This is a genomic window from Ruoffia tabacinasalis, from assembly GCF_005864045.1.
Lineage (GTDB): Bacteria > Bacillota > Bacilli > Lactobacillales > Aerococcaceae > Ruoffia > Ruoffia tabacinasalis.
The window spans coordinates 1-55,319 of sequence record NZ_VBSP01000011.1 but is presented as its reverse complement, the minus strand read 5'-3'; the positions used below and the strand labels follow the sequence as shown (position 1 = coordinate 55,319).

Sequence of the window (55,319 nt, the reverse complement as noted above, 5' to 3'; positions counted from 1 at the left end):
TGCAACTGATGAAGAGATACAAGGTTGGGCAACGAAATTAAATACACGTCCCAAAAAATGTTTGAATTGGAAAACACCTTATGAAATCTTTTATAAAACTGTGTTGCACTTAATTTGACAATTTAAGATACTTAAAAAAGTTAAAAGCGCTAGGCTTAGAAGACCCACGCGCAAACAACAAACAGACATAGTCTATGACTTAACCCAAATAGGCTTTAAACTCAAAGATGTCTTATATGTGACAGAATTACCAGAGTCAACTTACCATTATCATATCGCGAAGAAAACCAAACCTCATAAAGATAAAGAGCTTGAAGACCTTATCCAAGCTATCTTTGAGGAACATAAAGAGCGATATGGCTATCGACGCATTACAATTGAATTAAGAGCCAGAGGCTATAAAGTCAATCATAAACGCGTTCTTCGTATTATGAGACAATTAGGGCTACAGTGTCTAAAGTTTACGAATCGATCTCGTCGATACAATTCTTACAAAGGACCTGTCGGTAAAGTCGCTAAAAACAAAATAAATCGTCGGTTTATGACACCTCATCCATTACAAAAACTTGTTACAGACATTACCGAATTCAAATGTCTGAATGATGAAAAGTTATATTTAAGTCCTATTATGGATTTATATAATCAAGCACTAGTGTTGCATAAAACTGAAAATCACTGTTACTTGTTTATTGTTAATTAAATCACATGTAGTTTTCGTTAAAAATTTCAAAAAAGTCAAATGCTGGCGCAGCGGATGACTTTTTCCATAATTTTTTTGACTAATTTAGTTGTAGATAAATCGATTTGCGGCTTCTTTCACTTAGTCAGGTTCGAATATTTCCTTAAATAATTCGAACGGTTCATACTGTAACGCTCGTAAATGCCTTAAAACGTGGAAAACTGTTTGTTTTAAGTCTAATTCAAGCTTGATGAGTAAAGTCAGTAAGTAGACAATCAGTGCCAGTATGACTTGATTTTCCACACCTTCTTCTGACTTTGAAAAGTAGTTTTTAATCGTCATGTGTTGCTTGATATGCTTGAAAAAGAGCTCGATTTGCCATCGTGATTGATACATTTTACTAATCTCTTCAGCTGATACATCCATGCGGTTGGTGATAATTCTTAAATTGGCTTGCTGCTTTCTTTCTATCGTCACAAGTCGAAAGAGACTCGTCAAGTAGACTTGACTGCCCAATTGAACCAACTGGTCACTGATAATACCCGTTCTTTTAGGAACGTCTAGATGGCCTTGCACATGTACCTTCGTATTCTTCTTAATCCGAGAAACGAAGAAATACCCATCCCAATGCATTTGATCGAATTGAGCGAAATCAAGATACCCACGATCAAAAACGTATGTAGCCAATGGCTCATTGATAAAGACCTCTAAGTGCTCATGATCATGTTCAGAAGCAGGAGATACTTCAAATTGTTCAGGGTGCACCCAACGTTCATTCATGAAGCAGACTTTTAAATGTAACTTTATGCCAGCTTTTGTCGGTCTAAAATGCGCCCATGGATAGGAATTCTTGCTAAATGAAAAGGTTGTGGAATCAATCAGATAGAGTTTTTCTTTCGACTTTACCTTCGTCTTTTTATGCAAAAGAAAAAGTAAATGATTAAAAACCTCCAGTAATACACTTGGTTCAAGTGCCCGTAGGGCACGAGAAAGCTGAGAGTAACTGATAGAGTCTATCCCCATTACTTTTTTCAAATTCGGATTGACAAGTTGTTGGTCTAGGTGTCGTAAACTTTCGGTTTCATCGTTAATGGCATACAGAAAGAGCTTTATTACTTTCTTAAATGTCAATTTCTTTGCATAACGATCAAATTGTTCGATGGCTTGACGAGAATCTAAGCTTAATTGTTCTAATTTAATATACGAAAACCATTTATTTATTGTCATTTTTGTTTTATACTTATCCATGCATAGATCCTTTGTATTGGTCTTGGATAAGTCATCCAAGTACTAGTATAAAGGATTTTTTTATGCCATGGAACAGGTTAATATTTTAATGCAACACTAGTGAAAAGATAGTTTCTTTATTAATTATACTGAGAAAGTATTTCTTAATGCACTGATTACGTCGCAGAATCTGAAAAAATATATTTAAAATAAATGCAAACGTTTGCGCTATTTTACAGGGTTTTAACTTACAAATACGAAAAATTGAAAGAGTATTTTTAAATTAACTTATTTTTTTAGTAGAATATTTATGTAATTCATGTTATATTTCAAAGACATAAAGAGTGTTGCTAAACGTTTATAAGATGGCATCATTCTTTAAAACATTGTGGTTATACGGTAGAATAGAATTATTAATATCTTGAATAGATCTAAGAAGAACCCATCATTTATCTTACGCTATAAGTTTTATACATTACTACTAAAATGAACTATTTTATGAAAACGTTTGTCTAAAAAAGTATAATAAATTGAAATCGTTTTTACTGTTTATAGTGTAGTAGTCATTATGATGGGAATAAATGAATAAGATGGAAGGTGATAATACCAGATTCACATTTTTTTTAGAAATATAAAAAATAAAAGAAGACAAGGAGAAGAAAGATGAAAAAAATATTTAATTTTGAATTTTGGCAAAAATTCGGGAAAGCCTTAATGGGCGTTATTGCTGTTATGCCAGCTGCAGGATTAATGATTAGTATTGGTGGATCACTTCCTCTAATTAATCCAGATATGCAAGCTTTGATTTCGATTGGTAGTGTGATTGAGAATATTGGTTGGGCAATTATTGGAAACTTACATATCTTATTTGCATTAGCAATCGGTGGAAGTTGGGCAAAAGATAGAGCTGGGGGTGCCTTTGCTGCCGGGATCAGTTTTATTCTAATTAACCGAATTACAGGAGCGATTTTTGGCGTAACCAGTGAAATGTTAGCTGACCCAAATGCAGTAACACAAACATTATTTGGAGCAGAAATACCAATTGATGGTTATTTTGTTAGTGTTTTAGAGGCACCAGCTTTAAATATGGGGGTTTTCGTCGGTATTATTGCGGGATTTATGGGAGCGGTTGCTTACAATAAATATTATAATTTTAGAAAACTACCCGATGCCTTATCCTTCTTTAACGGAAAACGATTTGTACCATTTGTTGTTATCTTATGGTCTTTAATTGCTTCAATTGTATTAGCGATTGTTTGGCCATTTATTCAAAGTGGTATTAATAGTTTCGGTGTATGGATTGCTGGATCACAAGAATCAGCTCCAGTCTTAGCTCCATTCTTATTTGGTACATTAGAGCGTCTATTATTACCATTTGGTTTACACCACATGTTAACTATTCCAATTAACTACACACCTCTTGGAGGAACCTATGAAGTATTAACTGGTGCACAGCAGGGTGCTATGGTATTCGGTCAAGACCCGCTATGGTTAGCATGGGTAAGAGATTTAATTAACTTAGATGCTGCTGGTGATACAGCAACTTATCAAACATTATTTAATAATGTAGTCCCTGCTCGTTTTAAAGTCGGACAAATGATTGGATCATCAGGTATCTTAATGGGTCTATCTTATGCCATGTATAAAAATGTCGATAAAGACAAACGAAAAACACATAAATCAATGTATGTATCAGCTGCTTTAGCTGTATTTTTAACAGGTGTTACAGAACCACTTGAGTTTATGTTTATGTTCGCAGCTATGCCTTTGTATATCGTTTATGCGGTAATCCAAGGAGCAGCATTTGCGATGGCTGATATCGTAAACTTACGTGTTCACTCGTTTGGTAACATTGAATTGCTTACACGTACGCCATTAGCGATTCGTGCGGGATTAGGTATGGATTTAATTAACTTTGTTTGGGTAACCCTTCTATTCGGAATATTGACTTACTTTATTGCAAACTTCTTAATTAAGAAATTCAATTATGCAACACCAGGACGTAATGGAAATTACGAAGGTGGAGAAGTAGCATCTGAAAATGGAGAGCCTGTAGATGCTACACAACAAGTGTATGATATTATTCACTTATTAGGTGGTAAAGAAAACATTACAGATGTAGATGCTTGTATGACTCGCTTACGTGTTTCTGTTAATGATATTGATTCTGTTGGAGACGAAAACGCTTGGAAAAAAGCAGGCGCAATGGGGCTTGTGAAGAAAAATAAAGGAGTTCAAGCAGTTTATGGACCGAAAGCAGATGTCTTAAAATCTGATATTATGGATGTATTGAGCTCTAATGCACCTATTCCAGAATCTAAACTTGATAAAACATCTGAAATGGATGAAAAGGAAGTAGTGGCTACAGATTCAAAAGGACTCGCAACAGCAATTTTCCCTGTAGCAAAAGGTGACGTGCTTCCGATTACTGAAGTAAATGATGAAGTATTTGCTCAGAAAATGATGGGTGACGGCTATGCAGTGAACCCTTCATCAAATACAGTCGTCTCTCCAGTAGATGGTACAATTCAAAGTGTCTTCCCAACCAAACATGCAATTGGTATTGAAACAGCAAGTGGAATTGAAGTACTTATTCATTTAGGAATAGATACAGTTGAATTAGAAGGTGAAGGTTTTGAAATCTTTGTTGAAGAAGGTCAAGAAGTCATTGCAGGAGATAAAATAGCTGAAATGGACTTGGCTTCGATTAAAAAAGCAGAAAAAGATACCACTATCATGGTTGTTTTTACGAACTTGACAGAAAATCAAGACTTTAAGTTCATTCAAACGAATGATATCTCCGAAGATACAGAGATTGGTCGAGTGAATGAAAGAAACATAGGTTAGAATGGAGAAATAAATTGAACGTTTTAACACTGAATACGCATTCATGGATGGAAGAGGATCCAGAATTAAAATTAAGACAAATCGTTGATTATATTACCAAAGAAGATTTTCAAATTATCGCTCTTCAGGAAATTAATCAAACGATGGAAGCGAAAGAAATTGTGGACGATTTATTTATCCAAGCTTCTGGAGAAATGTATCCTGTTGCTATAAAGGAAGATAACTTTGCATATCTCATCGTTCAGTTGCTAAAAGAGCGTGGACTTCATTACTATTGGAGTTGGACAGCCAATCATATTGGCTATGATGTGTACGATGAAGGTGTGGCTATTTTATCCAAAACACCTTTCAGTCCAGAAAGTTTCTTAGTGTCTGAAATATCGGATTATGCGAATCACTACACCAGAAGAGTTCTAAAAGGTAATGTAAGCCTTGAAGGTAAAGAATGGGTAGTCTTTTCATGCCACTACTCTTGGTGGTTAGATCCATCAGGTGATCATTTATTCAAGTATGAATGGGATAATACGCTTCCTCATATTGAAAAAGAGAGTCAGAAGATTCATCTTTTTATGGGTGATTTTAATAACGAGGCGAGGCTTAGAGATGAAGGTTATGACTATATAAAAACGACGGCTCCTCAATTAAAAGATGCCTATGTTCAGGCAGAAGAAAAGATTGGATCTGCAACCGTTTTGAGTGCTATTGACGGATGGGAAGGCCATACGGATGAAAAAAGAATCGATTATATCTTTACGGATTACCCGGGAGAAGTTAAAAATTGCCGAGTTGTTTTTGATGGCAAAAAAGAACCCGTCGTGAGCGATCACTTTGGAGTAGCAGTTGAATTTAATTAAGTGTAATGAAGAAACCCGCCAGCAAATTTCTGCTAGCGGGTTTTTGAGTATCTATTAACTTCACTAATTATTAAATATCTAGCCAGGCACCTATAAAGAAAGTAAGGATAAGTGGGATTGGTATTAAAAGGCGGATTTTATAATGAAGTTAGTACACTCTCAATAGATAAGGATGAAATCACATGACGTATACTAATTCTAGCACATCATCACATAAAGGCAAACATCTCACCTATGAAGAACGGTGTCAAATTTCAATTTTGGTACATGAAAACTATTCAAATCGTCACATTGCTAATTCTATTGAACGTGCCCCACAAACAATCAACAATGAAATAAAACGTGGGACAATTCGTCAAATCCGTCGTCAAAAACAAGGGGGTAAAGTTTATACTTATACCTACCAGGTTTACGACCCAAAACTTGCTCAATCACGCTATGAAGACTTACGTAAAAATTCAGGCAGACGTCCTAAATGGGTTGATTCCACTGACTTTATTGATTGGGCTGATCAAAAGATGTTAGAAGATGGATGGTCACCCGATACGGTGGTTGGTTTTGCGAATCGTTACAACTTATTCGCAAACGAACTAATTCCTTGTACCACTACTTTATACCACTGGATTGATAGCGGTATTATGCGGACTAAAAATATCGATTTATTAGAGAAACTTTCTCGTAAGATAAAGAACCCTAGTCAAAAAGTTCGTCGTAATAAGCGAGTGCTTGGAACTTCCATTGAAGAACGCCCTCAATCAATTGATACTCGAGAAACATTTGGTCATTGGGAAATCGACACCGTTATAGGGAATAAGACAGAATCCGAGCCGGTATTACTCACGCTTGTTGAAAGACAAACACTCTTTGAAGTCATTCTAAAAATTGACGGAAAAGATGCTGAATCAGTCGATAAAGCAGTGACGAATTTGAAAGAACGAGCAGGTGATCAGTTTGAGTGTATCTTTAAGAGTATCACATCAGATAACGGTTCAGAATTTTCAGGACTCCACGAAGGGTTATCTGAGATATTAGATGTCTACTTTACGCATCCCTATGCCTCTTGGGAGAGAGGAACGAGTGAGAATCAACATAAATTCATTCGTCGTTTCATTCCAAAAGGTAACTCTATGAGTGACTTAACTCAACGCGATTGTTTGAGAATTCAACAATGGATGAATGATTATCCTAGGAAAATATTAGGTTATCAAACACCTCATGAAGTCTTTACTAAAGCCTTCAAAAAAGCAAGACAAGAGGAAGGACTCGTCAGTGCTTGACAACGAGCCTCCTTCGGCATGACTGAAAGTCTGGGAAGCTGGCAGAGGCCAGCCTTGGAATGACCCTATCATGCCTCAGCTCATTGTCAAGCACTGACTAGATAGACCAATACAGTAAGTTAGTAGGTAACACAATGTTTACGATAGGTGGCTAACTTCAACTTGAAATTTCCGTTAAATTATCCCCAGCTATTTTTTGTAAAATTTTAATTCAGTCTTAAAGCCTTTATATAAATTGCTTCTTCCAATATTAACTTTACCTTTGTGTAACTCCATAATACTATTAATGATCTTTAAACCTAAACCGTGACCAATACTATCTCTATTTTCAGTGACATCAATATTATGTTGTGTCAACTTAATTTTCTTAAGTTGTTCATTCGAAATTCCAATCCCGTTGTCTTCGAAAAGTAATGAACATGAATCATTATCTAAAAAAGCTTTAATATAAATAGTACACCCATGAGGGTTGTGCTTCAGAGAGTTATAAATAATATTCATCATTGCTCGATACAATAGACGCTCATTTCCATTTATCCAATAGGTCAATGTACTAATACTATTATCGAGAACAATATTTGTTTCTGAGTATGAAGAATCATTTAGTATATCAGCGGTAACCCTACGAGTTAGTTTTCCAAGATTAATTCGATAGAATTGAAAATTATTGAAATTATGCTCTAATTGAGTTGCAAGATTTAAATCATTTATAAGATTTCTTATTATGGATCCCTGCTTTAAAATGTCTTTGCAATACTCCTTTTGTGATCCTGATAAATTTGAGAAGAGCTTTATTTTTTCTGCTTTAATCAAAATAATAGAAAGTGGGGTTCTTATATCATGTGAAACACCTGTAATCCATTGTTTTCTTGCGTTGTCCTTTTTTTGGATTAAATATTTTTGAGATTCAAGAATCTGTGAAGTTCGATTTATTTGCCTCTCAATATCAGTCAATAATGAATTTTCTGATAGTTCAACTTTGTGATTATTTGAAAGTTCTTTTATAGCCTCAACAATAGGCTTTATAGAATTAATTAATTTTTTAGTAAGAGAGAAGTATATTATGATAATTAAGATTATATTAACCGAAAGCATTAAAAATGCATTTTGAGGAATTGATGAAATGAAACTATAGTCCCATGTAGGAGTAGTTAATTTCCAATACTCTTTTTTAGGAAATCCCAAAACTATAATTCCTCTCTCTGTTTCTCCCACATATGTTGGATGCTCCGATATATATCCCAATGTTAATTCGGATATATCACTAAGCGAGAATCTTTTTGGAATGTCAGGAGGACTATTATTAGTTTTTGCCTCCAATTCTTGATTATTTTCATTAATAAAAATAGCCCAAATATTGTTTTCTATTAAATAGTTTTCAGTTTCGCTACTGAACTGATAGCTATTAGCAGAGAATTCTTTTGCAATCTTATCCGCTACTGAGTATGGTGACATCTCGTCTGAAGAATAATTGAATGTAGTGAATACAAATAAAAGAAAATTTAATATGAATATTGATATTAATGTACTAAAAATTATTATAAAACTTTTTTTTATTAAAGAAGAAACATTATCCATTTAATCCTCCGTATTAAGTTGGTAGCCTAAACCTTTTATAGTTATTAATGATTTTGGACTTGAAGAATCTAATTCAATCTTTTGACGTAATCGACTAATATGAGTCATTAGTGAATTTTCATAGTTCCATGAATCTTTCCCCCAGACAACTTCAATGATTTGATCATTAGTAATTATTCTCCCAGAATTTTCAAACAAATACTGTATTATTATAAATTCAGTAGCAGTTAGATTTGTCACTTCTGAATTTTTGCGGACAATTGCTTTCTCTAAATCAACCACCGAGTCTTTAAGAATTATTTGCTTCGTATCATTTTTATAAGTGCGCTTTAATACGTTTATAACTCTAAATAATAATTCCTTTGAATTGAATGGTTTTGTTATGTAATCATCGGCGCCTAGCCCTAAACCATGTATTTTATCAACATCCTTATCCTTTGCGGTTAAAAATAATATAGGAAAATCATTAGAATCATTTGTAGTTTGAATTTCTCTTAATAGATCAAACCCATTTCCATCAGGTAACATGATATCTAATATGGCTAGATCAAGTAGATTTTGGTCTAATAATTCAAGTGTTGACTGATAAGAGTTAGCGGTGTAAAGGTATTTGAACCCATAGGACATAAGAATCTCAGATATCATAATTAGAATTTCAGATTCATCATCTACTATAAGTATTTTTCTATTCAGTATATTTCCAAGACTTTTCATTCTATATCCTCCTTTTAATTATCCATATTCTATATAATACCACTTAAATGTTATTAATATATTTTTTAGAATAAAATGTAAGGTTATCGTAAGGTAAACTCAAGGTTTATGTATGGATGTGAATGTATATTAGTCTTATCAATGAGAGGAGTAGATAAATATGAACATCATACAGACTAATAAGTTAACAAAAAGTTATGGAGTTTTTACGGCAGTAAATGAGATTAATATTACTATAAAAAAAGGGGAGATATATGGTCTTTTAGGTCCAAACGGAGCAGGGAAATCTACTCTTATGAAGATTTTGTTAGGGTTGACAACACCTACAAATGGGACTTTTGAAATTAATGGATATACATATCCTAAGGATAGAAATAAAATATTGTCAATTATTGGATCTTTAATTGAAGAACCAGCATTTTACGGTAATCTTACTGGAAAAGAAAATCTTGAAATAATACGAAGAATTTTGAAATTACCCCAATCCTCAGTGGAAGAAGCGTTAGATTTAGTGGATTTAACTGAATTTAAAGATAGAAAAGCTAATAACTATTCACTAGGTATGAAACAAAGACTAGGGATTGCATCGGCTATAATTGGAGCACCGCCTATTTTAATTCTAGATGAGCCGACCAATGGGCTTGATCCTGTTGGAGTTCATGAAATTAGAAATCTTATAAAAACACTTCCTGATAAGTTAGATACAACTGTTATTGTATCCTCACATTTACTTTCAGAGATAGAACTGATGTCAGACAGATTAGGTATTTTAAATAGAGGTAAATTACTTTTTGAGGGAGAGATTAAAGAATTACAAAATTATATGAAAGAATTAGGTTATAGAACTGGAAACTTGGAAGAAACATTTTTATCGTTAATTAGTTCAGATAATAGTATGCGAGGTATTCAAAATGAGAATTGAACTAATGAAATTGAAAAGAACCAAAATTACTTATATGTATATAATTTCAGCTATTTTAGGTGCTGTGTTACCCATTTTGTTTGATTATTATGCTCCGTCGTTATATCCAGAAGATATGTCAACAACTGCATACCATTCAATCATGTTAAATTGGGGTTTTATAAGTCTAATTAACTCATTAGTTATATTTACTTCGGGTGCATTAATGTATTTTAATGAACATGAACATAAAGCTATTGAGAAAATGAGAAGCCTACCTACAAAGGAAATAAACTCTTTTATATACAAAATAGTTATCATTTTTATAGGAATTACCTTGGTAACTTTCATCCAAACTTTTTCGATGATGGTATATTCATTTTTTAAGAACAGTGACTCTGGTTCATTATTATGGGAATTCTTAATTAACAATATAAGCTTTATGATTTATTCAGTTTCTCTAATCGCAATGACAATCTTTTTAAATTCACTCACAAAAAATATTTGGATACCTTTAGGATTCAACATTATCAGTTATTTTATTTCAGGAATACTAAGTCAAAGAGCCTTTGTTTTTAAAACACTACCATACTCAATGTATGCAGAAACAATTTATGACAGATCAAGAAGCCAAATATTTATCTTAATGGTTGCTTCAGTGGTTTGGACAGTCGTTCTTATAATCCTAGAAGTTATTGTAATTAAAGTCAGGAGAGTGAAATAATGAAATCAATATCGATAGAATTTCTAAAGATTAAACGATCAAATATATTGTCAATCATAATTCTTACAGCTATTATCATTTGGGTTCCACCTTATTTTAATGCAGCTGAAAGTTTCGAACATATTAAGTTAAGTAATTTAACGATTTCTCCTGAAGATTATTTTTTCTTACAAGGCATGATGGCTGTAACATGGATGCTCTTTCCGGCGAGTTTAATAGTGACGACTTTAATGACTTCGAATATTGAAACAACGAATAAAGGGATATTAAAAATGAGAACTTTACCAATTAATATTATGAAGATGAATTTCAATAAATTGATGGTAGTAATAACAATTTGTATAGTTCAAACTTTATTGTTAATTTTAATATATTATGTAGTTGCTTATTTTGTATCTAACCAACAGAACTATAATTTCTTTGCTGATTTTAAACTAGTTATTAGTTCAAGCATTTTAATGATTTTGTCTTCTTTACCAATGCTGTGTTTTTTTTGGATGATTAATTCGGTAATAAAATCTAAAGTAGTGGCATTAGGAATTAACGTTCTCTCTTTAGTCCCGTCAGTTATTATGATAAATTTAGATATTTGGTATTTGTACCCTATTTGTTATCCATACTATTTAATGGCAAAACAGTATGAAGTATTATCAAATAATTTTTCTATACCTGAATTCAAATTAATGCCTTGGATAATAGTAGCAGTTACTTTTACTGTCTTATGCATCCTCGTCTCTAACTATTCTTTAAAAAATAGAAAGGATTAAATTTATGAATGATATATTACTACGAGCAATTAATATTATTTTTAATATACTACCTTGGACTTTAATAATAATACGGCAATCTTTTGATTGGGCTTTGGAGGATCCAATAGCAACTTATTTAATTATAGGATATATAATTTTCATGATATTAGGAGGTATATTTTCATTAGTTTCCAAAAAACTCTCAAACTCTTCTAACACTTTTTTTAATGCTTCTATTTTAATTAATGTTGTATATCTTATAGTAGGGATAGTATTAGCTCTATTAATAGTTAAAACACGTTATTAAACTCTGACTAGTTCACTTTCTTCAACACTTGGACTTCATTAGATTTTCTTAATTTTATATTTTCATGCTATTCCAAATTCATAGTTAATAGCGCAAAAAATTTGAGTCGATAGTATTTTCGACACAGACAGCCGAATATACTAAATAATAAAATTGTTTCTGAGCAATATAAGTATGAGCTGGATTCCTACTATTTGTTAGAAAAGAAAGGATGGTAGTCTTAATAGCATAGGTGACGAGTGGGAAGGTAAGCGCCTAATAGTGTTAGGTGCTTAGAAAATTCACCTCATAATTGGCTATAACCGCTCTATCAACAAGAATGGTGTTTCATATTTGGTGATAACCACTTTATCGCCAAGAATGGCATTTCATAATTGGCGATAACTGCTCTATCCACAAGAATGAAATTTCATATTTTGCGGTAACCGGATTATCGACAAGAATGAAGTCTCATATTTTGCAAAACTGATTTATTGTCCAATAGGTGACAATAGAGCATATCCAGGTAATTTTAGCAATAGGCGATATTCTTAGTGGCTCAGGTGTCACAAGTATACCGCCTATTTAATTGTCTTATGAATGAATCCTTTTCTTAAGAATAATGTCTTAAAGTTTGCTCTAGCTCCAGACGAATATAGTCAACAACTTCCACTGGCTCCTTCACTTTTGCATTCGTTCCTAATAGAAGGAAGTAATTCGCAACAAAAGCAACTTCTTCTTTAGCAATCTGCATATCAATATGGGCTGAGTCTTCGTGGATAAGGGTGATATTAGCCTCTAACCATGGTTGACTCACGCATTGCCTTATGCCTTCCCTATTCAAGTCAACATTAAGGTGGAGGTCCTCCTCCGTGTTAGATGTTGCACGATCTCCTAACCAATTCTTAAGCGTCGTCACGGGCGTAAATTTTTTGCCTGTATCTTCCAATGATAGGATTCGGTCCAATCTAAAGACTCTAAGCTCATTATAGTGAGAGTCATACGCAAGCATATACCAAAAGCCATCATATGCATAAAGACCAATCGGATTCACTTCTCGATGGCTATCCTGTTTCTTAGATTGATAAGTCATGTCCAGACTATGTTTTTCAATGGATGCCTGTATGATCTCCTTAATGAAGGGAGAAGATAGAGCACGTTTAGGATTCCAGAAAGATAGGACTGAATCGAGTTGCTCAATATGATGTTGGGTTTCAGTAGATAGTGAAGTATAAAGTTTTCGAGAAACGGACTGAATATCAAGGTCAAAAGGCAAGGATGTATAGTATCTAAGTGATTGAAAAGCAAAGAATATAGCAAAGGCCTCGTTCTCATTAAAGCTAATGGGAGGCAGTAGCGAATTATCAAGGATACGGTAGCCTCCATGCCGACCATGTTCACTATAGATTGGGACCCCCATCTCACTTAATTCTGTGAGATAGCGATAGGCTGTGCGCGTTGAGATATTGAATTCGTTAGCAACATCCTCAGCTGTAAAATGGCGTTTGATTTTCACATAAGTCATTAAATCAAATAATAATGTTGTCTTTGACATGACATCACTTCTTTCTATTAATATGACAAGTTCTGGCATAGTTTAAGTGTATGCTTATATTAATAATACATGATGAGGAGAAATGCAAATGAAAGCAATCGTTTTAGATAGTTTCGGAAGTGTTGATGAATTAAAAGTGAGAGAGCTTTCCATCCCCACGGTGGAAGAGAACGAAGTATTAATCAAGCTAGACTATGCTGGAATCGGCTCTTGGGATGCTTTCGAAAGAGAAGGTGGTTATGACGAGATGTTAGTAATGAATTCTAACTTCCCCTATATCTTAGGGTCAGAGGGTTCAGGTACAGTATATGGAAAAGGTGATAAAGTGAGAGACTTAGAAGTAGGAGATACAGTATATGCAACAGGGTTCTTGAATCCAAAAGGCGGATTCTATGCAGACTATGTCGCGGTTGGTGCGGAAAAAGTCTTTAAAGTTCCACAATCTACCTCGATGGAACAAGCCGGTGTCATCTCAGGTGTCGGCTCTACGGCCTTACGGGGCCTAGAAGATATCATTAATCTTCAAGCCAATGAATCGATCTTAATCTTTGGGGCAAGTGGCGGTATAGGCCATCTAGCCGTTCAAATAGCTAAAAATATAGGAGCCAATATCTTTGCGGTTGCTTCTGACGAGGATGGAGTTGAGATGGTCAAGAGCTTAGGAATTGACTCTGTTGTTGATGGAAGAAAAGATGATCTTGTGGCCTTGGCAAGGGATTTTGCTCCGGAAGGATTCGATGCGGCGTTAATAACTGCGGGTGCTAAAAGTGTGGACGCACTACTGGAATGTGTTCGAAAGGGTGGTCGTGTAGCCTATCCTAATGGAATAGATCCGATTCCCGATGACAAGCCTCATATTGAGTTAAAGGGTTATAATGGTGACCCAAATTCAGATCTCTTACAACGATTCAATAGATGGCTTAATTCAGGTCAATTAAGTGCCAATATCGATAAGGTATATCAGATGGAGGAAGCGATACAAGCACATAAAGCTCTCGACGAGCATTACTTAGGGAAGTTATGTTTTAAGGTGAGTGATGATTAGGCTTTGTCTTAATCGTCATAATTTAAATGAGTGTTGACAGAATGAATATGAGATCATAAGTTTTACACTTAACATCATCAAAAAGAGTCCTAGTCACTACATTATGAGGTGACCCCCGAAAGTTAGAGTTAAAAATCTAACTTTACGGGGGTCATTTTTATGTCAAAAAAATATTCATATGAATTTAAATTAAATATTGTTGAAGAGTATTTAAATGGGGAGTTAAGTTATACCTTACTCTCTAAGAAATATCATATTTCAACGTCGAGTCTCATTAAAACATGGGTCAACCAATTCAAAACCATGGGGAAAGAAGGTCTTAGAACTAAACGAAGAAAAGAATCTTATCCTTTAAATTTCAAGCTAAATGTTTTAAGATTTAAGCAAGACACGGGTGCTTCCTATAGAGATACAGCGAATACTTTCGGTATCGGTGAGCCATCAATCATAGCTAATTGGAAGAATCAATATGAAAAATATGGTACCCAAGGTCTGAACAAACCGCAAGGGAGACCGCCAAAAATGCCTAAATCAAATCCAAATCAAGATAAAAATGAAACAAATAGCTTCAAATATGATGACCAAATTAAGCAAGAGAACGAATTACTAAAGAAGGAAAATGAGTATTTACGGATTGAGTTAGAATACCTAAAAAAGTTAAAAGCGCTGGGCTTGGAAGACCCACGCGCAGACAACAAGCAGAAATAGTCTATGACTTAACCCAAATAGGCTTTAAACTCAAAGATATTTTGTATGTGACTGAGTTGCCAGAATCAACCTACCACTATCATATCGGGAAGAAAACTGAGAGTAATAAAGATAAAGAGATCGAAGAACTCATTCAAACGATTTTTAAAGAGAATAAGGAGCGATATGGTTATCGACGTATTACGGATGAATTAAAATCCAGAGGCTACGAAGTTAATCATAAACGTGTCCTTCGTATCATGAGAAAATTAGGGTTAAAATGCCTCAAATTTACAAATAGATCTCGTCGATACAACTCTTATAAAGGAACTATCGGTAAAGTCGCTAAAAGCAAAATGAATCGTCGCTTTACGACACCCAATCCATTACAAAAACTTGTCACAGATATCACAGAGTTCAAATGCATAGAGAATGAAAAGTTGTATTTAAGTCCTATTATAGATTTGTATAACCAAGAAATCATCGCTTGGGAGATATCCAATCATCCCACATTAGATATAGCGATCGAACCTTTAAAAGCAGCTATCGAAGTCATTAAAGAGAATGCAGTCTATCGCACAACCTTGCATAGCGATCAAGGTTGGCATTATCAACATAATGCATGGATAAAAACATTGAAACAACATGGTATTTTTCAAAGTATGTCTCGGAAAGGAAATTGTCTTGATAACTCACCTATGGAGAATTTCTTTGGCATCTTAAAACAAGAGATGTATTATGGAGAAGACTTACTCTCGTATACAGAGCTAAAACAACGCATCGAAGACTATATTTATTACTATAACCATGATCGAATTAAACAAAAATTGAGTGGCTTATCTCCGGTTGAATACCGAAAACAAGACACTCAATTGTCTGCTTAATATTTAATTGAATAAACTCCAACTTTTGGGGTTCACTACACGCTCAAAAGAAGCAGCCTTGCTATTTTGTTTATTTATCAAAGTTTAATACGTTTAGACCCGTTTCGTCATCAACGGAACGTTCAACGGTGCCGTTAATAATATGGATAAAGATTTCGCCTGCAGCACCAATAACGGCTTCATCTAAATCTCCAGCAAAAGCATCTCCTTTACTATTACCCACAATTGCATGGAAATGCCCATAATATTCGCCATCCATTTGAGTGACGTTACCTAGCAAGGAAGTTAACTCTAAAAACTCATTAAATTCATTAATCTTATAATCCGAAGTGTCAAAATTATAAATGCCAATCGAAGCACTATCTAAGCCTCCGATACCATTCACTGTTGCGAGCGTTACATTTTCTTTTTCACAAACCGCTTGAATGGATTCTTTTACCTTTTCTCCGCGGTCTAAACGTAAAACGATGGTTTGATCAAAGCGTTTGTAATTTATAACTATCACTCCTCTTATCAACACGATAAGGGAATTAAGTTTCAAACTCAATGAAAAGGGTTTCGTGAATGGGTTATTGGGAATGAAGTTGAATATGCAATTGACGAACAGCTTCAGCTAAGTCTGGATCAGGGCCATCAACATTTGCGTCGCGGATGACTTCTTCAATCGGTAGGTTATAAACAGGCGATGGGTCCACATTAAGTTCTTCTAGCCAGGTTGCTAGTTGCTTCGAAGAACTTGCATAGACAATCCGGTCCAAACCAACCCAAGCATGGGCAGCTGAACACATTGGACAATGCTCACCCGAAGTATAGACAGTTGCTTTTGCTCTTTCTTCTGGTTTCATATTTTGCGCAGCCCAGCGCGCAATCGCAAATTCGGGATGTTGTGTATGGTCGCCGCCCGAGACATGATTATAATCTTCAAATAAAGTTTCCCCATCTTCAGAAATAAGGACCGAACCGAACGGTTCATCGCCTTTTTCTAAGGCTAATTGCGCTAATTCAACACAACGATTTAAATATTTTTTATCATTTTCTGTAATCATCATACATCACTGCTCCTTTAATTGATTATACCAAAGAAAGGTAAATTACTTTCAATAATGCCTATTAATGTTTGCTTTTGGAATATTATGGTAAAATAAATATAATTTCAATATCAACTTAAAAGAAGCGAGGTATACAATGAATAATTTAAACAGTGTATTAATGCAGTATTTCGAATGGTACTTGCCAGATGACGGAAAACATTGGCAACGTTTAAAAGATGACGCAAAACACTTAGCTTCAATTGGGATTACGTCGGTTTGGATGCCACCAGCCTTTAAAGCAACAGGGACAAATGATCCAGGTTATGGTGTCTATGATATTTTTGATTTAGGTGAATTTGACCAAAACGGAAGTGTTAGAACTAAATACGGAACAAAAGATGAATATTTAGATGCTATTAATGCGTTGAAAGAGAACGGCATTAAGCCAATTGCAGATATCGTCTTGAACCATAAGGCAAATGGAGATAAAAAAGAGACCTTTACTGTAATGAAAATGGATCCAGAAAATCGCCAACAACCGATTTCTGAACCTTATGAAATTGAAGGCTACACGCATTTTAATTTCCCAGGACGTAATAAAAAATACAATGATTTTGAATGGCATTGGTATCATTTCTCAGGGCTCGATTATGATGCGCGTAATGACGAGACAGGAATCTTCCAAATCCAAGGTGAGAATAAAGGTTGGGCCGACAATGAAAATGTTGATGGCGAAAAAGGGAATTTCGACTTTTTAATGTTTTCTGACATTGATTTTGATCACCCTGAAGTCATTCAAAATGTTAAAGATTGGGCGAGTTGGTTCATTGAAACCACTGGTATATCTGGGTTCAGATTGGATGCGATTAAGCATATCGACAGAAAAGTTGTGGCAGATTTAGTATCTATTTTAACGGATGCAATGGGGGCAGAAAACTTCTATGTATTTGGTGAGTATTGGGTAGCCGACTATGACTCAAAAGTAGGCTATTTAGAAGATATTGAATATGGCTTTGATTTAGTAGATGTTAAACTTCATATGAACTTCTTTGATGCAAGTAAACAAGGGGAGGCCTATGATTTAAGCCAAATCTTTGATGGAACGCTGATGAAAGAAAATCCGTGGTATGCAGTAACCTTTGTTGAGAATCATGATACGCAACATGGGCAGTCATTAGAAAGCTTTGTAGAAGATTGGTTTAAACCGCTTGCTTATGGTATTATACTCCTAAGTGAATCTGGCTTACCTACGGTCTTCTATGGAGATTATTACGGTGTCGAAGGTGAGTTTGGTCAAACAAGTTTTCAAGAAATCATTGATAAGTTATTATTTATTCGCCGAACGTTTGCGTACGGTGATCAATATGATTACTTTGATGATGCGCATGTTGTCGGCTGGACTCGTCAAGGGAATGAAACTTTCCCAGATGGTTTAGCTACAGTTATTAGTAATAATAGCGGTGGAGAGAAACGTATGCAAGTGTCGACTGCCAAGCCAGGTGAAGTGTTTGTGGATTACTTAGGCCATCATGATGGTGAAGTAACCATTGAAGAAGACGGCTGGGGAACGTTCCCAGTAAATGGTGGCTCCATTTCAGTTTGGGCACCGCGAGATATTGAAGAACATTTAAATAAATAAAATTTACCAATTTAAAAGACAATATAAAAACCAAAACCCTGTATGTTTGTTAGACAGATTAGCGTATAATTTGTACCAGCTACATCTAACATACAAGCGGGTTTTTGGTTTTTATTTGAATGAGTAAACTTCACTCTAATCCAGATATAATGAAGTTCATAAATGGTTTAACATATTATAATACTTTATAGAGAGACATTCATAAATTAATCATAGAAAAAGAAATGCTTAGTCTCCATTTAAGGGCTGAAATTTGTTAGAATAGAATATAAGAAACTGATAGAAAGAGGATGACCATGACAGAAGAAAAATTACGTGGCTTTGAAGTAGTCAAAGCGTATTATGATAAAGATATTCAAATCCCACAACGCTCAACCACGCATGCGGCAGGATATGATATCGAATCAGCCGAGACAATTGTGATTCCAAGTATGGTGAAGCAATTACTCGGTTATTTTGCTGACGAATTCAGAAAAATCTTTAACATTGCACCAACGAAGCCAACTGAGACTGAGGAAAATTCAACTCTTTTGAAATCAACACTAGTGCCGACAGGACTTAAATCGTATATGCAAGAGGATGAGTACTTACAAATTGTGAACCGTTCAAGCAATCCTCTTAAACGCTTTTTAAGCTTGCCGAATAGTATCGGAATCATTGATCAAGACTATTATAATAATGAGAAGAACGAAGGACATATTTATGTTCAACTCATTAACTATGGTTTAACAGATTTCACGATTAAAAAAGGTGATCGTATTGCTCAAGGAATCTTTACGAAGTTTTTAAAAACAGATGGCGATGAAGGTGGCTTAACTCAACGTACAGGTGGGTTTGGTTCTTCAGACACTGAATAAATAAAAGGAGGATCATCGTGGCTAAAAAGAAATTAATGTATGAATGTTTAGCTTGTGGTTATGAATCTCCTAAATGGCTAGGTAAGTGTCCAAGTTGTGGTGCATGGAATCAGATGGAAGAAAAACCAGCTGATATTGTTGCTGCAGAGGGTAAAGACCAAATAAATGTCCAAACATCGAAGCAACGCCAAGAAGGTAGCGCTTTAAAATTAGACGAAATTGAATATACTCAAGAAGATCGAATGAGTACTGACTTTCAAGAGTTTGACCGAGTCCTCGGTGGCGGGGTTGTTGAGGGTTCACTCGTATTAATTGGTGGAGATCCAGGAATTGGTAAATCAACACTTCTTTTACAAGTTGCGATGCAACTCGCTCAAAAGCAAAAGATTTTGTATGTTACAGGTGAGGAAAGTTTTTCTCAAATTAAGATACGTGCAGAACGTTTAGAATTAAATAACGATAATTTCTACTTGTTAGCTGATACGAATTTAGCTTTAATTGCCCGTGAAATCCAACGTTTAGAACCAGACATGGTCGTGATTGACTCTATTCAGACAATGTCGATACCTGATCATACAGGAGTTGCTGGCTCTGTGTCACAAGTCCGTGAAGCGACCGCAATTCTAATGCGTATTGCTAAGTCAAACCGAATCGCAATTTTTATTGTCGGTCATGTAACTAAAGAAGGCAATATTGCTGGACCTCGTATGTTAGAACATATGGTAGATACGGTCTTATACTTTGAAGGTGAGAAGCATAACCGCTTTAGAGTCCTTAGAGCAGTAAAAAACCGTTTCGGATCAACAAATGAACTCGGTGTGTTTGAAATGTTAGACGTTGGATTGAAAGAAGTCGGTAATCCGTCACAACTCTTCTTGGAAGAACGAATTCCTGGAGCAACAGGATCAACGGTAGTTGCGGCCTTAGAGGGGACGCGGACCATCTTAGCTGAAGTTCAATCGCTCATGACACCGACTGTCTATGGGACTGCTAAGCGAACAGCGAGTGGGATTGATTATCAACGTATATCACTGTTACTTGCAGTGATGGAGAAGCATTGTAGTCTCTTAGTTCAAAACCAAGACGCCTTCTTTAAGATTACAGGTGGTATAAAATTAGACGAGCCCGCGATTGATTTAGCGATTGCGATGAGTATCGCTTCAAGCTATTGGAATAAGCCCACACAAGTGGATGATTGTTATATTGGTGAGATTGGCTTGACTGGAGAAATCCGCCGCGTGAGTCAAATCGAAGAACGTCTAAAAGAGACGGCTAAATTAGGTTTTAAACGGGTCTTTATTCCAAAGAATAATTACCAAGATTTAAAAGATGTTTTTGACATTGAAATTGTTCCTGTCAAAACCATTCAAGAAGCTGTAAGAAAAGTATTTCCACGCTAGCTACGTGAAAGTAAGATTATTAAGAGTCAAAATATGTTTAGGAGGTGACATAATGTATAAGAGAATTATTATATTTTTATCCATTATTATTGGATTAAGTTTTGGGGTATCTGTTGGTCCGCATTTGTGGGCAAATTTAAATATTCGTTTAAGTTACTTAAGTAATCCTTATATTAATGCTATTATTTTTGGCCTATTATTCATTCTATTGGGTACATTGACAGCCCCATTAATAGAGAAATCAGTGAAACGACTTATGGAAAAAATTAATCAATTATCAATTTCAAATCTAGTCTTAGGATTAATTGGAATTTTAATCGGTTTAATCTTAGGGTATTTAATTGCTTTGCCTTTTGCATCATTAAATATTCCTTTTGTTTCAGAAGTTTTACCTGTCGTATTATCAGTGACACTTGCCTTAGTAGGTTATAATACAGCAACTAGTCGTAAAGAAGAGTGGCAGAATTTCATTGGACAGTTTAGCAAGCCAGTAGGCGAAAAAGAGGAAAGTTCAGACAATCAAGTGTTAGAACGTAAGGCAGATGAGACGTTTAGAAAGTATAAATTACTCGATACGAGTGTTATTATTGATGGGCGGATTGCGGATATCGTTCACACAAACTTCTTAGAAGGTGTGTTAGTGATACCAAACTTTGTTCTTCAAGAGTTACAATATATTGCCGACTCTGCTGATTCATTAAAACGTGCCAAAGGACGTCGCGGACTTGACATATTGAATGAATTGCAGAAAAATGAAGTAGTACCGATTGAATTTTATGAGGGTGACTTCGAAGATATTGATGAAGTCGATAGTAAACTTGTTCGCTTAGCTAAATTAATTGATGCAGCGATTGTGACGAATGATTTCAACTTGAATAAAGTGGCTGAATTCCAAGCAATTCCAATATTTAATATTAATGAATTAGCGAATGCAGTTAAACCGGTATTAATCCCTGGTGAGGAACTGGAAGTATTAGTGATTAAAGCGGGTACTGAACGTAAACAAGGAGTAGCCTATTTAGAAGATGGTACAATGATTGTTGTCGAAGAAGGACAGCACTTTATGAATGAACGTATTTCTGTTGTAGTCACAAGTACCATTCAAACAGCAGCAGGGCGTATGATTTTTGCAAAACCTACACATTCAAGTGGTAGAATTGAAAGTAAATAAAATTAAATTAAAGATAAAAGGAGTTTGAATCGAATGAGTTCTAAAATTCGTGTAAGATATGCACCAAGTCCAACAGGAGAATTACATATTGGGAATGCGCGTACAGCGTTATTCAATTATTTATTTGCTCGCCATAACGGGGGAGACTTTATAATTAGAACGGAAGATACAGATACTCGCCGTAACTTAGATTATGGTGAAGCGAGCCAGTTAGATAACTTAAGCTGGTTAGGTATTGATTGGGATGAATCCCCATTAAACCCGGGTGAATATGGTCCATATCGTCAATCTGAACGTCTAAGCATTTACCAACCATTAATCGATCAATTAATCGAAGAAGATAAAGCATATAAATGTTATATGACTGAAGAAGAGTTAGAAGCTGAGCGCGAAGCACAACGTGCACGCGGAGAAATGCCCCACTATGGCGGACAACACTCTAATTTAACTCAAGAGGAGCGCGACGCATATGAAGCGCAAGGACGTGTTCCAGCGATTCGCTTCCGAGTTCCTGCAGACGAAGTCTATGAATTTGAAGATATGGTTAAAGGGAAAGTAAGCTTTGAATCAAAAAATATCTCAGGTGACTGGGTTATTCAAAAGAAAGATGGTATGCCTACTTATAACTTTGCTGTTGCTGTGGATGACCACTTTATGGAAATTTCTCACGTTTTACGTGGTGACGACCATATTGCAAATACTCCAAAACAAATGATGATTTATGATGCGTTTGGTTGGGAATATCCAAAGTTCGGTCACATGACATTAATTGTTAACAGTGAAACGAACAAAAAATTAAGTAAACGTGACGGTGGAATTTTACAATTCATCGAACAGTACCGTCGTTTAGGTTACTTACCAGAAGCAATGTTTAACTTTATTACGTTATTAGGTTGGTCACCAAAAGGTGAAGATGAAATCTTCTCTAAAGAAGAATTTATCAAAATCTTTGATGTTGATCGTTTATCAACCTCTCCAGCCGCGTTTGACGCGAAGAAATTAGATTGGATTAACAATACTTACGTTAAAGCTGCAAGCTTAGATGAGATTGTTGATTTATCATTACCTCATTTACAAGAGGCTGGTTTGATTGACGGTGAACCTGATAAGAAAGAAATTGAATGGGCGCGTAAATTAGTAAGCTTATATCACGACGAAATGTCATACGGTGCACAAATCGTTGATTTATCAAGTTTATTCTTCAATGATGATTTACATATTGATGAAGCTTCAAAAGAAGAGCTAAGCCAAGAGACAGCTTCTGTTGTTATCGACGCAATGGCTGAGAAATTAGAAGCTTTACCAGAAGCTGAATTTATTTCAGAAAACATTAAACCGTTAATGAAAGAGATTCAAAAAGAAACTGGCGTTAAAGGTCGCAAGTTATTCATGCCTATTCGTATCGCTGTCAGCGGACAAATGCATGGTCCAGACTTACCAAGCGTGATTGAAGTTTTAGGTAAAGAAAAAGCGTTAGATCACATTAAACAAGTGAAAACTCAAATGAATTAAGCATATTTTGAATACAAGGATCCGACGCTGTCGGGTCCTTTTTATTTTGAAATTATTTCATATATACCAGTGAGAAGGGTTCGGTGACCGTAGTGGAACGTCTTCAGCTAATCCCGTCGACTTACGTCGAGGGATTGATCTTCCGTCTCGCTGTACTACTGAACCCTTACTTCGCTCTGCTCTTACGGTTTCAAGTGCGGCTAGTCCTCCTGTTACTACGGTATCTCACTCTTTTCACTTTCATAAACTCACTCTGTGATAATAATTTTAAATAATATATTTCTCTAGATTACTATTCAGCATGTTGAAACGACATCAGAGAATTCATGTGCCATGCAAAAGACGAACTACCGCATTAGATTCTGTACGAACGAAGTGAGTTACAGAATCAATAGGTAGTCGAATCGTAAGCTCCTTTACAAAAAAAGATTTTTGTAAAGAGCTGAAGAAGTTCCCATGTCTTCAATGAATTCCCTGATGGAGTGAAAAGATGCGTATTTATTAGAATACACTTCAACATATTGAAGTGACAGCAGGGAATTCATGAGCCATGCAAAGGACGAACTACCACATTAGATTCTGTACGAACGAAGTGAGTTACAGAATCAATAGGTAGTCGAAACGTAAGTTCTTTTACAAAAAAAATTTTGTAAAGAGCTGAAGAAGTTCCCATGGCACAATGAATTCTTTGCTTGAACGAAAATATGACTATTCACAAAGCTTTTATAAACAATTATGAGATATTGAAAAGATTTCGCTTGACTTATTCTTATTTAAGAGTTAAATTATAATCAAATACTAATCAAGATTTAAAGAAACACATCGAAGAGAAGAGTACTTACTGAAGACATGTAAAGAGAGCCCGGCTGGTGAGAAAGGGTCTAGTTAAAGGTAAGGAAGATGAGCTCTAAGTGGCTAGCATGGTTAACGCTATCTAGACGGGTGCAACCGTTACATTGCCGAATCTCAGATAGAGTTAGTTTGTCTGGTATTGTTGAGGCAATCGTTGTAAAACGATTGTAAATTAGGGTGGTAACACGGATAATCCGTCCCTTTGTTTTTATAACAAAGGGGCGGATTTTTTTATTACCATAAATTCTTTGATTATATGATTTAAAATATTAGGAGGAACACACATGACTACTTTTACAAAACGCACACGTTCACCATTTCGCTATGATATTGTAGGAAGTTACTTAAGACCAGAGGAGTTAAAAGCAGCTAGAGCAAAGTTTGCTGAAGGAAAAATTACACAAGCAGAGTTAAAAGACGTTGAAGATAAATTCATTATTGAATTAATCAAAAAACAAGAAGAAGTTGGACTTAAAGCAGTGACAGATGGTGAGTTTCGCCGTAGTTGGTGGCATCTTGATTTCTTCTGGGGCTTAAACGGGGTTGAAAAAGTTAACGACGGTGGTTATCAATTCCACGGTGAGTATACTCGTGCCGAAACAGCTCGATTATCAGGACCAGTTTCAGGTGAAAATCATCCGTTTGTTGAGGATTTTAAGTTTGTTCGTGACCATGTGTCCGAAGGTATTGAAGCAAAACAAACTTTCCCAGCACCAGCTCAATTACTTGCTGAATTATATCGTCCAGAAAATATCGAAGCAACTCAAGCGGTATATTCAAGTGAAGAAGCTTTAGTTGAAGATGTAGCAAAAGCTTACCAACAAGTTATTCGTGATTTATATGACGCTGGCGCTCGTACAATCCAATTAGATGACTGTACATGGGGGATGATTGTATCAGAGAACCCTGAAGGTGTATCAACTAAATCACAGTTAAACTCAGATAATAAGGAAGAAAGAGAAAAAGCTGAAACACGTCGAAAATTAAAAGAGCTTTATATCACTGCGAATAATAAAGCACTAGAAGGTGCACCAGAAGATTTAGTTATTAATACCCATGTATGTCGAGGAAATTATCACTCAACGTGGGCAACTGAAGGTGGTTATAATGAAGTTGCACAACCTTTATTTGACCGAGGAAATTACGATGCTTATTTCTTAGAATACGATACAGACCGTGCGGGTGGATTTGAACCATTAGAGCATGTATCGGATGACAAATATGTTGTTCTAGGTTTAGTGACATCAAAAGATGGCGAATTAGAAGACCGAGAGACATTAATTGAACGTATTCATGAAGCGGCAGAATTTGTTCCCTTAGAACGCTTATGTCTAAGTCCACAATGTGGTTTTGCTTCAACAGAAGAAGGGAATATCTTAACAGAAGAACAACAATGGGATAAGATTCGTTTAGTTCAATCGGTTGCTGAAGAAGTGTGGGGATAAACTATGACTCAAACTGATTTCGCTCAACTATTATTAAGCGCTAAGCGAGTTGATTTAAGCCATCCTGTCTCAAATGAGATTCCAAAGTTTTCAGCCTTAGAAATTTTAACGGAGAAAGTCATCTTTAATATTGATCCAGATGGATTTTATGCTAAAGAATATACATTACCAAGCCAATACGGTACCCATATTGATGCGCCGATTCATTTTGCGACAGGCAAGCGTACTTTAGACGAGTTAACTGTAGATGAGTTGATTCTTCCATTATATGTGTTGCATTTTGAAGAGAAAGTCGAAGTGGATGCTGATTTCACAGTGAGTGTAGCAGATATTCAAGCCTATGAACAAGAGCATGGGCAGATTCCAACTGGAAGTTTTGTGGCCTTTTCAAGTGGCTGGTCTAAACGTTGGGAAGATCACAATGCTTTCTATAATAAAGATGAGTCAGGTGTGAGTCACACGCCCGGTTGGTCAGTGGAGGCTTTAGAATATTTACATAAGGAACGTCAAGTGACTGCCATTGGACATGAGACTTTAGATACAGATAGTGGTGTCGATTATGCTCGCGCGGGGTCTCTTCCTGCAGAATATTACTGGCTGGCTTTAGATAAGTATCAGGTCGAAGTGATGAATCATTTAGATCAATTACCGACTCAAGGAGCCGTAATTATTGTCGCCCCCGTGAATATTGTCGGATCACCAGGCTTTAGTGTTCGTGCTTTTGCTTTAGTACCGAATGAATAAGTACACCGAATAATCATTGAACCATCACTAAGCGCAAGCGTTTAGGTGGTGGTTTTTCTTTATATAGGAAGTTTGAACAGAAGAATCTTCCACATTCTCTCCATAGGTAAACGGCGGTAATTATGATAAGATATGAATACATTAAATAAAGGAGTCAATAACAATGAGTATCCAATTATATAATACATTAACTAGACAAAAAGAAGTTTTTACACCACAAAAAGAGAACGAAGTGACATTTTATGTCTGTGGACCCACTGTATATAATTATATTCATATCGGGAATGCTAGAAGTAGTGTGGCATTCGATACAATTCGTCGCTATTTAGAGTACCGTGGCTTTACTGTTAACTATGTATCAAATTTTACCGACGTTGATGATAAGATTATTAAAGCAGCTAAAGAAGAAGGTTTAACACCTAAAGAGGTGGCAGATAAATATATTGAAGCCTTTATGGAAGATACGGGTGCTTTAAATATTAAGCCTGCAAATAAATATCCACGCGTGATGGATCATATTGAAGACATAGTGGCTTTTAATGAACGTTTAATTGAAAAAGGCCACGCCTATGAAGCCGATGGGGATGTGTATTTTAGAACGGATTCTTTTGAAAAATACGGTGAACTGTCTCATATGTCATTAGATGAATTGCGTGTTGGGGCAAGTGAGCGTACAAATGATGAAGAAATCGCGCGTAAAGAGAATCCAATTGATTTTGCTTTATGGAAGAAAGCTAAAGACGGTGAGATTAGTTGGTCGTCTCCATGGGGCGAAGGACGTCCGGGTTGGCATATTGAATGTTCAGTAATGGCGACGAAACATTTAGGCCATACATTAGATATTCACGCAGGTGGGCAAGACTTAGAATTCCCTCACCATGAGAATGAAATTGCTCAATCAGAAAGTCATTATGATGAGACTTTTGCGAATTACTGGTTACACAATGGGTTTGTGACGTTTGGTCAAGATGAAGAGAAGATGAGTAAATCTTTAGGTAACTTTGTTTTACTTAGAGATTTAATTAATGCGGTAGATCCAATGGTTGTCCGTTATCTTCTAGGAACGGTTCACTACCGTCGCCCATTGAAATATGATGATGCGGCTTTAGAAGATGCGCGAAACAACATTGCGCGATTAAGAGAAGTATTACGCCGTACAAATTACCGCATAGACCAAACAGAAGAGACAACCGAAGTGCAAGATTCTGACTGGTTAAACCGAGTAAACGAGATCGAAACATCGTTTAAAGTCGCCATGGATGACGATTTCAATGCAGCAAATGGTATGACAGCAGTGTTTGAACTGGTTAAAGTGATGAATCACTACCTTGAAGAAGAGACGGTTGAAAAAGTCGTTCTAACTGAAATGAAACAAAAATTAAATGAACTATTAAGTATCTTTGGCCTAGTTCTTGAGAAAGAAGACTTAGTTGATGAGACAATCCAAGCTTTAATCGATGAACGTAACCAAGCACGCGTCGATCGCAATTTCCAACGCGCTGATGAAATACGTGATGAATTAAAAGCCCAAGGAATACTACTAGACGATACGCCACATGGAACACAATGGAAACGAGAGAATTAATATGAATGAAAAAGCAAACTTACTCAATGGTGCAGCCTTAGCCTATATAGGAGACGCTGTTTACGAAGTCTTTGTCCGTGATTATGTCTTAAGTAAAGGCGAGACAAGCCCGAATAAATTACATAAAGCAGCCGTTAAATACGTCGAAGCACGTGGGCAAGCAAGAGTGATGCAACATTGGTTATCTTTTGATGACTACTTAACTCAAGAAGAGATTACGATGTACAAACGTGGTCGAAATAATAAAGCCAATACAAAAGCTAAAAATGCATCGATCGGAGATTACCGCCAAGCGACTGGCTTTGAGTCACTTGTTGGCTGGTTACATATGAGCCGTAAATTTGATCGCCTACAAGTACTTCTACAGGCAGCCGTTGATTATATCGATGAGAATCAGGAGGGATAATATGTCTGCGAAGCCAAATAGAAAAAATAACGACCCCAAAAAATCAAAGAATAACGAAGAAATATCACAGGATTCCGAATTTCAGTATGGAAAACACGTTATAATCAATTTATTGGAGTCAAAATCACAAATAAATAAACTATTTCTACAAAAGGGAATTTCAGGTCCAGCAATTACTGATATATTAAATCTAGTGAAGCAACAAGGCATTGTATTCCAAGAGGTTCCCAAATCGAAACTCGATGATATGACAGATAATGCAAATCACCAAGGTGTTGTTGCCACTGTACCACCATTTGAATATTCGACATTGAATGATGCGTTTGACTTAGCTGAGTCACAAGAAGTGCCACCTTTCTTCCTTATCTTAGATGGAATTGAAGATCCGCATAACTTAGGCTCAATTATCCGAACGGCCGATGCCGTAGGTGTTCATGGAATTATTATTCCGAAACGCCGCGCCGTAGGTCTTACAGGAGTCGTTGCGAAGACGTCAACCGGAGCGATTGAACATGTGCCGGTGATTCGCGTAACGAACCTTTCTCAAACAATCACTGAGTTAAAAGAACGCGGTGTTTGGATCTTTGCGACAGCTATGGAAGGCGAAGATATGCGAACTTGGAACAGCGAAGGAGCGATTGCACTTGTTATCGGTAACGAAGGGCAAGGCGTATCACAAAATATTCTAAAAAATGCAGACGGTACAGTAACTATCCCGATGATTGGACATGTGCAAAGTTTAAACGCAAGTGTTGCAACAGCAATCCTTGCTTATGAAGTTGCCAGACATCGTATTCCAAAGATGTAAGGAGCGATAAAATGCGCAGAAAAGAAGTTCTCTTCGTGGATGGCTATAACATGATTGGTGCTTGGCCTGAATTAGAGCAATTAAAGAAACGCGACGAAATTCAAGGCGCCAGAGATTTGCTATTATTTGAACTTTCAAACTATCAAAAGTATCGAGATATTGAGGTCATTGTGGTGTTTGATGCACAATTTGTCCCAGGAATTACCTCAACGTTTGAGGAGTTTAATGTCACTGTTGTCTTCACACAAGAAGGGGAAACAGCAGATAGTTATATTGAACGGACAGTCAAACAGCATATAAATGCCCTGACTCGAGTCGTGGTCGCAACGAGCGATGCAGCCGAGCAGTGGATGGTCTTTCAACAAGGTGCTCTGAGACAATCAGCTAATGAGTTACTAATGGAAGTAAATTACGCCAAATCACAAATTAGAAGCGATGTGAGTACTTTTTATGACTCTCGTATTCGAAGGCGAAGTCCTTGGGATGTCACTCATTTAGAGAAATTGGACCGATTACGAGAAGAGATTGAAGGGCAAAGCGACTAATACCACTAAGACATAACTTTATCTGTTTCATCCTATTTTAAAACAGGAAGGATACAGAGCGATGAAGACAATGACCATTGAAGCGTTGGTTATAGGATTAAAGAAAGAATTTAATACAGATGTTTTTGAACATATAGTGAATAGATATGTACCTTTATATAAAAGTTGTTTTAATCAGATCAAAGTTCCTAATTATGATTTAGAAGATTATTACCAAGAAGCACAAATTATTATGTTAGAAGCCATCGATATGTATGATCCAGAAAAACAACACCGATTTTCAGGCTTCTTTAAATTATTATATAAGAACCGAATCATTAATCTTTGTCGTGCTGACCAGGCTTATAAGCGTGGTGGAGGTATTAGAGAGTTGTCACTTGAATATCAAAGTAATAAAAATCAAAGTGAAATCAATCTGTTAGATCAAATTGAAAATCATTATCATATATCAGCTCAAGATATGATTGAATTGAAAGAAGTCCATAACTTATTTATTGATTCATTGTCATCTCTAGAACGTAAAGTATTCTTCAATTATCAAAAAGGTGACAGCGTTAGAGAAATAGCGAAACAATTGGTCATTAGCGAAACCCAAGTGCAAAGTGCCTATGATCGATGTAGGAAGAAGTTAAAGGACTCATTCTCTCTTGAATAACATTTGTAATTATAAATTAGATAACTTATGCAATCAATGCTTGACAATTGTAGGTACTTTTCATTATGATTTATTGAGATGTAAAGTTGAATCTATAATAGGAGGGGTTGCATATGGCACAGAGAAAAGCAGCTTTGGCATGTACAGAGTGTGGCCAACGCAATTACCAAATGACACCGACACAAACGGGTCAATCTGTTCGTCTAGAACTTAAAAAGTTCTGTCGATACTGTAATAAGCATACAATACATAAAGAAACTAAGTAGATAGGTGGATAAGAATGAACTACATTAAATCAGTCGGAAACGAAATGAAAAAGGTAAGTTGGCCATCAGTTAAAGAAGTCAATCGCTTTACTTGGATTGTTGTTATCTTTGTCGTTATTTTCGCATCTTATTTTGCATTAACCGATGAAGTATTCTCGTCACTAATGGATTGGTTATTTAGTGTTTAATTAAAAAGAGCGTGATTTCTAGTTTTTTTATAGTAATCATTGAATGATTAATGGTATACTTGACGCAAGGAACGAACCTACTGTTTTGTAGGTTTTTTATTTTGAGAATTTTTTGAAAGGAGTTCAATATGGAATCAAATAAAGCATGGTATGTTCTACATACTTATTCAGGATATGAAAATAAAGTTAAAGAAAATATTGATTTACGTAAAGATAGTATGGCAATGGGGGAGAATATCTTCCGTGTGGTTGTCCCTACACAAGATGTCACAGAGATGAAAGACGGCGAACCGAAAACTAAAACACAAAAAACTTTCCCAGGTTATGTCTTAGTTGAGATGGTTATGTCAGATGATGCGTGGTTTATCGTTCGTAATACACCAGGGGTAACAGGTTTCGTTGGCTCGCATGGTGCCGGAAGTAAACCAGCACCACTTTTAGATGAAGAAATTGCCTACATTCTAGGTGACGGTGAACAACCTAAAGAAATTATCGACTTAAATATCAATACGGGTGATCGTGTTGAAATTACAGACGGTGCCTTCTCAGGTCTTGCTGGTGTTGTTGAAGAAGTGAATGAAGAACATCAAAAAGTTAAAGTTCTTATTGAAATGTTCGGTCGTGAAACAGTGGCTGAATTAGAATTCAATCAAATTAAAGAAGAAGAACTGTAGTAAGTAACTAAATCACGATAGTTAGGAGTACACACTATATGAATTCATTTCATAAATATTATCGTTGGGCTGTGCCAGTATTCTTCGCATTGTTACTATTATTAAACTATTTGAGTGCGGCAGGGATTATCTTACCAGCAACTCAAGCAGAAGTTTCGGATAAATATGTGAATTTATTTGCACCCGCAGGCATTACTTTTTCAATTTGGGCTGTGATTTATATCGGTATGGCATTGACCATTAGTATTGATTTTATCCGTCCAAAAGGGGATCGTTTCGGTGCGCTTTACCGTCAATTGATTCTACCTCGAATGATAGAATGGATTGCTTTAAATATTGTCTGGATTATTTGTTGGAGTAATGAATGGTTACTTGCTTCACTGATTGTTATTTTATTATATACAACAAGAATTATGAAAAGTGTTGAGGCCATTAGTGCGACACCCGTATTAAGAGAAACCCCTTGGTTTTTAAAATACCCAATGGGTATACACTTCGGTTGGTTATTAGTAGCGAGTATGGCTAATTTAACCACTTATACTGTAAGTCAAGGTGTTGATTTAACCGGTATGATAGGTATTATTTGGACGGTTGCTTTAATGATTGTTGTTGCAGCACTTTCAGCTTATTACTACACAAAGTTAGGTAATGAGATGATTATGCCAGTAGCATTATGGGCCATCCTAGGGATATTTATTAAACATAGTCCGTTTTCATCATTTGAATATAAAAGTAATATCGTCATGTATGTAGCTGCAGTCCTTTTTGTGATTAGTGCCGTTGGATTCGTTCAACTGTTTCGACTACAAAAAGAACAACGAGCTAAAAGAGCGAATAAATAAGTTAAAAGATGAATCTAATCTAGGTTCATCTTTTTTTGCGCTTCTTCGGATACGCTTTCATTTATGGTAAAATGACTATAACAAGGTCACTCAGTTTTCTTAAGAGAGAGTAGGAGACAGATTATGAGACTCATATTAAAAGTTTTACTCCGGATTGTAGTGATTGCTATTCTAATCACGGTTATTATCTTCGGAATACGTTGGGTTCAAACGAATCGGTATAGTGAGTATATTGCAACGGATGAAGAAAGTGTCTATGTCGAGCCAGCCAATTTAACGTTTTATGAGACAAAACAAGCCAATATGTCAGTTGAAACTATCGAAGAAGGCTATGTTAATGGCTTCCATCTTGTTCCAGATGAAATTTTAGCTGAGGGAGCGATCTTCACCTTTGGGGGTTCCGAAGGTTCGCCCAATTATGAGTTAGCGGTTCAATTGGCAAATGAAGGATACGAAGTTTACAGTTTATTCTTTTTCGGACCAGGTGAATTACCTGAAAGTATTCATGAAGTTCCCCTCGATTTCTACCAAGAAGTCTTAGCTTATCACGAAGAACATAGTCAATCGGACGGTCCTATCACAGTCTTAGGTGCTTCTAAAGGAGCGGAATTAACTTTAAACTTAGCTACCATCTATGAAGAGATTGATCACATCGTATTATATGCACCGTCTGCTTATAATTTCTTCTCACTAGACCAACAAAATGCAGACGCCAGCTCATGGTCTTACCAAGATGAGCCATTGCCGCATTTGAGTAATCAATCAGGTAGTATGATAGAAACAATGCAGATGATTGCAGGCTTTATCACCTATACACCGGTGTCATATCAACCAATTTATGACAGTGTGATTGAAGGAAGCGAAGCAGAGAGTCTAGAAGCAGCTCGCATTAAAGCTGAAGAATTTACAGGGGAAGGAATTATTTTCGCCGGTGGCGACGATTTAATGTGGAATTCAAGTCAAATGGGTGAAGCGATTATTGAACAGGCAAACCAAATTGAATTACACAATTATCCAGAGGCAGGTCATTTATTCTCAAATAAAAGATATTTAGGAGACTCTGCAGGATTGATTGCCTTAGGTGGGAATGATGAAGCCAATCAAGCCGCTTTAGAAGAAAGTCATGCCATTTTGTTAGAGAATTTAGCTAATTGGCATAATAAATAATAAAAAATGTAGATTAGCACTTGCAATATGGAATAAACATGGTATACTATTTCGGTGCGCAAGAACGCACACTGAGTGGGAGGAGTGAAGCTCACTCCGTAAACCACATCACGAAAAAAATTTTACAAGGAGGAATGTTTCGTGGCTAAAAAAGTCGTAACACAAGTCAAATTACAAATTCCAGCGGGACAAGCAAGTCCAGCGCCGCCAGTTGGTCCAGCATTAGGTCAAGCGGGAGTTAACATCATGGCGTTTACTAAAGAATTTAACGCTCAAACACAAGATCAAAATGGGATGATTATTCCAGTAGTAATCGATGTGTATGAAGACCGTTCATTTAGTTTTATTACTAAAACACCACCAGCTCCAATCTTACTTAAAAAAGCAGCTGGCTTATCTAAAGCTTCTGGTGAACCAAACAAAAACAAAGTTGGTTCAGTAACAAAAGCACAAGTACAAGAAATTGCTGAAATTAAAATGAAAGACTTAAACGCAGCAGATGTAGAAGCTGCTATGCGCATGATCGAAGGAACAGCTCGTTCAATGGGAATCACTGTCGAGGGCTAAGCATAACGCAGCTTCCAGCCCGTATTCTATCGGGTGTGGGAGGTATTACCGTTAATACCACAAATATAGGAGGAATAAATTAAATGGCTAAGAAAAGTAAAAAATTTCAAGCGGCATTAGAAAAAGTAGACCGCAACAATTTCTATAGCGCAGACGAAGCAATCGCATTAGCGAAAGAAATCGACTTTGCGAACTTTGATGCAACTATGGAAGTATCTTATAACTTAAATATTGATGTTAAAAAAGCTGATCAACAGATCCGTGGAGCAATGGTATTGCCACATGGTACTGGTAAAACTCAAACAGTTGTAGTAATTGCATCTGGAGATAAAGCTAAAGAAGCAGAAGCAGCAGGTGCTGATTTTGTTGGTGAAGCAGACCTAATCGAAAAAATCAACGGTGGTTGGTTAGACTTCGACGTAATGGTAGCAACACCTGACATGATGGGACAAGTTGGTCGTCTAGGACGCGTATTAGGACCAAAAGGCCTAATGCCTAACCCTAAAACTGGTACAGTAACACAAGATGTTACTAAAGCAGTTAACGACATCAAAGCAGGTCAAGTTACTTACCGTGCTGACAAAGCAGGAATCGTTAATGTTCCAATCGGTAAAGTATCATTTGAAGATGCTAAATTAAAAGAAAACTTTAACGCATTACACGAACAAATCGTTCGTTTAAAACCAGCTTCAGCTAAAGGTATTTACATGACAAGTTTAACATTGTCTACTACTTTTGGACCTGGTATCAAAATTGATGCTCCAGGAATGGAATAATCAATTTTAACTTAAATAATTACGAGCTTAGAATTTGAAGTAAGTCTTCATTTTCTAAGCTCTTTTTTTATAATAAAGGGGCATTCTTTTAGAGGCTGACTAAAATTTTCAGGTAATAATTGGAAATATTATCTAAATGAAAACAGATTCAATAAAAAAAGTTAAAAACATTAATAAAAAGTGTTGACAACACAGTCGGTATCCATTAAGATACTCTATGTGTTAAACGACCGAAGACAGTAAGTGGCGAATGCCTTAATTTCTTACCGAGGAAGTTCCTAAGTGATAAACAACAGGAATGTATCTCTATGTCTAAGGTGACATGGGGGTTTTTTTATTGGATAAAATAATCAATAAATACTCTCTATACCAAAATGACGGAGGTGAACTAATTGGGAAAAAGAAAAGTGACTCTTGAACAAAAACAAAACGAAGTTGCAGAAATTACCGAAGAACTTAAAGGTTCTGCAGGTGTTGTAATTATCGATTACCTAGGTCTTAACGTTACTGAAGTAACAGAATTACGTAAAAACTTACGTGATGCAGGCGTGAAAATGAAAGTTGTGAAAAACACAATCTTACGTAGAGCAGCTGCAGACGCAGGTATTGAAGGTTTAGATGAAGTTTTCGCTGGTCCTACTGCGATTGCTTTCCATTCTGAAGATGTTGTTGCTCCAGCTAAAATCATCGTTGAAGCCGCAAAAGATTTAGAGAAATTAGAAATCAAAGGTGGATTAATTGAAGGTGCTGTTGCTTCAGTAGCTGAAATCGAAACATTATCTAAATTACCAAGTCGCGAAGGTCTATTATCTATGTTACTATCTGTACTGGAAGCTCCAATGCGCAATACAGCTTCAGTATTATCACAAATGAATCCTGCTCGCAAGATGGCTTATGCGCTTAAAGCTGTTGGTGAAGCAAAAGACGCTGCTTAATGTAGCACAATAAATAAAAAAACACATATAAAACGGAGGAAACAAATCATGGCATTAAACATTGAACAAATTATTGAAGATATCAAATCAGCAACTGTTGTAGAATTAAACGAATTAGTAGAAGCAATCGAAGAAGAATTCGGTGTATCTGCTGCTGCTCCTGTAGCTGTAGCTGCTGCTGGTGGCGCTGGTGAAGCTGCTGCTGAAGAACAAACTGAATTCGACGTTGAATTAACTTCAGCTGGATCAGCTAAAATCAAAGTTATCAAAGCAGTTCGTGAAGCAACTGGTTTAGGACTTAAAGAAGCTAAAGAATTAGTAGATAACGCTCCAAAAGTAATCAAAGAAGGATTATCTAAAGAAGATGCAGAAGCATTAAAAGCTGCAATCGAAGAAGTTGGAGGAGCTGTAGAAGTAAAATAATCTTTGATTATTTAACTTTATACACTCTAAACCAGAGGTTTTTACCTCTGGTTTTTTTGTACAAGAAGATAATTCCTACTATATAAGATACGAAAAGCGACACAGTAATTGAACCTTACTCAATTACTGTGTCGCTTTTTAATATTTAACCATCATAGCCTAATCTTTCTGAAGCTTCTTGGGCACCTTGACGTAAGATTCGCATATAGTCTTTTAATTTATCTTTATTCATACGAGTTAAAGGACCAACAATCGAAAGGGCGCAGACAACTTCGTTCTCATAATTCCAAACTGGGAAAGCCAGTGAATAATTACCTTCAGTTAATTCACCCACACTAAAACTATACCCTTGGCTACGAACTTTTGATAATTCTTTCTTCAATTGAATCGGATTTGTAATTGTATGCTCTGTGAAAGCAGAGTGTGGAAGCTTAATCGCCTTCTCGATCGTTTCATCATCTGAGTATGCGAGGAGTACCTTTCCAGTACTGGTCGCATGAACAGGATTCTTCATGCCTATTTGTGTATTGATATCTGAATAATAAGGGCCGTTCATCTTATGTACATAGAAGACATCTGTTCCATCGATTGCAGCAATCTGGGCACTTTCATTTGTTCTTTGGACGATATCACTTAAGACCGGACCGACTTCGCGGTAAATTTCATTGGTGTTTGCGAGTATTCCAGCAATTGTTAATAATTTATTACCTAACATGTAACCTTGACTTTGGGGATCACGGGCGAGAAAGTTTTCTTTTTCTAAGGTTCGAACTAATCGACTTACGGTACTTTTTGATAAATCTAACTCTTTAGCCAACTGACTCACATATACCACTGTTCGTGTATTAGAAAACTGCTCTAAGATACGTAAAGCATTGGTGACAGAAGATAGTTGATCACTTTTATTCTTAGTCAATAAGGGAACTCCTTTCCTTGTTTCATATATCGGAACATTTTTATGATAGCGTTATCATTAACAAGCATATAAAATTTGCCTATAAAGGCGTATATATCAATTATAACGCTTTCATCACAAAAAACAAATATAAATCGTTCCATCTAGCGAAACACAAACAGGAAGTAAGCGATTCCAACTTGTATACTATAGGAGAAGTAAGCGGTTACAGATAAACGACAAGGAGTGAAAAATCGATGACTAACTATCCAGATAAAGTTAAGTCACTAGCGAATCATCTCTGGTCAGCCTTTGAAAATCATCAAGGCGTTGAACCAGTGACGAAACTAGAACCTAATTTAACGACAGATGAAGCATATTATGTACAACTCTATAATGTAGATCGTCAATTAGAAGCAGGCAAAACGATTATAGGTAAGAAAATCGGTCTGACATCTAAAGCGATGCAAGAATCATTAGGAGTCGACGAACCAGACTACGGACATTTACTATCAGACATGGTTATCGAAAAAGATACACCAGTCATTTATTCAGACCAAGTTCTTCAACCCCGCGTTGAAGGTGAGTTAGCTTTCATATTAAAAGAAGATTTAACTGGCCCGAATGTCAGTGTTGAAGATGTCTTAAATGCAACTGAGTCGATTGTCGCAGCCATTGAAATTGTCGACAGTCGGGTACAAGACTGGAAGATCACTCTGCAAGATACAGTTGCTGACAACGGATCATCAGCCTTCTATATATTAGGAGACAAGCACTTCAAACCAGAAGATTTAGACCGAATTGGTGTGAAGATGCAATTATTCAAAAATGATGAACTCATAAATGAGGGAGACGGAGCCGCAGTTCTTGGGGACTCAGCTTATTGTGTAGCATGGCTTGCTAACAAGCTTAGCGCTTTTGATATTCAATTAAAAGCAGGCGAAGTTATTCTAGCCGGAGCTTTATCCGCAGCCATTGGTGCAGAAATGTCAGACCAATTTACATGTAAATTCACTGAAGGTTTAGGCGATGTAAGTATCCGCTTCGAAGAAAAGGAGTAAGAATATGACTAAGAAAATTGACGTAGGAATTATCGGTTCTGGAAATATCGGATCTGACTTGATGATGAAACTTCTTCGAAATGATCTGCTTAATCCAACCTATATGATAGGAATCGATGCTGAATCTCGTGGAATGAAGATGGCAGCCGAAAACGGATTAACTACAATTTCGACAGGGATTGATGGGTTAAAAGATGTCGAGAACAAACCAAAGATGTTATTCGATGCTACCTCAGCAAAAGCTCATGAGTATAACAACCAAGTAGCCCAAGAATTAGGTATACAAATGTTTGACTTAACACCTGCAGCCATTGGACCATTTACATCTCCAACGGTAAATATTAATGACCATTTAGACAAAACAAATGTCAACTTAATTACTTGTGGGGGGCAAGCAACGACACCACTTGTAGCGGCGATTAATGATGTCGCTTCAGTAAAATACGCAGAAATTGTCGCAACGATTTCGAGTGCTTCAGCAGGACCAGGAACACGTGCAAATATTGACGAGTTTACTGAGACAACATCGAAAGCATTAGAGGAAGTAGGGGGCGCAGATAAAGGGAAAGCCATTATTATCCTAAACCCGGCGGAACCACCCATCTTAATGCGCGATACAATTTATGCAATTGTTGAAGAAGACCAATTAGACGAAGAGAAAATTGTAAAAGCCATTAGGGAACGTGAGAAAGAAATCCAAGCCATTGTGCCAGGGTATCGTTTACGTACTGACCCAATTTTTGACGACAATCAAATTACACTTTTCGTAGAAGTAGAAGGCGCAGGCGATTACTTGCCAGTCTACTCAGGAAATTTAGATATTATGACCGCTTCAGCGGTTGGACTTGCTGAGGCATTCGCTAAGAAAATGAATCAAGAAGCTACTGGAGGTGCCTAGGATGAGTAAAGATTTAACATTAGTTGAAGTTGCGCTACGTGACGGATCTCACGTTGTACGACATCAATATACAACAGAGCAAGTCGTATCAATCGTTAAAGGATTGAATGAAGCAAAAGTACCATACATTGAAGTCTCACACGGTGACGGTGTTGGTGGATCTTCAGTACAATACGGTTTTTCAAAAGAACGAGACATTAACTTAATTAAAGCAGCCAAAGAAGTTTCGGACTTTTCAAAGATTGCAGTTCTGCTACTACCGGGGATTGGAACCGTTGAAGATTTAAAAGAAGCAAAAGAAGCGGGAGCAGACATGGTTCGGGTCGCAACTCACTCGACAGAAGCAGACGTTTCAGCTCAACATATTCGCTACGCTAAAAACGAATTGAACATGGAAGTTGTCGGTTTTCTTATGATGGCTCATATGGCCTCTGCCGAAAAATTACTTGAACAAGCAAAACTTATGGAAAGCTATGGTGCCGATGTCGTCTATGTAACAGACTCAGCTGGAGCTTTACTCCCTCATCAAGTGACAGAACGAATTGAATTACTCGTTAACAATCTGGATGTAAAAGTTGGTTTCCATGCCCATAATAATCTTGGACTCGCTGTTGCTAATACTTTAGCAGCAATTGAAGCAGGTGCTACATTTATTGATGGAAGTGCGCGTGCAATGGGAGCTGGAGCCGGAAATACACAGACAGAGGTCTTAGTCGCCGTACTAGATAAATTAGGTTATAACACCGGGGTCGACTTATACAAAATGATGGATGTCGCTCAAGACTTAGTAGCCCCATTAATCGAGACTGAACAGATCATCGACAGCGATAGCTTAATGCTTGGATACGCAGGTGTGTACTCAAGTTTCAGACTATTCGCTCAACGATCAGCCGAAAAATTCGGTGTAGATTCAAGAGATATTCTAAATGAATTAGGAAAGATAGGAGTGGTAGGTGGACAAGAAGATATGATTGTTGATGTTGCTAGCCAGCTCGCTAAGGAGCAGAAGTAGGGGAGGTATATGGATAATGAGTTGATTCACGATATTGCATCTGAATTAGTGAACGCCGAAGAGAACAAAGTTGCCATCGAACGTTTTACAAAGGAACGCTATCCAGATTTAACAGTTGAACAAGCTTATCACATTCAAGAGGCTCTTATTCAAATTAAACGGATCGACGGTCATAAAGTGATCGCCCCGAAAATGGGATTGACCTCAAAAGCGAAATGGGAGCAAATGAATGTCGATACACCAATCTATGGCTATATATTTGATTCGATGAAAGTAGAGGATGTCATAGTACATTCAAATTATATTCATCCAAAGATTGAGCCTGAAATAGGCATTGTATTAGCTGAAGATATAAAAGGACCCGGCGTGACGCGTGAAGATGTATTAAATAATATTGCTTATGTCTTCAGTGCAGTTGAAATTATTGACAGCCGCTATAAAGACTTCGATTTCAAGTTGAGTGATGTGATTGCAGACAATTCATCGGCAAAAGGTTATATCTTCTCAAAGCAGAAGATTCAAAGTGATCAATTAGATTTAGCAAAAGAAAAAGTTGAAATAGTAAAAAATGGAAGCGTTATCGCAACAGGCTCAGGAAAAAATGTTCTAAACCACCCAGCAGAATCCATCGTAGAATTGGCTAACATGCTTGGTGAGCAAGGTCAGATAGTGAAAAAAGATGAACCAATCATGACTGGTGGAATGACCTCAGCAGTCTTGATAGAACCCGGTGATGTTATAGAGATTAACTACACAACATTACCAACAATAAAAGTGGACGTAAAATAATATTAAAAATAAAAAGGAGAAATTTATTATGACAAACCAAATGACGGAACCAATTTTCGATACGCATCAATTAGCCTTTACAGAATTATTTACACCAGTACTTAGAGACTCGCTAGAATTCTTTACTAAAGTATTAGGAATGACAATCGTTCATGAGCAAGGTGACTCGATCTACTTACGTGCATATGAAGATGTTTACTTATACTCATTAATTTTAACTAAAGCTAAAGAAGCTGGAATGGGATTCTCAGCATTCCGTACAAGTTCAAAACCTGCCTTAGACCGTCGTGTAGCAGCACTAAAAGAAGCTGGCGTTGAAGTAGAAGAACGTACAGATAACTATGGATACGGAACATCATATCGCTTTAAAGATTTAGATGGGCACGTACTTGAATTATTCTGGGAAGTTGAGAAATTCAAAGCACCAGAGAGAATTGCTTCAAGTTTAAATAACCGTGCGCAACGTAAACCAGCTCGTGGGGTGCCAGTTCGTCGTATTGATCATGTTAACTTATTAACGAATCCAGCAAACGTTCAGAAGAACGCAGAATTCTACCGTGATTTATTAGGATTCAACATTCGTGAAGGTGTATTAAATGAAGATGGCGAATTCTTTGCGACATGGTTATCAGTATCACCACTAGTGCATGAGGTTGCATTAATGGGAGATGAACTAGGCGGTAGCGGACGTTTCCACCACTTGGCTTATTGGTACGGAATTCCTCAACATTTAAATGACTTATCAGAATTATGTATTGAACATGGTATTCCAATTGAAGCTGGACCATTAAAACACGGGGTATCCCAAGCGTTATGTATGTACATTATTGAACCAGGTGGAAACCGTATTGAGCTATTCGGAGATTCTGGATACTTAATCTTTGATCCAGATTGGGAAACAGTTGAATGGGCTCCAGAAGATGCTGCTAAAGCAATCATTTGGTATGGTGGAGAATTACCAGAAACATACTTCCGTTACGGTACACCACGTATTAAAGATGAAACAGATGCGTTGAACTGCTACTATAACCCAATTAAAACATCGCTTGAGAAAGAAGGATTCATTTCGCATCTTTCTGCAGAGCGAGAAGACAATCTGTACAATACATTCAATTTTGATATAGAAGAGTAGTAAGACTGCCCAAAAATATTGGCGGATATCACATCCGCCTTTTATTATAAATTTAAACAGTTTCGTTATGTGAGACGATAAGCTGAAAGTGAAAACCCTATCTCTTATAATGGAACATGTAGACGAGATGCAAGAGAATATATAAGGAGGAAATTTTAATGAGTAGACCAGAAATTGGAAAAAGCGTTAAAACAGGTGAATTTACAACGAACTATCTTGAAGTTGGAGAGAATAACGGTGGCGTTCCATTAGTATTTATCCACGGATCAGGTCCAGGTGTATCAGCTTATGCTAACTGGCGTTTAGTATTGCCAGAAGTTGGCGTAGATAACCATGCATACGCATTAGATATGGTAGGTTTCGGTTATTCTGATAAGCCAACAGGTGATGAGGTAGATTTCGGTATTGATCTATGGACACAACAAATCTTAGATTTCCTAGATGCCTTAGATATTGAGAAAGCTAACTTAGTTGGTAACTCATTCGGAGGATCTCTAGCTATTTCAGTTGCACTTAAAGCACCAGACCGTGTTAACAAAATTATCACAATGGGTGCTATGGGTGTTGAAATGGATATGCCATACGGACTGAACGAAGTTTGGGGTTACAAAGGAACGAGAGAACATATGGCTGAGTTAATTGATTTATTCGCCTATGACAAAAAGTTCGCGAGTGAAGAATTAATTACTGTTCGTCATGAAGCAAGTCAAGAACCTGGCTTCCATGAAGCATTCAGTTCAATGTTCCCACATCCACGCCAAAGCTCTGCGGATAACTTATCGTTCCCAGACGAAGAAATTAAGAAAATCAAACATAAAACTTTATTAGTTCATGGACGTGAAGATAAAGTTGTTCCAGTAGAAAACTCATATCGTTTAATCAATCTACTAGAAAACTCTGACTTACATATCTTCGGAAAATGTGGTCACTGGGTACAAATTGAGAAATCACTTGAATTCTCTACATTAGTTAATGACTTCGTAAAAGAAGACTAATATTTCATTCACACTTTATAAATGACAAAAACCGGAAGAACTCATATCTAGTATGAGTTCTTCCGGTTTTTTATGCCCAAGCAAGTTGATCAAGGTAGTCAATTAAGGCTGCTTGAAATTCACGAAAAGCTGGGCTAGTCGTTATGACGTGGCGTCCATCTTGGAAACTATCAAGGTGGACCGTTGCGTGAGTTAATTTACTCGCAATATCATCTTGCGTCTTAGGATCAATCAGCTCATCTTGAATTGATTTAGCAATATAAGTAGGTGTCGTAACTTTCGGTAAGTTATCACGAACACCAATAATTAACTCATCAATTTGCTCGATTTGCTGATTCATTAATGGGGTCAAGCTTTCAACTTCCTGTTGAATATCTTCATCGGACCATTTTCTATGTGAAAGAATTCGGCGGATGGAGCTTGTGATGTATCTTCGAATAGGTGTTGGGTCTAGGCCATTAATACATGGACTGTTGAAGGCGCCAATTCCGGCGAAGTGATTTGGGTACTTTTGAGCGGCATTCAAAGCTAATATTCCTCCTAGAGACAGCCCCATAATTGCAATTTGCTCATAACCCTCATCTTCTAAGAACTGAATCGCTTCATCAACTTGCTGAATCCATTCATTAGGATGGACCTCGAATAAATCGCCCACAGGTTTTGTCCCATGTCCTGCTAGGTTAAAAGCATAGACACTGTAACCAGCCTTGCGAAGCGCTCTAGCCGTTCGTCCAATTTCTTGAATGCTTCCGACAAAGCCGTGTAATAATAAAACACAACGTGGACCTTCTTGATAATAGATAGTGTCTTTTGAGTCAGGCATGTTAATTCTCTCCTTTAATAAAAAACAAGCAATATAACGGGTGTTATACTGCTTGTCAAAGTTTTATAATTGGTTTAAAATTTCTTCGATGACAACAGCAACGCCGTCTTCCCGGTGTGAAGGAGCTATAAACTTAGCCATTTCTTTCACTTCTGGTGACGCATTATCCATGGCATAACTATGTCCTGCCATTTGTAACATCGAGCGATCATTTAATGAGTCCCCGATAGTCGCAACGTCTTCCATAGCAATACCGCGAGAAGCTGCATACTCAGCAACTGCAAACCCTTTTTGAGCTTTTGAATGTGTGACTTCTAAGTTATCTGGTCCCGAAGACGTAATGTCTAAATCTTCATAGCCTTCAAAAGTTTTAAGGAAGTTAGGCAACTTGCTATCAGAAGGTTCACCGAAAATCATAAATTTTAGAGCAGTGGTATCATCTGTATAACTAAACTCACTCATATCTTTAATGTAAGCAAGTTCATGAATGAACTGCGCATCACTGGAATAAGCATCGTCTGTTTCGATATTGGTATATTTCTCGATTTCTAATTTGCGAAGCATTCCCTTCACACGATTAACGAAAGCTTCTTTATCTCCTACATAGAAGTATTTATCCGTCATGACTGAATAAGCCGTTTTAGTTTCTTCTAGGTAGTTCAGCATTTCTTTAACAGTATCAATTTCTAACGGGATTTTTGTTTCGATGTCACCATCTAAGTTGTAGACGGCGGCCCCATTTAAGTTAATCATTTTACAGTTGATTTTATGAGCATCTAACATTGGTCTTGCTGAATTGTAGGCACGCCCAGTAGCGATCACAAATTCGATGCCTGCTTGTTGTAGCGCCTTAATTGCTTTCGCATTTCTTTCAGAAACCACGTGTTCTTCATTGAGAAGCGTCCCATCCATATCCGAGACAAATAACTTAACCATTTAATATCCTCCAATAATTTTTAGATTATTTTCTAGCTATAGTTTAACATGAATCAAAATAAAGTGATATGATATTGCTAAGTATATAAAGAGGTGAAGCATATGAATGAACAATATTTTTCAAATAATCCCCAAAGTAAACATGATGAAAAACAAATCGAGACAGTAGTTAACGGCATTGAGTTGAAATTAATCACTGATAGTGGTGTATTCTCTAGAGACCGAGTAGATTACGGCTCACAACGTTTGATTGAAACTTTTTCTGAAAATGTGTCCCTAGAAGATGAGCAGCGTGTCTTAGAATTAGGTAGTGGGTATGGTCCAATTCTCATTACGTTAGCAAAAGGTGCTCCCGGCGTTCACTACACAGGTGTGGAATTAAATGAACGTGCCTTTGATTTAGCAAAACGAAATGCCGAGTTGAATCAAGTCGGAGCGATTGAGTGGATTTTGGATGATGCGACCACTGTTGAATTATCTGATCAGTACGACTTTGTCTTAACAAATCCGCCAATTCGTGCAGGGAAAAAGACTGTCCACGAATTTCTGACGCATGCCTACAAACAAGTGAAACCGAAGGGTTCTGTTTGGGCTGTCATTCAAAAGAAACAAGGTGCGCCTTCTTTAATGAAACATATGGAAGACATCTTCGGAAATGCCACAAAAGTAAAACAAGACAAAGGCTACTGGATCATCATGAGTGAGAAGGAAGTATGATAAGAACGACTATCATATCTTCGTGCTATTTGATAATTCATTGTAGCCATGGGACCGACTTTCGCTCTATACATAAAGTCTTTCGTCTTTTTGTATAGGAGCTGTCGTCTCGTCTTCCTATTGATTCTGTATCTCTCTATCGTTCGAACAGACTCTAATACGGAAGGGCGTCCTTTGTCATGGCACATGAATTATCAAATGGCACTCCGATAGAAATACATAATTCCTTTAATAGGTAATTTGTAGAAAAGTATTAAACACGAAGATAGTTTGGAACAATAGAAGAGTGGAGCTTATGGAAGTGAGAAAGGTGAGGTACCGTAGTATAAGGACGACTGCGCACACTTGAAACCGTAGGAGCGATGAGCGACATACGGCTTCAGTAGCGCACCGAGACGGAGGCTCAATCACATAGCATTAGCGACTGTGATTAGCTGAAGGCGTTCCACTACGGTCACCGAACCATTCTCACTGGAATAAGCGGAAGGCATTTAATTACACAGGAAATGATGATTAATGTCCGTATTTCCAAAAGAAAGCGTGTTATTCATTTAAAAGTAAATAAGGTGTTGACAAAGTAGACATTATCCAGTAATATAGATAAACGCAAAGAATAGGTATAGATGAAGGGAAGTCTGCTGAAATATTGTCCAGCCGACATTCCGCCAGAATAAAACAAAAGATTGAGTCGCTTTTTCCAAGAGTCCACAATCCTTTGTTATTTTTTTGCCCAAAATTGGGTGAAAATCTCAGATGTAACCTAAGGTTAATATTTGTAACATTCTTGTAACATCTAACTTAGTTCTAAAATTTATAAGGGGTGAAGAGCTTGAGTAATCATCATATTGTGAAATATGGTAAAAAAGCAGAGCGTCGTAGTTATTCACGTATTAACGAAGTACTAGAATCACCAAACTTAATCGAAATCCAAACTGATTCATATCAGTGGTTCCTTGAGGACGGGTTAAAAATTATGTTTGATGATATCTCACCAATCGTTGACCACACAGAAAACTTAGAGTTACATTTTGTAGACTATGAATTTAGAGAAGCGAAATATAACGTCGACGAAGCAAGAAGTCATGATGCAAACTTTTCTCAGCCAATTTACGTAAAATTACGTTTAGTGAATCGTGAGACAAATGAAGTAAAAGAACAAGTTGTTTTCTTTGGGGACTTCCCAATGATGACAGAAATGGGAACATTCATTATTAATGGAGCGGAACGTGTTATCGTTTCTCAATTAGTACGTTCGCCGAGTGTATATTTCCATGATCGCCTAGATAAGAAAAACCGTCACACATTTACATCAACAGTCATTCCAAACCGTGGTGCATGGTTAGAATTTGAAACGGATGCTAAAGGTGTTGCGTATGTACGTATTGACCGTACACGTAAATTACCATTAACAGAATTAGTTCGTGCTTTAGGATTCGGATCAGATGAAGAAATCTATGATATCTTAACTGAATCAGAATTATTAAACACAACCATCGACAAAGACGTACATAAAAACGTTGCTGACACTCGTGTGGAAGAAGCACTTAAAGATGTGTACGAACGTCTACGTCCAGGTGAGCCAAAAACTGCGGAAAGTGCAAGAAACTTATTAACAGCTCGTTTCTTTGACCCACGCCGTTATGACTTAGCGCCTGTTGGACGCTACAAGATCAACAAAAAACTTCACTTAAGATACCGTTTATTAGGCTTAACATTAGCTGAAACTTTAGCGGATCCTGAAACTGGAGAAGTATTGTTCACTGAAGGTACTAAACTAGAGCAAGATGACATTGAAAAATTAGTTCCTTATTTAGATAAAGGCTTAAACATGGTGACGTTACACCCTGCTCCAGAAGCAGTTGTTGCAGAACCAATCGATGTACAAGTTGTTCGTGTTTATTCACCAGAAGATCCAGAACAAATTATTAATATTATTGGTAATGGTCATCTGACTGAAGAAGTTAAGAGCTTAACACCAGCAGATATCATTGCTTCAATTAACTATTACTTATTCCTAGACTATGGTATTGGTGGAACAGACGACATTGACCACTTAGGTAACCGTCGTATTCGTTCAGTAGGAGAATTATTACAAAACCAATTCCGTATCGGATTATCCCGTATGGAACGAGTTGTTCGTGAACGTATGTCACTACAAGATACATCGTCAATGACACCACAACAATTAATTAACATTCGTCCTGTAGTTGCTGCAATCAAAGAATTCTTTGGTTCATCTCAACTATCTCAATTCATGGACCAATCAAACCCACTGGGTGAGTTAACACATAAACGTCGTCTATCAGCCTTAGGACCTGGGGGATTAACCCGTGACCGTGCTGGATACGAGGTACGTGACGTGCATTACTCTCACTACGGTCGTATGTGTCCAATTGAGACACCGGAGGGACCAAACATTGGGTTAATTAACTCACTCGCAACTTATGCGAAAATCAACGAGTTTGGCTTCATTGAAACGCCATTCCGTAAAGTTGACCGTGAAACAAACCGTGCAACTGAAGAAATCCATTATTTATCAGCAGATGAGGAAGATTTATATATCGTTGCGCAAGCAAACTCATTACTGAATGAAGATGGAACATTTACAAACGAAACTGTTATGGCTCGTTACAAGTCTGAGAATATCGAAGTTCCAAGAGAACAAGTCGATTTCATGGATGTATCGCCTAAACAGGTTGTATCAGTTGCGACGGCATCAATTCCTTTCTTGGAAAACGATGACTCGAACCGTGCCCTAATGGGAGCGAACATGCAACGTCAAGCTGTTCCATTGATTAATCCTAAAGCACCATATATTGGTACTGGTATGGAATATCAAGCAGCACATGACTCAGGAGCAGCATTATTATGTAAACGTCCTGGTACAGTTACTTATGTAGATGCAGACCGTATTCGCGTTAAATTGGAAGATGGATCATTCGATGATTACCGTTTAACTAAATTTGCTCGTTCGAATGCTGGTACATGTTATAACCAACGACCAATTATTGAATCAGGTGAAACTGTTGCTAAAGGAGATATCTTAGCGGATGGACCTTCAATGGAAAATGGAGAAATGGCCTTAGGTCAAAACCCATTAGTAGCCTTCATGACTTGGGATGGATATAACTACGAGGATGCGATCATCATGTCAGAGCGACTTGTTAAAGATGACGTATATACCTCAATTCATATTGAAGAATATGAATCAGAAGCTCGTGATACTAAGTTAGGACCTGAAGAAATTACACGCGAAATCCCGAACGTTGGGGAAGACGCACTTAAATATCTAGACAAAGACGGAATCATTGCTATCGGTGCTGAAGTCCGTGATGGGGACATTTTAGTAGGTAAAGTAACACCTAAAGGTGTAACAGAACTATCTGCAGAAGAACGCCTATTACATGCAATCTTCGGTGAGAAAGCACGTGAAGTCCGTGATACATCACTACGTGTACCACATGGTGGAGGCGGAATCGTTCACGACGTGAAGATCTTTACGCGTGAAAACGGAGACGAATTATCACCAGGTGTAAACATGTTAGTACGTGTTTATATTGTACAAAAACGTAAAATTAGTGAAGGGGATAAAATGGCCGGACGTCACGGTAATAAAGGGGTTGTCTCTTTAATCGTGCCTGAAGAAGATATGCCATTCTTACCTGATGGAACACCAGTAGATATCATGCTGAACCCATTAGGGGTACCTTCACGTATGAACATCGGACAAGTATTCGAACTTCACCTTGGAATGGCTGCTCGTGAGATGGGTATTAATATCTCTACACCAGTATTCGATGGTGCAAGTGAAGAAGACGTTTGGGAGACAATCAAAGAAGCTGGTTTAGCAAACGATGCTAAGACTACTTTATATGATGGTCGAACAGGGGAACCATTTGACCGTAAAGTATCGGTTGGTGTTATGTACATGCTTAAATTAGGACACATGGTTGACGACAAGATCCATGCTCGTTCAACTGGACCTTACTCATTAGTAACGCAACAACCATTAGGTGGTAAAGCACAATTTGGTGGACAACGTTTTGGTGAGATGGAGGTTTGGGCCCTTGAAGCTTATGGTGCAGCTTACACATTACAAGAGATTCTAACTTACAAGTCAGATGACGTTGTAGGACGTGTGAAGACTTATGAAGCCATTGTAAAAGGTGAGCCAATTCCAAAACCAGGAGTGCCTGAATCATTCCGAGTATTAGTCAAAGAATTACAATCTCTAGGATTAGACCTACAAGTACTTGATGCAGATCACAAAGAAATCGACTTACAAGACGATGAAGAAGATGACGATATCATTAACTTTAACGCCTTAGAAAAATACAAAGAAGATCAAAAGCAAGCAAGTCAACAACAAGCAGTTAATAAACCAGTTGCTGCAAGCGAAGCTGTAGAGAAAAACACTGATAAATAATTAAAAGTTAGTATAACAGGATAGATTGATAAGAGGACCACTCTTTAAACGAGTGGCTCTGTCGACTATCGGCAATTTTATAAGGAGGTTGGCCCTTTGATAGATGTTAATACTTTTGAATCAATGCAGATTGGTTTAGCATCCCCAGAGAAAATCCGTAGTTGGTCATACGGTGAAGTTAAAAAGCCAGAAACAATTAATTACCGTACATTAAAACCAGAAAAAGATGGCTTATTCTGTGAGCGTATTTTTGGTCCGTCAAAAGACTGGGAATGTGCGTGTGGTAAGTACAAACGTATTCGCTATAAAGGTCGTGTTTGTGAACGTTGTGGTGTAGAAGTTACACGTTCTAAAGTACGTCGTGAACGCATGGGGCATATTGAATTAGCCGCTCCAGTAACTCACGTATGGTATTTCAAAGGAATTCCAAGTCGTATGGGGCTTATCCTTGATTTAAGTCCACGTTTATTAGAAGAAGTTATTTACTTTGCTTCTTATATCGTGATTGAATCAGGTGATACACCTTTAGAAGTTAAATCACTATTAACTGAGACAGAATACCGTGAAAAACGTCGTGAATTCGGTAATCGATTTAAAGCTAAAATGGGAGCCGAAGCAATCGGTGATTTATTAGCAGCTGTTGATATCGAAGCAGAAGTAGCAGAATTAAAAGAGACGCTAAAAACAGCGACTGGACAAAAACGTACGCGTGCGATTCGTCGTCTTGATATTCTAGACTCATTCTTAGAATCAGGTAACGATCCAACTTGGATGATTATGGACGCACTACCAGTAATTCCACCAGAATTACGTCCAATGGTACAACTTGAAGGTGGACGTTTTGCAACAAGTGACTTAAACGATTTATACCGTCGTGTTATTAACCGTAACAACCGTCTAAAACGTTTATTAGATCTTGGAGCACCAAACATCATCGTTCAAAATGAGAAACGTATGCTACAAGAAGCCGTTGACTCATTAGTTGATAACGGTCGTCGTGGTCGTGCTGTAACAGGTCCGGGTAACCGCCCATTGAAATCACTATCACATATGTTAAAAGGTAAGCAAGGACGTTTCCGTCAAAACTTACTTGGTAAACGTGTGGACTATTCTGGACGTTCAGTAATCGTCGTTGGACCATCATTAAAAATGTACCAATGTGGATTACCAAAAGAAATGGCTATTGAATTATTCAAACCATTTGTAATGAAAGAATTAGTTGAACGTGATATCGCAGGAAATATTAAAAACGCGAAAAAAATGATTGAAACTCAAGATGACGCAATTTGGCCAGTCATTGAAGATGTAATTAAAGAACACCCGGTTCTATTAAACAGAGCACCTACGCTTCACCGTTTAGGTATTCAAGCTTTCGAACCAGTAATCGTTGAAGGTAAAGCGATTCGTCTTCACCCATTAGTGTGTGAAGCTTATAACGCCGACTTCGATGGTGACCAAATGGCTGTTCACGTTCCGTTATCTGAAGAAGCTCAAGCAGAAGCAAGACTATTAATGTTAGCTGCACAACATATCCTGAACCCTAAAGATGGTAAACCAGTTGTTACACCATCACAAGATATGGTTTTAGGTAACTACTACTTAACATTAGAAGAAGAAGGACGTATCGGAGAAGGTATGGTGTTCTCTTCTGTAAGTGAAGTTGAATTAGCTTACCAAAACGGATATGTACACTTACATTCACGTATTGCCATTCCTGCAGCTTCATTAGAAGGAAAACCATTTACAGATTGGCAAAAAGAACGTTTAATGGTAACGACTGTTGGTAAAGTGATTATTAACCAAATCATGCCAGAAGAGTTCCCATACTTAAACGAGCCAACAACTGAAAACTTAATTGAACGCACACCTGATAAATACTTCATCGAGCATGGAGTAGATGTCAAAGAAGCGATTAAAGAAATGGACTTAGTTCCTCCATTCAAGAAAAAACATTTAGGTAACGTGATCGCAGAAGTGTTCAAACGTTATCAAGTTACTGAAACATCTATCATGCTTGATAAGATGAAAGACTTAGGTTATAAATACTCAACTCGATCAGGTATTACTGTTGGGGTTGCGGACGTTATTAACTTAGATACTAAAGAAGGAATCATTACAGATGCTCATGACCGCGTTGAGAAAATCACTAAGCAATATCGCCGTGGTTTAATCACTGAAGATGAGCGTTATAATAATGTTATCCGTACTTGGGAACGTGCGAAAGACCAAATTCAAAACGAACTGGTTGAAAAACTTCCACGTCTTAACCCAATTAACATGATGTCTGACTCTGGTGCCCGTGGTAATATCTCTAACTTCACTCAGTTAGCTGGTATGCGTGGTAACATGGCGGCTCCAAGTGGTAAGATTATCGAGTTACCGATCACATCGAACTTCCGTGAGGGATTAAACGTACAAGAAATGTTTATCTCTACCCATGGGGCTCGTAAAGGTATGACCGATACTGCCTTGAAGACAGCCGATTCAGGTTACTTAACACGTCGTTTAGTTGATGTGGCACAAGATGTTATCGTTCGTGAAGATGACTGTGGAACAGACAAAGGTTTAGTAATTAGAGCGATTAAAGATGGAAATAGTGTCATTGAATCACTAGAAGAACGTCTAATCGGTCGTTACTTACAAAAAACTTTACGTCACCCAGAAACAAATGAAGTTATTATCTCTAATAACGAATTAATTACAGAAGATATCGCGCAACAAATTATTGCTGCTGGTATCGAAGAAGTAACGATTCGCTCAGTATTCACTTGTGATACGATTCATGGTGTATGTAAACACTGTTATGGACGTAACTTAGCGACTGGAGACGAAGTTGAAGTTGGTGAAGCAGTTGGTACAATCGCTGCCCAATCAATTGGTGAGCCTGGTACACAATTAACAATGCGTACATTCCATACGGGTGGGGTTGCCGGTGGTGGAGATATCACTCAAGGTCTTCCTCGTATCCAAGAGATCTTTGAAGCACGTAACCCTAAAGGGTTAGCTCAAATCACAGAAGTGGCTGGAGAGATTGAAGCAATCGAAGAGAAAGCTTCAGATCGTACTAAAGATATTACTGTTCGTGGTATTACAGATACACGTACATATAACGTGCCATTCCAATCAAGACTTAAAGTTACTGTTGGAGAAACTGTAGAACGTGGTCAAGCCTTAACAGAAGGTTCAATTGATCCGAAAGAATTACTACGTGTAACTGATGTTATCACTGTTGAAAACTATCTATTACATGAAGTACAAAATGTTTACCGTGGACAAGGGGTAGAAATCGGAGATAAACACGTGGAAGTAATGGTTCGCCAAATGCTTCGTAAAGTACGTGTTATGGACCCAGCTTCTACAGATATCTTGCCAGGTGCATTATTAGATATCGCTGACTTCTCTAAAGCCAACGAAGCAGCAATCAAAGCAGGAGAAGTTCCTGCAACTGCACGTCCAGTTTTACTAGGAATTACAAAAGCAGCTCTAGAGACAAATTCATTTATCTCAGCTGCATCATTCCAAGAAACGACACGTGTCTTAACTGACGCTGCTATTCGTGGAGATCGTGACGAATTGATTGGATTGAAAGAGAACGTTATTATCGGTAAACTAATTCCTGCCGGAACTGGTATGAACCGTTACCGTTCACTTGAAACATCAACTTCAGAAGATATCGAACGAATTTTAGAAGAAGAAAGAATTGCGAAAGAAAAAGCCGAAGCTGAAAAAGCTGAAGCCGAAAAAGAAGAAAAAGACGCTAAGTCTTCATTTAAATAATTAAATATCTTCATATGCAAACGCCCGCTCACTGAGTTAAATTAGTGAGCGGGCGTTTTTTTGTATTCATATTCTAGATAGAGAGGATGCAATACAGACCGAAAAATATAAATGGGAAAAATGGTAAAGCACCTGTGGACTTAAATCTAAATAAGTAACCAAATAAGAAATAAAATAGGGCGGTAGCGGAAGTAATGAACAAAAACATAGGGAATAGAGAAACAGGGATACATAATGAAAGAATCGTAAAGACTTTAATATCTGCCCCTCCAATAGAAGCAGGCCTTAGTGTGTTAAAGACGAAGAAAGAACTAAAAGTTGCTAGCGCAAGCAATAATTGATTGCCAAAATCAAGCTCACTTACATATACAATATACAAAACAAGACATAAAAGTACTAACTGAAGCATATCAGGAACCATCATGGCATGTATATCACAGTAGATCATTAATAAACTTACTAAAGCAAAGGCCATGATAAAGTAGATGTGATACTCCTTAAACACAAAGCTAGTCCATACGAACAAAAGACCACTCATGACTTCGACTATTATATAGAAGGAACTCGTTGGCTTCTGGCAGTAGCGACACCTAAATCGACTTAAGACTTGAGAAACGATTGGAATCAAATCAAAAGCTTTAAGTGTAGTAGAGCAATGATCACAAGTAGAGCGACGAGTTAAACAGATTTGCTGGTGTACCCAATCAAACGCAAAGCAATAAGCAAAGGATCCAAGACAACTACCGAAAACAAACTGAAAAATATACATCATATAAAAACCTCCTAATGATATATACAAGAAAAAAAGCCAATTCCATTATTAAATTTACGTAAAGTAGAAAATAATAGATAAATGCTAAAAAAAGGTTGACCTATAGCTGAATTCCATGCTATATTAGTTCTTGCTGTTACGAGACAAAGTAACTAATATCTAACAGCAAAGAATGTTTACATTAAATTTACAAATAATTTACAAAACTATTGACAGATTGTAAATGCAGTGTTAACATTATATAAGTCGTTACAGTAATGTTTGTAGCGGTTACAAAGAAAACCAAAAACGCATAAAAAATTCAAAAAACTTTAATTAGTTATTGACATTGTTATGGCGCACATGGTATTATTTAAAAGTTGTCTTAGCAGACAACGAGTACGAGAAACCAAATAAATACTTTTAAAAAGTTATTGACTTTGACTTCATAAACGTGCTATACTAATAAAGTTGCATCACAACCGCAACGAAAGCTCATTGAAAACTGAACAAAGATAAACACACCAAATGTGTAAGGGGATCTGTTCTACGGAACAGACAACCAAACAATTTCGCTGGACGACCACCAGTTTAAAAAAGGTCAACAAAGCT

Annotated in this window: 51 protein-coding genes, 2 pseudogenes and 2 other annotated features; of the genes and pseudogenes, 43 read left to right on the top strand and 10 right to left on the bottom strand. The window is 37.0% G+C overall.

From position 1 onward, the window contains the following. Positions 1-118 (top strand): annotated as a pseudogene (locus tag FEZ33_RS04755) (IS30 family transposase); the annotation flags it as partial. 120 nt (positions 119-238) lie between these two features. Further along, positions 239-700 carry an IS3 family transposase gene (locus FEZ33_RS04750; RefSeq protein ID WP_171031284.1) on the top strand — a complete coding sequence of 154 codons (462 nt, stop codon included), beginning with the start codon at positions 239-241 and terminating at the stop codon, positions 698-700. 120 nt (positions 701-820) lie between these two features. On the opposite strand, the gene FEZ33_RS04745 is transcribed toward FEZ33_RS04750, so the two are convergent. Beyond that, positions 821-1,927: an IS4 family transposase gene (locus FEZ33_RS04745; RefSeq protein WP_138404256.1), complete on the bottom strand. Its 1,107-nt coding sequence runs from the start codon at positions 1,925-1,927 to the stop codon at positions 821-823. Between the two features lie 642 nt (positions 1,928-2,569). On the opposite strand from FEZ33_RS04745, the pseudogene FEZ33_RS04740 reads away from it, so the two are divergent. The 4 genes and pseudogenes from FEZ33_RS04740 to FEZ33_RS04730 all read left to right on the top strand — a co-directional run. Then, positions 2,570-4,226: pseudogene (locus tag FEZ33_RS04740) on the top strand (PTS transporter subunit IIBC); the annotation flags it as partial. 20 nt (positions 4,227-4,246) lie between these two features. Continuing rightward, positions 4,247-4,753: a PTS sugar transporter subunit IIA gene (locus tag FEZ33_RS13050; RefSeq protein ID WP_438943004.1), complete on the top strand. Its 507-nt coding sequence runs from the start codon at positions 4,247-4,249 to the stop codon at positions 4,751-4,753. 14 nt (positions 4,754-4,767) lie between these two features. After that, the gene (locus tag FEZ33_RS04735) at positions 4,768-5,607 is read left to right on the top strand and encodes an endonuclease/exonuclease/phosphatase family protein (RefSeq protein WP_138404254.1); all 840 of its coding nucleotides are present in this window, start codon (positions 4,768-4,770) and stop codon (positions 5,605-5,607) included. 182 nt (positions 5,608-5,789) lie between these two features. Then, on the top strand, positions 5,790-6,884 hold the full coding sequence (locus FEZ33_RS04730) for an IS30 family transposase (RefSeq protein WP_138404253.1): 1,095 nt from the start codon (positions 5,790-5,792) through the stop codon (positions 6,882-6,884). Between the two features lie 189 nt (positions 6,885-7,073). On the opposite strand, the gene FEZ33_RS04725 is transcribed toward FEZ33_RS04730, so the two are convergent. Together FEZ33_RS04725 and FEZ33_RS04720 are read right to left on the bottom strand one after the other, a co-directional pair. Continuing rightward, complete coding sequence (locus FEZ33_RS04725) at positions 7,074-8,462, bottom strand: sensor histidine kinase (protein WP_138404252.1); 1,389 nt, start codon at positions 8,460-8,462, stop codon at positions 7,074-7,076. Continuing rightward, a complete protein-coding gene (locus FEZ33_RS04720; protein ID WP_138404251.1) occupies positions 8,463-9,176 on the bottom strand; it encodes a response regulator transcription factor in 714 nt (237 codons plus the stop codon). 160 nt (positions 9,177-9,336) lie between these two features. Between FEZ33_RS04720 and FEZ33_RS04715 the strand changes: the two genes are divergently transcribed. The 4 genes from FEZ33_RS04715 to FEZ33_RS04700 are packed head-to-tail and all read left to right on the top strand — an operon-like array spanning position 9,337 to position 11,857. Next, positions 9,337-10,098, top strand: coding sequence for an ABC transporter ATP-binding protein (locus tag FEZ33_RS04715; protein WP_138404250.1), 762 nt, complete (start codon positions 9,337-9,339; stop codon positions 10,096-10,098). Beyond that, positions 10,088-10,801 (top strand): ABC transporter permease, encoded by a 714-nt coding sequence (locus FEZ33_RS04710; RefSeq protein WP_138404249.1) that lies wholly within the window; start codon positions 10,088-10,090, stop codon positions 10,799-10,801. Before FEZ33_RS04715 ends, FEZ33_RS04710 begins: the two co-directional genes overlap by 11 nt. Next, complete coding sequence (locus FEZ33_RS04705) at positions 10,801-11,568, top strand: ABC transporter permease (RefSeq protein ID WP_138404248.1); 768 nt, start codon at positions 10,801-10,803, stop codon at positions 11,566-11,568. Before FEZ33_RS04710 ends, FEZ33_RS04705 begins: the two co-directional genes overlap by 1 nt. Before the next feature lie 4 nt (positions 11,569-11,572). Beyond that, positions 11,573-11,857 carry a hypothetical protein gene (locus FEZ33_RS04700; protein WP_138404247.1) on the top strand — a complete coding sequence of 95 codons (285 nt, stop codon included), beginning with the start codon at positions 11,573-11,575 and terminating at the stop codon, positions 11,855-11,857. 592 nt (positions 11,858-12,449) lie between these two features. On the opposite strand, the gene FEZ33_RS04695 is transcribed toward FEZ33_RS04700, so the two are convergent. Next, positions 12,450-13,391 (bottom strand): helix-turn-helix transcriptional regulator, encoded by a 942-nt coding sequence (locus tag FEZ33_RS04695; protein WP_138404246.1) that lies wholly within the window; start codon positions 13,389-13,391, stop codon positions 12,450-12,452. Positions 13,392-13,479: 88 nt separating this feature from the next. Here FEZ33_RS04695 and FEZ33_RS04690 point away from each other — a divergent pair, with 88 nt between their 5' ends. The 3 genes from FEZ33_RS04690 to FEZ33_RS04680 all read left to right on the top strand — a co-directional run bounded on the left by FEZ33_RS04690 (position 13,480) and on the right by FEZ33_RS04680 (position 16,007). Continuing rightward, positions 13,480-14,436: a quinone oxidoreductase family protein gene (locus tag FEZ33_RS04690; protein ID WP_138404245.1), complete on the top strand. Its 957-nt coding sequence runs from the start codon at positions 13,480-13,482 to the stop codon at positions 14,434-14,436. Positions 14,437-14,595: 159 nt separating this feature from the next. Next, entirely contained in the window at positions 14,596-15,144 is a 549-nt protein-coding gene (locus FEZ33_RS04685) for a helix-turn-helix domain-containing protein (protein WP_138404244.1), read from the top strand. Then, the gene (locus tag FEZ33_RS04680) at positions 15,081-16,007 is read left to right on the top strand and encodes an IS3 family transposase (RefSeq protein WP_138404243.1); all 927 of its coding nucleotides are present in this window, start codon (positions 15,081-15,083) and stop codon (positions 16,005-16,007) included. The genes FEZ33_RS04685 and FEZ33_RS04680 overlap by 64 nt, the downstream gene beginning before the upstream one ends. A 70-nt stretch (positions 16,008-16,077) precedes the next feature. On the opposite strand, the gene FEZ33_RS04675 is transcribed toward FEZ33_RS04680, so the two are convergent. Continuing rightward, entirely contained in the window at positions 16,078-16,512 is a 435-nt protein-coding gene (locus tag FEZ33_RS04675; RefSeq protein WP_171031283.1) for a PPC domain-containing DNA-binding protein, read from the bottom strand. Between the two features lie 64 nt (positions 16,513-16,576). Beyond that, positions 16,577-17,056: a nucleoside deaminase gene (locus FEZ33_RS04670; RefSeq protein ID WP_235888769.1), complete on the bottom strand. Its 480-nt coding sequence runs from the start codon at positions 17,054-17,056 to the stop codon at positions 16,577-16,579. Positions 17,057-17,192: 136 nt separating this feature from the next. On the opposite strand from FEZ33_RS04670, the gene FEZ33_RS04665 reads away from it, so the two are divergent. From FEZ33_RS04665 to rplL, 21 genes are all read left to right on the top strand, one after another. Then, complete coding sequence (locus FEZ33_RS04665) at positions 17,193-18,677, top strand: alpha-amylase (RefSeq protein WP_138404241.1); 1,485 nt, start codon at positions 17,193-17,195, stop codon at positions 18,675-18,677. Positions 18,678-18,973: 296 nt separating this feature from the next. Continuing rightward, the gene (locus FEZ33_RS04660) at positions 18,974-19,534 is read left to right on the top strand and encodes a dCTP deaminase/dUTPase family protein (protein ID WP_138404240.1); all 561 of its coding nucleotides are present in this window, start codon (positions 18,974-18,976) and stop codon (positions 19,532-19,534) included. Positions 19,535-19,569: 35 nt separating this feature from the next. Further along, the gene (gene radA, locus FEZ33_RS04655) at positions 19,570-20,934 is read left to right on the top strand and encodes a DNA repair protein RadA (protein WP_235888772.1); all 1,365 of its coding nucleotides are present in this window, start codon (positions 19,570-19,572) and stop codon (positions 20,932-20,934) included. A 52-nt stretch (positions 20,935-20,986) separates the two neighbouring features. Next, positions 20,987-22,105, top strand: a complete 1,119-nt coding sequence (locus tag FEZ33_RS04650; protein ID WP_138404238.1) for a PIN/TRAM domain-containing protein — start codon at positions 20,987-20,989, stop codon at positions 22,103-22,105. A gap of 33 nt (positions 22,106-22,138) precedes the next feature. Beyond that, positions 22,139-23,617, top strand: a complete 1,479-nt coding sequence (gltX, locus tag FEZ33_RS04645) for a glutamate--tRNA ligase (RefSeq protein WP_138404237.1) — start codon at positions 22,139-22,141, stop codon at positions 23,615-23,617. Positions 23,618-24,430: 813 nt separating this feature from the next. Then, positions 24,431-24,674 (top strand) — a binding site (T-box leader). A gap of 79 nt (positions 24,675-24,753) precedes the next feature. Continuing rightward, on the top strand, positions 24,754-25,914 hold the full coding sequence (locus FEZ33_RS04640; RefSeq protein WP_138404236.1) for a 5-methyltetrahydropteroyltriglutamate--homocysteine S-methyltransferase: 1,161 nt from the start codon (positions 24,754-24,756) through the stop codon (positions 25,912-25,914). Positions 25,915-25,917: 3 nt separating this feature from the next. Then, positions 25,918-26,658 (top strand): cyclase family protein, encoded by a 741-nt coding sequence (locus FEZ33_RS04635; RefSeq protein ID WP_138404235.1) that lies wholly within the window; start codon positions 25,918-25,920, stop codon positions 26,656-26,658. A 163-nt stretch (positions 26,659-26,821) separates the two neighbouring features. Beyond that, entirely contained in the window at positions 26,822-28,243 is a 1,422-nt protein-coding gene (cysS, locus tag FEZ33_RS04630; RefSeq protein WP_138404234.1) for a cysteine--tRNA ligase, read from the top strand. A 1-nt stretch (position 28,244) separates the two neighbouring features. Continuing rightward, entirely contained in the window at positions 28,245-28,649 is a 405-nt protein-coding gene (locus FEZ33_RS04625; protein WP_138404233.1) for a Mini-ribonuclease 3, read from the top strand. Position 28,650: 1 nt separating this feature from the next. Beyond that, entirely contained in the window at positions 28,651-29,457 is an 807-nt protein-coding gene (gene rlmB, locus FEZ33_RS04620; protein ID WP_138404232.1) for a 23S rRNA (guanosine(2251)-2'-O)-methyltransferase RlmB, read from the top strand. 11 nt (positions 29,458-29,468) lie between these two features. Beyond that, on the top strand, positions 29,469-30,002 hold the full coding sequence (locus FEZ33_RS04615) for an NYN domain-containing protein (protein ID WP_138404231.1): 534 nt from the start codon (positions 29,469-29,471) through the stop codon (positions 30,000-30,002). A 61-nt stretch (positions 30,003-30,063) separates the two neighbouring features. Continuing rightward, positions 30,064-30,657, top strand: coding sequence for a sigma-70 family RNA polymerase sigma factor (locus FEZ33_RS04610; protein WP_138404230.1), 594 nt, complete (start codon positions 30,064-30,066; stop codon positions 30,655-30,657). Positions 30,658-30,770: 113 nt separating this feature from the next. Further along, on the top strand, positions 30,771-30,923 hold the full coding sequence (rpmG, locus tag FEZ33_RS04605; protein ID WP_138404229.1) for a 50S ribosomal protein L33: 153 nt from the start codon (positions 30,771-30,773) through the stop codon (positions 30,921-30,923). Positions 30,924-30,937: 14 nt separating this feature from the next. Continuing rightward, on the top strand, positions 30,938-31,111 hold the full coding sequence (gene secE, locus FEZ33_RS04600) for a preprotein translocase subunit SecE (RefSeq protein WP_138404228.1): 174 nt from the start codon (positions 30,938-30,940) through the stop codon (positions 31,109-31,111). Positions 31,112-31,239: 128 nt separating this feature from the next. Then, complete coding sequence (nusG, locus tag FEZ33_RS04595) at positions 31,240-31,785, top strand: transcription termination/antitermination protein NusG (RefSeq protein WP_138404227.1); 546 nt, start codon at positions 31,240-31,242, stop codon at positions 31,783-31,785. A 38-nt stretch (positions 31,786-31,823) separates the two neighbouring features. Continuing rightward, a complete protein-coding gene (locus FEZ33_RS04590; protein ID WP_138404226.1) occupies positions 31,824-32,627 on the top strand; it encodes a TspO-related membrane protein in 804 nt (267 codons plus the stop codon). Positions 32,628-32,750: 123 nt separating this feature from the next. After that, complete coding sequence (locus FEZ33_RS04585) at positions 32,751-33,794, top strand: acyl-CoA thioester hydrolase/BAAT C-terminal domain-containing protein (protein ID WP_138404225.1); 1,044 nt, start codon at positions 32,751-32,753, stop codon at positions 33,792-33,794. Between the two features lie 141 nt (positions 33,795-33,935). After that, complete coding sequence (gene rplK / locus FEZ33_RS04580; RefSeq protein WP_138404224.1) at positions 33,936-34,361, top strand: 50S ribosomal protein L11; 426 nt, start codon at positions 33,936-33,938, stop codon at positions 34,359-34,361. Positions 34,362-34,444: 83 nt separating this feature from the next. Next, positions 34,445-35,137 (top strand): 50S ribosomal protein L1, encoded by a 693-nt coding sequence (gene rplA / locus FEZ33_RS04575; protein ID WP_138404223.1) that lies wholly within the window; start codon positions 34,445-34,447, stop codon positions 35,135-35,137. 212 nt (positions 35,138-35,349) lie between these two features. Then, positions 35,350-35,481, top strand: a sequence feature (ribosomal protein L10 leader region). Positions 35,482-35,529: 48 nt separating this feature from the next. Then, positions 35,530-36,072, top strand: coding sequence for a 50S ribosomal protein L10 (gene rplJ / locus FEZ33_RS04570; protein ID WP_138404222.1), 543 nt, complete (start codon positions 35,530-35,532; stop codon positions 36,070-36,072). 48 nt (positions 36,073-36,120) lie between these two features. After that, the gene (gene rplL / locus FEZ33_RS04565; protein WP_138404221.1) at positions 36,121-36,495 is read left to right on the top strand and encodes a 50S ribosomal protein L7/L12; all 375 of its coding nucleotides are present in this window, start codon (positions 36,121-36,123) and stop codon (positions 36,493-36,495) included. A gap of 145 nt (positions 36,496-36,640) precedes the next feature. On the opposite strand, the gene FEZ33_RS04560 is transcribed toward rplL, so the two are convergent. Beyond that, complete coding sequence (locus tag FEZ33_RS04560; protein ID WP_138404220.1) at positions 36,641-37,411, bottom strand: IclR family transcriptional regulator; 771 nt, start codon at positions 37,409-37,411, stop codon at positions 36,641-36,643. A 236-nt stretch (positions 37,412-37,647) separates the two neighbouring features. Here FEZ33_RS04560 and FEZ33_RS04555 point away from each other — a divergent pair, with 236 nt between their 5' ends. The 6 genes from FEZ33_RS04555 to FEZ33_RS04530 all read left to right on the top strand — a co-directional run bounded on the left by FEZ33_RS04555 (position 37,648) and on the right by FEZ33_RS04530 (position 43,277). After that, positions 37,648-38,451 (top strand): 2-keto-4-pentenoate hydratase, encoded by an 804-nt coding sequence (locus tag FEZ33_RS04555; RefSeq protein WP_138404219.1) that lies wholly within the window; start codon positions 37,648-37,650, stop codon positions 38,449-38,451. A gap of 4 nt (positions 38,452-38,455) precedes the next feature. Then, positions 38,456-39,349 carry an acetaldehyde dehydrogenase (acetylating) gene (locus FEZ33_RS04550; protein WP_138404218.1) on the top strand — a complete coding sequence of 298 codons (894 nt, stop codon included), beginning with the start codon at positions 38,456-38,458 and terminating at the stop codon, positions 39,347-39,349. A 1-nt stretch (position 39,350) separates the two neighbouring features. Then, positions 39,351-40,361, top strand: a complete 1,011-nt coding sequence (gene dmpG, locus FEZ33_RS04545) for a 4-hydroxy-2-oxovalerate aldolase (RefSeq protein WP_138404217.1) — start codon at positions 39,351-39,353, stop codon at positions 40,359-40,361. A gap of 9 nt (positions 40,362-40,370) precedes the next feature. After that, entirely contained in the window at positions 40,371-41,150 is a 780-nt protein-coding gene (locus tag FEZ33_RS04540) for a 2-keto-4-pentenoate hydratase (protein ID WP_138404216.1), read from the top strand. 28 nt (positions 41,151-41,178) lie between these two features. Continuing rightward, a complete protein-coding gene (locus FEZ33_RS04535) occupies positions 41,179-42,282 on the top strand; it encodes a VOC family protein (protein WP_212746667.1) in 1,104 nt (367 codons plus the stop codon). 158 nt (positions 42,283-42,440) lie between these two features. After that, positions 42,441-43,277 carry an alpha/beta fold hydrolase gene (locus tag FEZ33_RS04530; RefSeq protein WP_138404215.1) on the top strand — a complete coding sequence of 279 codons (837 nt, stop codon included), beginning with the start codon at positions 42,441-42,443 and terminating at the stop codon, positions 43,275-43,277. 70 nt (positions 43,278-43,347) lie between these two features. Here the strand turns inward: FEZ33_RS04530 and FEZ33_RS04525 are convergent, their stop codons facing one another. Continuing rightward, a complete protein-coding gene (locus FEZ33_RS04525; RefSeq protein ID WP_138404214.1) occupies positions 43,348-44,100 on the bottom strand; it encodes an alpha/beta hydrolase in 753 nt (250 codons plus the stop codon). Positions 44,101-44,163: 63 nt separating this feature from the next. After that, positions 44,164-45,036 carry a Cof-type HAD-IIB family hydrolase gene (locus FEZ33_RS04520; RefSeq protein ID WP_138404213.1) on the bottom strand — a complete coding sequence of 291 codons (873 nt, stop codon included), beginning with the start codon at positions 45,034-45,036 and terminating at the stop codon, positions 44,164-44,166. A 102-nt stretch (positions 45,037-45,138) separates the two neighbouring features. On the opposite strand from FEZ33_RS04520, the gene FEZ33_RS04515 reads away from it, so the two are divergent. From FEZ33_RS04515 to rpoC, 3 genes are all read left to right on the top strand, one after another. Further along, positions 45,139-45,753, top strand: coding sequence for a class I SAM-dependent methyltransferase (locus FEZ33_RS04515; RefSeq protein WP_138404212.1), 615 nt, complete (start codon positions 45,139-45,141; stop codon positions 45,751-45,753). Positions 45,754-46,573: 820 nt separating this feature from the next. Further along, entirely contained in the window at positions 46,574-50,179 is a 3,606-nt protein-coding gene (gene rpoB / locus FEZ33_RS04510; protein WP_138404211.1) for a DNA-directed RNA polymerase subunit beta, read from the top strand. A gap of 96 nt (positions 50,180-50,275) precedes the next feature. Further along, the gene (gene rpoC / locus FEZ33_RS04505; RefSeq protein ID WP_138404210.1) at positions 50,276-53,956 is read left to right on the top strand and encodes a DNA-directed RNA polymerase subunit beta'; all 3,681 of its coding nucleotides are present in this window, start codon (positions 50,276-50,278) and stop codon (positions 53,954-53,956) included. A 73-nt stretch (positions 53,957-54,029) separates the two neighbouring features. Here the strand turns inward: rpoC and FEZ33_RS04500 are convergent, their stop codons facing one another. Next, positions 54,030-54,728 carry a prepilin peptidase gene (locus FEZ33_RS04500; protein WP_138404209.1) on the bottom strand — a complete coding sequence of 233 codons (699 nt, stop codon included), beginning with the start codon at positions 54,726-54,728 and terminating at the stop codon, positions 54,030-54,032. Positions 54,729-55,319: the final 591 nt, after the last annotated feature.

Coding starts and splice junctions, on each gene's coding strand:
- FEZ33_RS04745 (WP_138404256.1), bottom strand. CDS start 1,927: ATGGATAAGTATAAAACAAAAATGACAATAAATAAATGGTTTTCGTAT.
- FEZ33_RS13050 (WP_438943004.1), top strand. CDS start 4,247: ATGGATGAAAAGGAAGTAGTGGCTACAGATTCAAAAGGACTCGCAACA.
- FEZ33_RS04730 (WP_138404253.1), top strand. CDS start 5,790: ATGACGTATACTAATTCTAGCACATCATCACATAAAGGCAAACATCTC.
- FEZ33_RS04725 (WP_138404252.1), bottom strand. CDS start 8,462: ATGGATAATGTTTCTTCTTTAATAAAAAAAAGTTTTATAATAATTTTT.
- FEZ33_RS04720 (WP_138404251.1), bottom strand. CDS start 9,176: ATGAAAAGTCTTGGAAATATACTGAATAGAAAAATACTTATAGTAGAT.
- FEZ33_RS04715 (WP_138404250.1), top strand. CDS start 9,337: ATGAACATCATACAGACTAATAAGTTAACAAAAAGTTATGGAGTTTTT.
- FEZ33_RS04710 (WP_138404249.1), top strand. CDS start 10,088: ATGAGAATTGAACTAATGAAATTGAAAAGAACCAAAATTACTTATATG.
- FEZ33_RS04705 (WP_138404248.1), top strand. CDS start 10,801: ATGAAATCAATATCGATAGAATTTCTAAAGATTAAACGATCAAATATA.
- FEZ33_RS04700 (WP_138404247.1), top strand. CDS start 11,573: ATGAATGATATATTACTACGAGCAATTAATATTATTTTTAATATACTA.
- FEZ33_RS04695 (WP_138404246.1), bottom strand. CDS start 13,391: ATGTCAAAGACAACATTATTATTTGATTTAATGACTTATGTGAAAATC.
- FEZ33_RS04690 (WP_138404245.1), top strand. CDS start 13,480: ATGAAAGCAATCGTTTTAGATAGTTTCGGAAGTGTTGATGAATTAAAA.
- FEZ33_RS04685 (WP_138404244.1), top strand. CDS start 14,596: ATGTCAAAAAAATATTCATATGAATTTAAATTAAATATTGTTGAAGAG.
- FEZ33_RS04670 (WP_235888769.1), bottom strand. CDS start 17,056: ATGATGATTACAGAAAATGATAAAAAATATTTAAATCGTTGTGTTGAA.
- FEZ33_RS04665 (WP_138404241.1), top strand. CDS start 17,193: ATGAATAATTTAAACAGTGTATTAATGCAGTATTTCGAATGGTACTTG.
- FEZ33_RS04660 (WP_138404240.1), top strand. CDS start 18,974: ATGACAGAAGAAAAATTACGTGGCTTTGAAGTAGTCAAAGCGTATTAT.
- radA (WP_235888772.1), top strand. CDS start 19,570: ATGTATGAATGTTTAGCTTGTGGTTATGAATCTCCTAAATGGCTAGGT.
- FEZ33_RS04650 (WP_138404238.1), top strand. CDS start 20,987: ATGTATAAGAGAATTATTATATTTTTATCCATTATTATTGGATTAAGT.
- gltX (WP_138404237.1), top strand. CDS start 22,139: ATGAGTTCTAAAATTCGTGTAAGATATGCACCAAGTCCAACAGGAGAA.
- FEZ33_RS04640 (WP_138404236.1), top strand. CDS start 24,754: ATGACTACTTTTACAAAACGCACACGTTCACCATTTCGCTATGATATT.
- FEZ33_RS04635 (WP_138404235.1), top strand. CDS start 25,918: ATGACTCAAACTGATTTCGCTCAACTATTATTAAGCGCTAAGCGAGTT.
- cysS (WP_138404234.1), top strand. CDS start 26,822: ATGAGTATCCAATTATATAATACATTAACTAGACAAAAAGAAGTTTTT.
- FEZ33_RS04625 (WP_138404233.1), top strand. CDS start 28,245: ATGAATGAAAAAGCAAACTTACTCAATGGTGCAGCCTTAGCCTATATA.
- rlmB (WP_138404232.1), top strand. CDS start 28,651: ATGTCTGCGAAGCCAAATAGAAAAAATAACGACCCCAAAAAATCAAAG.
- FEZ33_RS04615 (WP_138404231.1), top strand. CDS start 29,469: ATGCGCAGAAAAGAAGTTCTCTTCGTGGATGGCTATAACATGATTGGT.
- FEZ33_RS04610 (WP_138404230.1), top strand. CDS start 30,064: ATGAAGACAATGACCATTGAAGCGTTGGTTATAGGATTAAAGAAAGAA.
- rpmG (WP_138404229.1), top strand. CDS start 30,771: ATGGCACAGAGAAAAGCAGCTTTGGCATGTACAGAGTGTGGCCAACGC.
- secE (WP_138404228.1), top strand. CDS start 30,938: ATGAACTACATTAAATCAGTCGGAAACGAAATGAAAAAGGTAAGTTGG.
- nusG (WP_138404227.1), top strand. CDS start 31,240: ATGGAATCAAATAAAGCATGGTATGTTCTACATACTTATTCAGGATAT.
- FEZ33_RS04590 (WP_138404226.1), top strand. CDS start 31,824: ATGAATTCATTTCATAAATATTATCGTTGGGCTGTGCCAGTATTCTTC.
- FEZ33_RS04585 (WP_138404225.1), top strand. CDS start 32,751: ATGAGACTCATATTAAAAGTTTTACTCCGGATTGTAGTGATTGCTATT.
- rplA (WP_138404223.1), top strand. CDS start 34,445: ATGGCTAAGAAAAGTAAAAAATTTCAAGCGGCATTAGAAAAAGTAGAC.
- rplL (WP_138404221.1), top strand. CDS start 36,121: ATGGCATTAAACATTGAACAAATTATTGAAGATATCAAATCAGCAACT.
- FEZ33_RS04555 (WP_138404219.1), top strand. CDS start 37,648: ATGACTAACTATCCAGATAAAGTTAAGTCACTAGCGAATCATCTCTGG.
- FEZ33_RS04550 (WP_138404218.1), top strand. CDS start 38,456: ATGACTAAGAAAATTGACGTAGGAATTATCGGTTCTGGAAATATCGGA.
- dmpG (WP_138404217.1), top strand. CDS start 39,351: ATGAGTAAAGATTTAACATTAGTTGAAGTTGCGCTACGTGACGGATCT.
- FEZ33_RS04540 (WP_138404216.1), top strand. CDS start 40,371: ATGGATAATGAGTTGATTCACGATATTGCATCTGAATTAGTGAACGCC.
- FEZ33_RS04535 (WP_212746667.1), top strand. CDS start 41,179: ATGACAAACCAAATGACGGAACCAATTTTCGATACGCATCAATTAGCC.
- FEZ33_RS04530 (WP_138404215.1), top strand. CDS start 42,441: ATGAGTAGACCAGAAATTGGAAAAAGCGTTAAAACAGGTGAATTTACA.
- FEZ33_RS04525 (WP_138404214.1), bottom strand. CDS start 44,100: ATGCCTGACTCAAAAGACACTATCTATTATCAAGAAGGTCCACGTTGT.
- FEZ33_RS04520 (WP_138404213.1), bottom strand. CDS start 45,036: ATGGTTAAGTTATTTGTCTCGGATATGGATGGGACGCTTCTCAATGAA.
- FEZ33_RS04515 (WP_138404212.1), top strand. CDS start 45,139: ATGAATGAACAATATTTTTCAAATAATCCCCAAAGTAAACATGATGAA.
- FEZ33_RS04500 (WP_138404209.1), bottom strand. CDS start 54,728: ATGATGTATATTTTTCAGTTTGTTTTCGGTAGTTGTCTTGGATCCTTT.